Annotated in this window: 8 protein-coding genes (2 of these 8 only partly in view); 6 read left to right on the top strand and 2 right to left on the bottom strand. The window is 50.2% G+C overall.

The genetic code is table 11. From position 1 onward, the window contains the following. Both OL444_RS20380 and OL444_RS20375 read left to right on the top strand, forming a co-directional pair. Positions 1–29,029, top strand: partial view of a non-ribosomal peptide synthase/polyketide synthase gene (locus OL444_RS20380; RefSeq protein ID WP_264730154.1) — the 3' portion only. It extends 47,969 nt beyond the left edge of the window; 29,029 of the gene's 76,998 nt are visible here — the last part of the coding sequence; its start codon lies off the left edge, out of view; it ends in the stop codon at positions 29,027–29,029. A gap of 267 nt (positions 29,030–29,296) precedes the next feature. Further along, entirely contained in the window at positions 29,297–30,058 is a 762-nt protein-coding gene (locus tag OL444_RS20375) for a dienelactone hydrolase family protein (RefSeq protein WP_264730156.1), read from the top strand. A gap of 112 nt (positions 30,059–30,170) precedes the next feature. Here OL444_RS20375 and OL444_RS20370 read toward each other — a convergent pair whose 3' ends face one another. Next, entirely contained in the window at positions 30,171–30,677 is a 507-nt protein-coding gene (locus OL444_RS20370) for a VOC family protein (RefSeq protein ID WP_264730158.1), read from the bottom strand. A 145-nt stretch (positions 30,678–30,822) separates the two neighbouring features. Next, a complete protein-coding gene (locus OL444_RS20365) occupies positions 30,823–31,794 on the bottom strand; it encodes a polyprenyl synthetase family protein (RefSeq protein ID WP_264730160.1) in 972 nt (323 codons plus the stop codon). Positions 31,795–31,937: 143 nt separating this feature from the next. Between OL444_RS20365 and OL444_RS20360 the strand changes: the two genes are divergently transcribed. The 4 genes from OL444_RS20360 to OL444_RS20345 form a co-directional block, all read left to right on the top strand. Then, positions 31,938–32,624, top strand: a complete 687-nt coding sequence (locus tag OL444_RS20360; protein ID WP_264730163.1) for a VIT1/CCC1 transporter family protein — start codon at positions 31,938–31,940, stop codon at positions 32,622–32,624. A gap of 168 nt (positions 32,625–32,792) precedes the next feature. Continuing rightward, the gene (gene cfa, locus OL444_RS20355) at positions 32,793–33,917 is read left to right on the top strand and encodes a cyclopropane fatty acyl phospholipid synthase (RefSeq protein WP_264730165.1); all 1,125 of its coding nucleotides are present in this window, start codon (positions 32,793–32,795) and stop codon (positions 33,915–33,917) included. 111 nt (positions 33,918–34,028) lie between these two features. Continuing rightward, complete coding sequence (locus OL444_RS20350) at positions 34,029–34,430, top strand: nuclease A inhibitor family protein (RefSeq protein ID WP_264730167.1); 402 nt, start codon at positions 34,029–34,031, stop codon at positions 34,428–34,430. A gap of 1,038 nt (positions 34,431–35,468) precedes the next feature. Next, a protein-coding gene (locus OL444_RS20345) for a non-ribosomal peptide synthase/polyketide synthase (protein ID WP_264730169.1) crosses the window boundary here: on the top strand, positions 35,469–57,671 show its start. It continues 36,537 nt past the right edge of the window; 22,203 of the gene's 58,740 nt are visible here — the first part of the coding sequence; it begins with the start codon at positions 35,469–35,471; its stop codon lies off the right edge, out of view.

Below are 57,671 nucleotides of genomic sequence, written 5' to 3'. Positions count from 1 at the left end.
TGTAGCGCGTGGTTACCTGCATCAGGATACGCTCACGGCTACACGTTTTATAGATAACCCATTCCGGACATCGCCGGAAAAAGACCGGCTTTACAAAACCGGTGACCTGGTAAGGTATCTACCGGATGGTAGCCTGGAATTTATTGGTAGAAGTGATTTTCAGGTGAAGATTCGCGGCAACCGGGTAGAACCCGGAGAAATAGAAAACAGGCTCACGGCCTATCCGGAAATCCGCCAGGCTATTGTACTGGCGAAAGAACATGCCTCCCAGCAAGGAAAATTCCTGGTGGGCTACTATGTGGCAGATGAGCCGGTAGTCATATCAGATTTGCAGGCGTTCTTAAAGGCCGGATTACCGGAATACATGGTGCCGGGTATCCTGATACACCTGGATCACCTGCCCCTTACCGCCAGTGGTAAACCAGATATCCGCGCGCTAACTGATCCGCGTTTGACCGATACGCCTGTTTATCAGGCGCCGGTAACCGCAACAGAAGCTTTGCTGGTAGAAATTTACGCAGAGGTGCTGGGGCTGGATCCGGCCACCCTGAGTGTGGAAGATGATTTCTTCCGGATGGGAGGCGACAGTATTGTGAGTATCCGGTTGATCAGCCGCATCCGTCAGCGTTTAGGCTTCACAGTGAGTATAGATGATATTTTTACCTATACCACCATCACCACACTATATGCCAATATCCGTTCGCAGGAAGAGGCCGCCGGTACGGCCGCACAGGGTGAACAGGGACTCCTGGAAGGAGAAAGCACGTTGGCGCCGGTACAAACCTGGTTCTTCCGGCAGGTGGCAGCAGGTCTTTACAACGCTCCGGAGCAACAAACCTCCGCTATCATCATAGAAGTACCCGTACTGGATAAAACCATACTGGAACATAGTATCAACAAACTGGTCAGCTATCACGATGCATTGCGTTTCCGCTATGAAAAACAAGAAGATACCTGGCAACAGTATTATGAGGCGAAAGGAGATCCCATTACGGTATACTATCTCGATACCGACAGTCTGCCGGATAAAGCAGCATGGACAGGCATACTGGCCGGCTGGCAAAATAAACTGAGTCTGTCTGATGGCCGGTTGCTGACAGCGGCTTACCTCGAAAGTACCGTGTCTGATCGCGCCCGTGTCTGGCTGGCAGCTCATTACCTGGCCACAGATGCAGCCAGCTGGCGTATCCTGGCGGAAGACCTGCAGCAAATATATCAGTATCTGGCAGCCGGTATAGCCGATGGCAGTCTGGAAGAGACAGCGATCGCTGGTATCAATGCCAGCACCATATTAGGTGCTAAAGGCAGCAGCTACCGGCAATGGGTACACGCTACCACGGAAGTCTTCTCTGCAACAGACATCGCACCGGCGGAAAGTACTGCCGGTATACAAGAAACGAATAAACTATGGGAGAGCAGGCGTACAGATACGATCAACCGGACTACTTTCAGACTGGAGGAAAGTCTTACCCAAAAACTGACAGGAACCGCCAATGACATCTACCACACCCGTACACAGGATTTACTGCTGGCGGCATGGGGTGTTGCCTTACAGCAATTGACCGGTAGCCGGCAGCATCATCTGTTGCTGGAAGATAATGACCGTAATAATCCATTGGTAACGATCCCGGCTACACGTACAACAGGCCGTCTTGCCTCCTTATATCCCATATTGCTGCACACAGCCACACCGGCAGATACCGGGGCAACGATTGCAGCCACGAAAGAAATACTACGAAAGGTACAGCCGGATGGAGCAGCATATGGTATACAACAGGGTTACCACTTGCAGGCATTACCCCTGGTGAGCTTTAGCTACGCCGGTAGTTTTGATGCGCCAAACAAAGATTGGTTGATTACGGATGCCATCTTTAATCCGGTATCATCAGCGAATCCCGGCTATGGCGTACTGCAGCTGAACGCAGGCATATGGCAGCAACGCCTGCAGGTAGAACTGACCGGATATCTGCCGGAAGCCGTATTAGCCGCGTTATCAACTGCTTACCAACAAGCGTTGACGACACTCCTGCATGACCTGGATAACACAGCCCGCACTTTCCTGACAGGCAGTGATGTAGGATATATCGTGACAGATGAGCTGTTGCAGACCTTACAGGCCAGCCAGGAAATCACAGGTGTTTATCTGGCTACCGGCTTACAGGAAGGGTTTATTTACCATGCACTGAATCAGGGGGATGAAGATGATGCTTACCGTGTACAGGCAGTATGGGAGTACCACAATGAGATCGTAGCAGACAAACTATTGGCGGCGTGGCGCTATACCCAACAACGCTATAGCACCCTGAGATTGCGTTTCTCCTGGGAAGAAGCCCTCGTACAGGTGATCGATAAAACCGGCGAACCGGAATGGCATTACCAGGATCTGAGTCATTTACCGGCAGCAGAACAGGAAGTACAGATAAAAGCGCTCCTCCGGGCAGACCGGTTACGCTCCTATGATTTGTCGGTCGCGAAGTTATTCCGGCTGCAACTGATCAAAAGAGATACGGCGCATTACACCTTTGTATTCAGTAATCACCACGTGATCCTGGATGGATGGAGTACGCCATTGCTGCTGGGCTACCTGCACGAAACGTATCTGCAGCTAGTGAAAGGAGAGCCGGTGAACACCCTGCAGGAAGACAGCTATGAACAGGCCAGTCGTTATTTGCAGGAACATCGTGCCGCCAACCAGACCTACTGGCAAAACTATGTACAGAAAATAACACAGGCGGAAGAGCTGAGTGGTTTACTGAAAGAAGAAAAACGCCAGGTGGTGTTGTCGGATTACCGCCAGGTGGAAGAAACCGGTGTGCTGGAACTGACGTTCAGCCATGACCGTTATCAGGCCCTGAAAGTGTTCTGTGCAGCCCATGGTGTGACCATTAATGCGGTTATTCAATACATGTGGCATAAACAGCTCAGCGTGTATGGCAATACTGGTACCACGGTGGTGGGGATGACCTTATCCGGCCGTAACCTGCCTATCGCAGGTATCGAGCAATCGGTAGGATTGTACCTGAATACCCTGCCGATTATTCTGGAACATACCGACACGCAGGTGTTGGCAGCCATCCGGAATTTACAGGAACAGATTCAGGAAGCAAACAGCCGTAGTGAGGTGAGCCTGGCACGACTGCAGAAAGCCGGGGAACGGCTGTTTAACAGCTTGTTTGTATACGATAACTACCCGATCGCCGCCAATGGCTTTGCGGAAGGGGAATTAACTATATCACTGGGCGCAGCAGATGCCGTTGGTAAACTGGATTATCCACTGGGTGTAACGGTGGTGGATATGGGAGAAGCGATTCGCTTCATCCTGCAATATGCGGCCGAATTGTTTGATGCCGCTATGCTCCGGCAACTACTGGACGGCATCGGCAACCTGGTGGATCAGTTGTTATATGATCCGGCAGTGGAAACGAAGGGATTACGTTATCTCAGCGATACACAGTACCAGGAAGTGGTACACCAGTGGAATGCAACGGCATCGCCGTATCCTTCCGGTCAGACGCTCCAGGCATTGTTTGAAGCGCAGGTAGCCCTGACGCCGGATCATGCGGCGATTATCTGTGAAGACCGGCAGTTGACGTACCGCGAGCTGAATGAACAGGCAAATGTATGGGCAGCTTATCTGCGGGCTACTTATAATACCGGTGCGGATGATTTGATCGGCCTGTATATGGAACGTTCAGAACAGGTACTGGTGGCGATATTGGCCATCTTAAAAGCCGGTGCAGCCTATGTGCCTTTGGATACCAATTATCCGGCAGAAAGAATCGCTTATCTGTTGTCTGATACCGGTACCCGTGTAGTATTGACAGATGAAGCGCAGGCAACACAGCTGGAAACCTTCCGCCAACAATTGTCATTTGACATAGTAAATATGACGGCGCCGGTATTGGCCGCATCCGTAAAAAATACTTATCCTGCCACTAATCCGACGGTGATCAATACGGCCCGCGACCTGGCTTATGTGATGTATACCAGTGGCACTACCGGCCAGCCGAAAGGGGTGATGGTGGCGCATAATAATGCCGTGCGTCTGGTAAAAGACACCAATTACCTGGACATCAAAGCAACAGATGTATTCCTGGGGGTATCTACTTTTGTGTTTGATGCTTCCGTACTGGAGATATGGGGGCCACTGTTAAACGGTGGGCAACTGGTGCTGGTAAAAGATATACTGGCGCTCAGCGCCGATGTGGCAGCCTTTAAAGCGTTGCTGGAAACACACCAGGTAAGCATCCTGTCATTGACTAAAACATTATTCGATAGCTTATACCTGCTGGATAACAGTATCGCCAACCGGGTGAAATACCTGCTGGTAGGTGGCGAAGCCCTGGATAAAGTGTTGATGGATCGATTGGTGGCGCAACCGGAACGGCCTACGTATATTCTTAACTGTTATGGGCCTACAGAAGGTACTTTATTTACCACTACCTGGCTGTGTTTGCCGGATCAGTACAGCGCATTGGCTGGTTTGCCGATTGGTCGTCCGATTGCCAATACCACGGTGTATGTGCTGGACGGTAACGGATTACCGGTACCGCCGGGAGCTACCGGAGAATTATACATTGGTGGCGCCGGTGTGGCCCGTGGTTACCTGAACCAGCCGGCACTCACCGCCGCCGCCTTCATCGCTAATCCTTTCCAGACAGCCGCAGAGCGGGCTGCTGACTATAATGCCCGGCTTTACCGGACCGGCGATCAGGTACGTTATTTACCGGATGGTAACCTGGAATTTGCAGGCCGTACCGATTCCCAGGTGAAGATCCGTGGGCATCGCATTGAATTGGGAGAAATAGAAAACAGACTCACTACCTATCCCGGTATCCGCCAGGCCGTTGTGCTGGCGCGGGAACAGGCGGCTGGTGGTAAGTACCTCACCGGATACTATGTAGGGGACGATACATTGGATACCGCCATCCTGCAATCCTATCTGGGCGCCGCTTTACCGGAGTACATGGTGCCGCAGGTATTGCTGCACCTCGATCAGTTACCGCTGACGATAAACGGTAAACTGGATCGTGCCGCATTACCAGATCCGCAATACAAAGAAACGCATACTTATCAGGCGCCTGAAAACGAAACAGAAGCAACGCTGTGTGAAATCTATGCAGCGGTGCTGGGATTACCGGTTACAGGCCTCAGCATACATGATGATTTCTTCCATATGGGAGGAGACAGCATTGTGAGCATTCAATTGGTGAATCGTATTAAACAGCGTTTAGGGATCTCCGTAAGTATCAAGGATATCTTCCGCCACCGTACCGTGGCTACGTTGTATCAGCATGTGATTGCGCATGCTGCTGTTGCCGCCCGCATACAGTCGGAACAGGGCATCCTGACAGGCGAGAGCGCCTTGTTGCCGGTACAGGCCTGGTTCTTCCATGAAACAGACCAGGGTAGTTATGCTGCACCACATCACTTCAATCAGTCCTTTATCCTCAGCGTGCCGGCATTGGATACCGCCATACTGGAACAGAGCCTGGTGAAACTGATCAATTATCATGATGCCTTACGCTTCCGCTATGATAAACGGGACGAAGGTTATTACCAATATTATGATGAAGCCGTGACAGCGGTACCGGTACATTACCTGGATGTGAGCGGATTATCTGATAGGGAAGCATTACCCGCGATATTGACCGGCTGGCAGGAAGGATTTGACCTGTTGAACGGCCCGTTACTGGCTGCTGGTTACTTTACCGGCTATGAAGATGGCCGGGCAAGGTTATGGTTTGCCTTCCATCACCTGGTAATGGATACCGTCAGCTGGCGTACGTTCCAGGAAGATCTTAAAAAGATATATGACTACTTATGGGAGGCGGTACACGTCAAACAAACCGACCTCGCTGCATTGCCAGCTGTGACCGTTGACAAAATATTGGGTGACAAAGGCAGCAGCTACCGGCAATGGGTAAACGCTGTTGCTGCCTATCAGTATCAGGATGTAGACCAGGTAGTAGACGAAGCCGCTTACTGGACAGGCGTTACATCCGGGATACCGGAAAGTAATACCTGGCTGACATCCAGGGCGGTGCCGGCAACAAGCAGGGTACACCTGGAGCTGGATAAAAAACAGACTGCCTTCCTGTTGAGGGATAGTCATCAGGTATACCAGACCCGTATCAATGACCTGTTACTGACAGCATTGGGCCTGGCATTGTCTGAGCTGACCGGTAACGACCGGCATCATGTATTACTGGAAGGACATGGCCGGGAAGACCTGCAGACAGATATCGATATCACACATACCATAGGATGGTTTACCAGTCTTTATCCGGTAGAATTAATCACCACAGATAAAGCACATCCGGGTAACTTAATTATATCGGTGAAAGAATCGCTGAGAAAGATCCGGTATAACGGTGTCGGCTATGGGGCCTTATATGGTTATCATGCCAATACCTTACCCTTACTTAGTTTTAACTACCTGGGTCAGGTAGAAGGCGGACAGGGTAAGCCGGCGGCAACAGATTGGTTTGTGGCCGATGAAAGCACCGGTGTAGCCGTATCTGCGCGTAATAATGATCATAACATCCTGGCCGTAAATGGCATTGTGATAGACGGACAGCTACGCTTTATGTTATCCGGACAGTTGCCGGAAGCGTTGTTGTCGGCGCTGGCATCGGCTTATCAGCAGGCACTGGAAGCACTCGTACGTTACCTGGGATCAGCCGGCAGAAGTTATCTCACTGCCAGCGATATTGACTATGTCGTATCCGATGCGCATTTGCAGGAACTACAGGCAACACAGGAGATTGCAGGTATATACCTGGCGAACAGTTTACAGGAGGGATTGATTTATCACTCCTTGTTCCAGGGGGCCGATGATGAAGCATACCGGATTCAGATGAGCTGGGATTACCGCAATCAGCTGGATGTACCTAAACTGGAACAGGCGTGGCGATATGCCCAGCAGAAATTTGCTACCCTGCGTACACGGTTTGCCTGGGAAGAAACACTGGTACAGGTAATCGATAAAACCGGCGAACTGGATTGGCGGTTTATAGACCTGAGCCATTTGCCGGCAGCAGAACAGGAAGCCTATCTCAACCGGTTGTCTGATACAGACAGGTCTATACCATTTGATTTGTCGTCCAGAAAACTGTTCTGGGTATATCTGTTGAAACTGGGTGATACTGCCTATCGCTGTATCTTCTGTCATCACCACGTGATTATAGATGGCTGGAGTATGCCGCTGTTGCTGAATTATCTGCATAATACCTACCTGCAGCTGAAACATGGCCAGGCGGCAGATACAGAGCCGGATAGCAGTTATATCATTGCCCGGCAATATTTGCAGGCACATAGAGATGATAACCTGGCTTATTGGGAGTCCTATATCAATAAAATACAGACGAAGGAAGAGCTGAGCGGACTATTGAAACAGGATAAGCGACAGTTGGTACTGGGGGATTACCGGCATATCCGGGAAGTGAAGATTTTAAACCGTTCGATTACGGATACCCGTTATCATGCCCTGAAAGATTTTTGTGCGAAGAATGGGGTAACCCTCAATGCCGTGTTACAGTATCTGTGGCACAAACAACTGAGTATCTATAGCCAGAGCAGCACCACGGTGGTGGGTATGACGGTATCCGGGCGTCATCTGCCGATAGCTGGTATTGAGCAGTCCATCGGATTGTTTATTAATACGCTGCCGGTGATCCTGGAACATACGACTGGTTCTGCCGTTGCATTGATTCAGTCCTTGCAGGAACAGATACAGGAGATCAACACCCGGAGTGAAATGAGTCTGGCCCGCTTGCAGAAAGAAGGAGAGCGGCTGTTTAACAGCGTGTTTGTATACGAGAACTATCCGGCGATTATCAACAGCGCAGCAGACGGTGAGTTGTTGTTACACTTCCGGGAGTCCGTGGAAAAATCAGATTTGCCGCTGGAAGTAGCCGCCTTGGAACATGGCCAGCAACTGTCATTCCGGTTGAAGTATGCCGGCGAATTGTTTGAAACCGCCATGATGGAACAGGTACTGGATGGTATTGAAAGCCTCGTGGATCAGTTGGTGGCACAACCGGATATCACAACGGATGCCTTCCGCTACCTCGATGAAACGCGCTACCAGGAAATTGTATATAACTGGAATAATACCGTACAGGCGTATCCGTTTGACCAGACGACCCACTTCCAGTTTGAACAGCATGCGGCACAGACGCCGGATCAGATAGCTGTCATCTACGAAGACCGGTCGCTGACTTACCGGGAATTGAACGAACGGGCCAATGCCTGGGCTGCCTATCTGCGAACTACTTATAAAGCTGGTCCCGATAGCCTGATCGGACTCTTTATGGATCGCTCCGAACTAACGGTGGTGGCTATACTGGCCATCCTGAAAGCAGGAGCTGCCTATGTGCCTATTGATACTGCCTATCCGGGTGAAAGGGTGTCTTACATCTTATCGGACACCGCTACCCGCGTGATATTGACAGATGCCGCGCATGAAGAATGGCTCAATGAACTGACAGCTTATGATGACGTTGCCGTGGAAAATGTAAACAGCGCTTTCTTCCGCGATGCCGTATATAACAATTATCCCCGTACGAATCCGCTCACGCCGGTGGATGCGCACCACCTCGCGTATGTGATGTATACCAGTGGTACTACGGGTATCCCGAAAGGCGTAATGGTGGAGCACCAGATGATCAGCCGGTTGGTGAAAGGTGTAGACTATGTTGTTTTTGGAAAAGATGACCGCGTATTGAACCTGGCTAACTTCTCCTTTGACGGATCGGTGTTTGATATCTTTGGGGCGTTGCTGCATGGCGGTACGCTGATCATTGCCGCGAAATCCGTTTTCCTGGATTCCGCCAGCCTGGACAATTTCATCAATCATCATCATATTACCATTTCCTTTATCACTACTTCTTTGTTCCATACGCTGGTAGACGAACAACTGAGCGGGTTACAGAGTCTCCGGTATATTGTTGTGGGAGGTGAACAGATTTCCCTGAACCATGTGAAACGATTCTTTGAAAAGAACGAAGGCGTGAAACTGGTAAATGGGTATGGGCCTACAGAAAGTACCACCTTTGCGACTACCTGGCTATGTAATAACTACGACACGGTTTTATCGGGTGTTATCCCGATTGGCCGGCCGTTGGGTAATACAACTGCGTATGTTTTAAACAGCCAGCTGGTGCCTTTACCGGTAGGCGCGGTAGGAGAGCTGTACATCGGTGGGGCCGGCGTGTCCAGAGGATATCTGAACTTACCGGAACTAACCGCAGAACGTTTCATTCCTAATCCATTCCGCACAGCAGCAGAAGCGGCAGCAGACTATAATGGCCGGTTGTATAAAACCGGTGACCTGGTAAGATACTTACCGGACGGTAACCTGGAATATGTAGGTAGAAATGACTGGCAGGTGAAGATCCGTGGTTTCCGTATAGAGCTGAGTGAAATAGAAAACCGGTTGCTGGCCTACCCAGGTATCCGGCATGCCGTAGTGCTGGCACGGGAACAGGAATCCGGTAGCAGTAAATACCTCGCAGGCTATTATGTAGCCGACGAGGCATTGGATACGACTGTGCTGCTGGAATACTTAAATACACATCTGCCGGAATATATGGTGCCGGCTACCCTGATGTTCCTGACACAGCTGCCGCTGACGCCAAACGGCAAGCTGGATAAGCGCGCATTACCGGATCCGCTGTTTACCGACAGCACAACGTATGCATCTCCCAAAAATGCCACAGAAGAAATACTGTGTGAAATATATGCAGATGTACTGGGACTGCAGTCGGCAGGTATCGGGGTGCATGACGACTTTTTCCGGCTGGGAGGCGACAGTATTATCAGTATTCAGTTGGTGAGCCGCATCCGGCAACGTTTAGGCGTATCAGTTGGTATCGGTGATATCTTTAACTATCGCACGATTGCTACCTTGTATGAAAATGTATTGGTACATACTTTATCTGCTACCATCACCATACAATCAGAACAAGGCATCCTCACCGGGGAAAGTAATTTATTACCCATACAGGAATGGTTCTTCCAGCTGGCCGATAAAGGCAACTATGCGGCGGCTCATCATTGGAATCAGTCCTTTTTGATAGGGGTACCGGCGTTGGATAAAACTATCCTGGAAGAAAGTTTGCAGGTACTCTTCCGTTACCATGATGCCTTACGGTTCCGTTTTGAAAAACAGACATCTGGTTACCGTCAGCATTATGAAGAGGCTACGACTCGGGTCACGTTACATTATCTGGATGTCAGTAGTGTAGCAGGCCCGGATGCTTTACAGGAAGTACTCACTACCTGGCAGCATGGGTTTGAACTGCAACAGGCACCGCTTTGGGCGGCCGGCTATCTGGATGGTTATCCGGACGGACGGGCCAGAATCTGGCTTGCATTCCATCACCTGATCATGGATACTGTGAGCTGGCGTATTATCGCAGAAGACCTGAAAAAAATATACGAATACATACAAACAGCAAAACCAACTCCTGTGTCGTCACTGGAAGGCAGTACGGTGTTGGGTGCTAAAGGCAGCAGCTACCGGCAATGGATAAACGCTATTGCTGCCTATCAGGAAATAGAAACCGTCAACCCGGAAGAAGAAACCGCTTATTGGGCAGGTATCGCCGCCGGTGTACCGGATAGTAATAACAAATTAAGAACCCTGGAAACAGACCAGGTCGGACAGGCAGGATTTGAACTGGATACCGCATATACCAATTTGTTGCTGCGGGAATGTAACCAGGTGTATAATACCCGTATCAACGACTTGTTACTAGGTGCTTTGGGTGTAGCATTGGCAGGTGTTACCGGAGCCGATAAACACCATGTGTTGCTGGAAGGCCATGGCCGGGAAGATGTATCATCGGATATCGATATCACGCATACCGTTGGCTGGTTTACCTCGATGTATCCGGTAGAGCTGCCGGTGACAGCCAGCCGCAATGTCACCGCTGCTGTTGTTGCCGTGAAAGATGCCTTGCGGAAAATAAAACATAACGGTATCGGCTATGGGGCGTTGCTGGGATATGTGAAACAGGAACTGCCGCTGATCAGCTTTAACTATCTCGGACAATTTGATAACCAGGGTGGCACCAGTGCTGCAGACTGGTCTATTACCGGTGAAGCCAGCGGCTTCGCCGTATCGCCGGCCAACAAACCGGAAAGTATTTTGGTCATCAACGGATTGGTGATGGAAGGCCGCCTACGCTTTACGCTGGCAGGTCACTGGCCGGAAGCATTGCTGACAGCACTGGCTGCCGGATATCAGCAAACACTGGAGACGCTGATTGACCAACTGCATCAGGCAGGGCGTACATACCTCACCGGTAGCGATATCGGGTATGTGGTATCTGATGCACACCTGGATGTACTGCAGGCAGAACGGGAAATCAGCGGGGTATACCTGGCGAATGGCTTGCAGGAAGGACTGATTTATCATGCCCTGCATAAGGGTATGCTCACGGATGCCTACCGCGTGCAAATTGTATGGGACTACAACAGCCCGATGGATTTACAGTTGCTGGAACACTCCTGGCGTTATACCCAGCAAAAGTATAGTACGTTGCGCCTGCGCTTTGCCTGGGAAGAAGCATTGATACAAATCATTGACAAAACCGGAATACTCGACTGGCGGTTTATTGATAAGAGCGGTACAACGCCGGAAGACAGGGACGCAGCCTTGCTGGAAGTATTGGCGGATGACCGGAAAGAACCTTATGACCTGGGAACGGGTAAGATATTCCGCGTGATCCTGGTGAAATGGGATGAGCAGGCGTTTACCAGCATTTTCAGTCACCACCACATTACACTGGATGGCTGGAGCATGCCGGTATTGGTGGGATATATCCACGATACCTATCTGCAATTACTGCAGGGCGTGGCCGTACAGGTGGAAGAAGACAGCAGCTTCCGGCAGGCCCGGCAATACCTGCAGGAACACCGCCTGGACAATAAAACCTATTGGGCAGAACTGGTAGCGCCGTTACAGGAAACAGAAGACCTGAGCAGCCTGCTGAAACCGGAAAAGAGAAAGGTGGTATTGTCTGAATACGGGGTGATTGCAGAAAGTCTTACGAAAGAATTGTTATTCACGCAGGACCGCTACTATGGCCTGAAAAGATTAAGTGCTACCTACGGCGTTACCCTCAACGCCCTGTTACAATATCTGTGGCATAAGCAACTGAGTATCTATGGCGGCACAGATGTAACTGTGGTAGGGATGACGGTTTCCGGCCGCAACCTGCCGGTAACCGGTATTGAACATTCTGTAGGGTTATATATCAATACGGTACCGGTGGTACTGCAACATACCAATGAGCCGGTAGCCGCTGTGGTACAGGCTTTACAACGCCAGATACAGGAAGGTAACAGCCGGAGTGAAATGAGCCTGGCCCGCGTACAGCGCGAAGGAGAACGGTTGTTTAATACGCTGTTCGTGTATGAAAACTACCCGATGTCTGACGTCGCCAATAAAGAAGGCGTGTTATCCATTGCGTTCAGGGGTTCCCGTGAGAAACCGGATTATCCGCTGGAAGTATCGGCCTTTGAACTGCAGCAGCATGGACTGGTGTTCCGGCTCAACTATGCCGTGGAGTTGTTTGATGAAGCGGTCATTGAGCAGTTGCTGGCAGGCATCAATCATTTTACGGACCAGCTGATTGCAGATCCGGAACTGGAAACCCGGCAGTTGCGTTCATTGACAGATACGCAATACCAGCAGGTGATACAGCAATGGAATGCTACGGCCGCCACCTATCCGGCCGACCTGACTATTCAGGACCTGTTTGAACAACAGGTATTACAAACGCCGGATCAGACTGCCGTGGTATTCCGGGATCATACCCTGACTTATCGGGAATTGAATGAACGTGCCAATGTGCTGGCAGCCTATCTGCGGAGTACCTATAGTATCCGTCCGGACGACCTGATAGCCCTTTGCCTGGGCCGGTCGGAATATATGCTGGTAGCGATACTGGCCGTGTTGAAAGCCGGCGGTGCCTATGTACCGGTAGATCCGGATTATCCGGAAGAAAGAATCAACTTTATACTAACAGATACGGCTACACGGGTGGTGCTGACAGACAATGCGCATGAAACCCGTTTAACAGATATACTGGCTTATCATGCGGTAGCAGTAGAAAATATTGACCTCGAATTCTATCAGACAGCTGCCGCCATCTATCCGCATACCAACCCGGTAACGCTGGTACAACCGGACCACCTGGCCTATGTGATTTATACCAGTGGTACTACCGGTCAGCCTAAAGGCGTGATGGTAGAACATAGCGGCGTGGTAAACCTGGCACTGAAACAGGGGGCCGCATTCGGCCTGGCGGAAGAGCGTTACCAGCATTGCCTGTGGTATGCCAACTATGTATTTGATGCGCATGTAAGTGAGTTGTTCACCGCATTGCTCCATGGTCATCAGTTACACATCCTGGATGAAAGTACCAGAACTGACCTGGATTTGTTACAGGCTTATATCCGGACCAACGCGATCGATATAGCCACTATTCCGCCTGCCTTGCTGGATACGACGGTACTGTTGCCATTGAAAACACTGGTAGTGGCAGGTGATACCACCAGCGAGCAGCTGATGCAGCTGTATCATGCACAGGGTACACGGGTCATTAACGCCTACGGACCTACGGAGGTAACCGTTTGTGCGACCTTGCACCACTATACGCCAGCCAGCAGCCATCTGACGATTGGCCGTCCGCTGGCCAATACCACAGCATATGTACTGGATGAATACCTGTTGCCGGTACCGGTAGGCGCGGTAGGCGAACTGTGCATCGGTGGGGTGGGAGTAGCCCGTGGTTACCTGCATCAGGATACGTTAACGGCTGCACGTTTTATCGCTAATCCGTTCCATACAGCTGGAAATTACAATACCCGCCTTTACCGGACGGGCGACCTGGTACGTTACCTGCCGGATGGTAAACTGGAGTTTGCCGGCAGAAGCGACTTGCAGGTGAAAATCCGCGGCCATAGAATAGAGCCGGGAGAGATAGAAAGTTGTCTGGCCACCTGGCCGGATATCCGGCAGGCCGTTGTACTGGCGAAAGAACAGGCTGCCGGTACCGGTAAATACCTCATCGGATATTATGTAGCAGATGAACCGGTGGCAGAAGAAATATTGCTGGCACATCTGGCGGCACACCTGCCGGAATATATGGTGCCAGGTACCCTGGTATACCTGGAACAGCTGCCACTGACAGCCAGCGGAAAGGTAGACCGGCGCGCCCTCACTGATCCGCGGTTTACAGAAACCGTTGTTTACCAGCAACCGGAAAATGAAACGGAAGCTCTGTTGTGTGAGATTTATGCTGAAGTGCTTGGGCTGGCGCCTTCCGCTATCAGCGTACATGATGACTTCTTCCGCCTCGGTGGAGACAGTATCGTCAGTATCCGTCTGATCAGCCGCATCCGGCAGCGTTTAGGCTTCTCCGTTACCATAGATGATATCTTTACCCATACCACCATTGCGGGACTATATGCGTATATCCTGTCGCAGGCAGATGCCAACGCTGTCACCGTACAATCGGAACAGGGTGTCCTGAGCGGAGAAAGCGGATTGCTGCCTGTGCAGTCCTGGTTCTTTAATCATATAGACGAAGGCCTTTACCAGGCGCCGCATCATATGAACCAGGCCTTTATCATAGGGGTACCGGCGCTCGACAAAGCCCTCCTGGAACAAAGCGTGGCCAAACTAATCAGCTACCACGATGCCCTGCGTTTCCGCTATGAACAACAGGACCGTACCTACCGGCAGTATTATGGAGCAGAAAGCACGGTGCCTTTGCTGACGCTGGATGTAAGCACCTTATCCGCCGAAACCAGTGTACCGGAAATATTAACCGGCTGGCAAAGCAGTTTTGATCTCTTTAATGGACCATTGCTGGCAGTGGCCTACCTGCATGGTTATGCAGATGGCCGCGCCCGGATCTGGCTGGCCGCCCATCACCTGCTGATAGATGCCGTTAGCTGGCGTATTATTCAGGAAGACCTGCAGAAACTGTATGATCACCTGGCAACAGGGTTGAGTAATGGTACCCTGACCTGGACAGACATACCAGGTATCGCTGCAGATACCATACTGGGCGCCAAAGGCACCAGCTACCGGCAATGGGTAAACGCAGTCGCAGCTTATCAGACGACCGTGGATACCGCTACCTTAACAGCGGAAACCACTTACTGGTCGCAGGTAGTAGCCAATGTAACAGCCAGTAACGCTTTGCTGCAGGATAGGGTGACCACACAGATCAGCCATGCAGCGTTTGCACTGGATGAAAAACATACGACACAATTACTGCGGGAAGTCAACCCCGTATATCATACCCGTATCAACGACCTGCTGCTTAGTGCCCTGAGTATAGCGCTGACTGCCTTTACACAGCACAGCCGGCACTATGTATTGCTGGAAGGCCACGGCCGGGAACCATTGTCGGCAGAGGTGGATATTACCCATACGATCGGCTGGTTTACGTTGATGTACCCGGTAGAGCTGAGTACTTCGCCACAACATATCGGCGATACGATTATTGCCGTAAAAGAATCGTTGCGGAAGATCCCGCATAACGGTATTGGCTATGGCGCCCTGTATGGTTATGTGGAACCGGCATTGCCACAGATCAGTTTCAACTACCTGGGGCAGTTTGAAAAACAGGCGGGCAACGATGGCAGCGATTGGTCTATACTGGGAGAACATAGTGGCGTTGCGGTATCGGAGAAAAACGGAGACCACAATATCCTGAGCATAAATGGATTTGTGATGGAAGATCAGTTGCGGTTTAATGTAACAGGTCATTTAGCACCGGAAGCAGTAACTGCTTTTGCGGCTGCTTATCAGGAAGCGTTGGAAACATTGATTACTTATCTCAGTAATACCCATCGTACTTATCTCACAGGTAGTGATATTGAATATATTGTTTCAGATACCTGTCTGCAGGCATTACAGCAAGACCGTGAAGTTGCCGGTGTATATCTGGCCAACAGCTTGCAGGAAGGATTTATTTACCATGCGCTCAACCAGGGTGAAGTAGATGATGCCTACCGCGTACAGGCCATGTGGCATTATCATAATCCGCTGGACCTGGCGCTGCTGGAACAATCCTGGCGTTTGGTACAACAGAAATACAGTGTGCTGCGCCTGCGTTTTTCATGGGAAGAAGCACTGGTACAAATCATTGATAAAACAGGAACGCTGGAATGGCACTATGTAGATAACAGTGCGGTAACAGCGGAAGACAAAGAAGCGGCTACCATCGCACTAATGACCGCCGACCGGGATCTTCCCTACGACCTGGCGTCCGGAAAACTGTTCCGGGTATACCTGGTGAAATGGGCGGAAGATGCTTATAGCTGTTTGTTCAGCAATCATCACGCAATTTTGGATGGTTGGAGTTTCCCGATTCTGATGAGTGAAGTACATGCCATTTACCTGCAGCTGCGGCAAAACCTGCCGGTTACCGTAGAAGCGGAAAGTACCTATCTGCAGGCGCAGCAATATATACAGGATCACCGGTTGGATCACAAGGCATATTGGGAAACCAATGTAGCCCAGCTGACAACGGAAGAAGACCTGAGCGGGCTGCTGCTGCCGGAAAAACGGAACGTGGTTTTGTCTGACTACCAGCATGTGCAATTATCTGCCCTGCAAGAAAAAGTATTTGATGAAACCTTTACACAGACGCTGAATGATTTTTGTGCTGCCAACGGCGTGACCGTCAGTGCCGTGTTGCAATACCTGTGGCATAAGTTGTTAAGTGTGTATGGACATACCACTATTACGGCTGTGGGAATGACCTTGTCTGGCCGTAACCTGCCCGTAGCAGGCATCGAACATTCCGTAGGGTTATATATCAATACACTGCCCATCATACTGGAACACCAGCCGGGCACCGTACTGGCGGCCATACAGGCGCTGCAAACCCGCATCCAGGAAGCCAATAGCCGTAGTGAGGTGAGTTTGGGCTCCTTGCACCGGGGAGATGGAAAGCGGTTGTTTAACAACCTGTTTGCCTATGAAAACTTCCCGATATCCGCCTATGGAGATCATGATGGCAGCAACGGATCTGAATTGAAGATATCACTGGGTGCTGCCGTAGAGAAACTGGATTATCCTTTGGGAGTGGTATCCTTTACTGCGGGCAACAAGCTGATTTTCTGGTTGAAATATGCGGCGGAATTATTCGGCGAAGCCACCATCCGGCAATTGTTGCTGGATATGGAAAGCCTGGCCGGGCAGTTGTTTACTAATCCGGGCATAGCAGCTACCTCGTTCCGCTACCTGGAGGCTACACAGTATCAGGAGGTGGTGTATGACTGGAATGCGACGACGCAGGAGGCACCGGTTACGCAGACTTTGCATACCTTGTTTGAACAGCAGGTAGTCCGTACACCAGACCATGTTGCCGTGACGTACCAGGATCAGTCACTCACTTACCGGGAGCTGAATGAAAAGGCCAATCAGCTGGCAGCTTACCTGCAAAGTGAATATGCGGTTCAGCCGGATGAAGCCATCGTACTTTGTTTACAACGGTCGGAATATATGCTGATTGCTATACTGGCCGTATTGAAATCCGGCGCCGCCTATGTGCCGGTAGATCCGGACTATCCGGAACAAAGAATAAATTACATCTTATCAGATACCCGTGCTGCCGTGGTGCTCACGGATGAGACGACCAGCCTGCCGGAAACGGTTACTGTGCCCGTAGTACAGGTAGGGCATGCGTTCTATGAAACAACAGCTACCGTGTATGCCGCTACCAATCCGGTAAGCGCGGTACATCCGGAACACCTGGCCTATATTATCTACACCAGCGGTACCACCGGGCAGCCCAAAGGGGTGATGGTAGAACATCACAGCGTAGCTAACCTGGCCGTCGTACAGGGCGCTGCTTTTGGCCTCGCAACTGGTGTGCACCAGCAAAGCCTGTGGTATGCCAACTATGTATTTGATGCCCATGTGAGTGAGGTGTTTACCAGCCTGATTTACGGACATCAGTTACATATACTGGACGATGATACCCGCACAGATATTTATTTACTACAAGCATATATTACGACCCATACGATTGATATCGGTACCATTCCACCGGCGCTCCTGGATACGACTCATCTGCTGCCATTGAAAACATTGGTAGTGGCAGGGGATGTGACCAACGAACAGCTGATGCTGCAATACCATGCACAGGGAACACGGGTGATCAATGCCTATGGGCCTACGGAAGTAACCGTATGTGCTACCTTGTTTGAATATACCGCTACCGGCAGTAACCGTACCATTGGCCGGCCGCTGGCCAATACTACTGCCTATGTGCTGGATGATTATTTAGTACCGGTACCGGTAGGCGCTATTGGCGAACTGTATGTCGGTGGCGCAGGTGTCAGCCGCGGATACCTGAATCAGGTAACGTTAACGGCTGAACGGTTTGTGGAAAATCCTTTCCGCGAAAGTACCGCTATACCCGGTGTACAGCAGGACAGGCTTTACCGTACAGGTGACCTGGTACGTTACCTGCCGGATGGCAACCTAGAGTTCGTAGGACGTAACGATGCACAGATCAAAATACGCGGCCAACGTATAGAACCAGGTGAAATAGAAAGCAGGTTGCTGACCTTCACCGGCATTAATCAGGCAGTGGTAGTGGCGAAAGCATATGCTTCCGGTAAATACCTGGTGGCCTATTATACGGCTGTAGAACCACTGGAAGATACCTTGCTGATACAGCACCTGAGTCGTGAGCTGCCGGAACACATGGTGCCGGTAAATTATGTGCATCTCTCTAAATTACCATTAACTGCCAGCGGCAAACTGGATAAACAGGCGTTACCGGATCCGGAGCTGACAGACAGCCAGGATTACCAGGCGCCGGCCAATGAAACAGAAGCCGCGCTGTGCGATATCTATGCCAGTGTATTGGGGCTGGATGTCGCTACCGTGGGCACACAGGACGATTTCTTCCGCCTGGGGGGAGACAGTATCGCCAGCATCCGGGTAGTGAGTCTGATCCGGCAACGTTTAGGTATTACCGTGAGTGTGAAAGATATCTTCCGGTATAATACCATTTCCTTACTGTATCATCAGGTAGTGGCTGCCGCTGCCGATAAGGTAAACATACAAACAGAACAAGGCGTATTAATAGGAGAGAGCGGGCTGGCGCCGGTACAGGCCTGGTTCTTCGCCGCTGCGGCACAAGGCACTTACCCGGCCGCGCATCACCATAACGGGTCTTATCTCGTACGGGTACCGTTGCTGGATAGGGAAATACTGGCACTCAGCGTAACAAAACTGAGCCAGTACCATGATGCCCTGCGTTTCAGTTATGAGCGTAAAAACGGGGACTATGTACAATATTACCAGGAAACCGTAGCGGCAGATATCCGCTACCTGGATGTAAGCAGTGTAGCAGACGACGCTGCACTGGCGACGATCCTGACTGGCTGGCAAAATAATTTTGAACTGTCGGATGGCCGGTTGTGGCAGATCGGTTACCTGGAAGGGTACGCAGATGACACGGCCCGCCTGTATATGGCTTTCCATCAGCTGATACTGGATGTGAGCAGCCGGCAGATTATACTGGAAGACCTGCATAAGATTTATCATTACCTGTCTGATGCCATTGGCAGCGGCAGTATATCGTGGGCAACGGCAGCACGGATAGCGCCGCATGTGATCCTGCAACCGAAAGGTACCAGCTACCGGCAATGGGTAAACGCTATAGCAGGTTATCAAACAGTGGCGGCGGCTACGTTGCCGGCAGAAACGGCCTGGTGGGAACAACTCCAGGCAGATGTGCCGGCCAGCAACAGGCTGTTAAAAGCCCGGGCTACCGATAAGGTGCGGCATACCACTTTTGTATTGGATGCCGCAGCTACTGCGTTACTGCTGGGTAGCACGCATGAGATATACCATACCCGCGTCACCGACCTGCTGCTAAGTGCATTGGGTATCGCGATGTTCAGTCTTGCGGGAAATAGTGGACATTATGTATTGCTGGAAGCCGAAGACCGCAGCGCATGGAAAACGGATATAGATATCAGCCGTACGGCAGGCCGTTTCAGCCGGTACTATCCTGTGGTATTGCCTACGGCCGATCAGGCAGATATTGGAGCGGTCATTGTTGCCGTAAAAGAATCCCTGCGGAAAATCCCGTATAGTGGTATCGGTTATGGCGCCTTGTATGGTTACACAGCGCATGAGTTACCGCTGATACGGTTTAATTATGCCGGCGAACAGAAAACAACAGCCGGCGACGCCCCCAACACCTGGACAGTGACCCGTGAAAACAGCGGTCAGTCAATTGGTACAGGCAATCGCTCTGCCTTTGTACTGGACATTGAGGGATATGTAGTCAACGGGCAATTACAGGTGAACCTGACTGGTTATCTGCCGGCAGAAGTACTGGCCGACTTCAGCAGTGGTTACCAACATGCACTGGAAACCCTGGTGAATTACCTCGATAAAGCGGAACGTACTTACCTGACGGGCAGCGATATCGGACAGGTAGTATCGGATCAGCAGCTGCAGGTACTGCAGGGGGATCGGGAGGCCGCTGGTATTTACCTCGCCAATAACCTGCAGGAAGGCTTTATATACCACGCATTGTATCATGAAGGCGGAGATGAAGGGTATTGTGTACAACAGGTATGGCATTATCAGAATAGCCTGGATGTAGCAAAACTGGAACAGGCCTGGGGCTATGCCCAGCAGAAATACAGTGCGTTGCGGTTACGTTTTGCCTGGGAAGAAGCACTGGTACAGATTATCGATAAGTCAGCAAGACCAGACTGGCGCTATATCGACGTGAGTCAGCTGCCGGAAGAAGAACAGGAAGAACGGCTGCGTGGGTTAATGGCTGCTGATCGTGGCAGGCAGTACGACCTGGCTGCCGGCAATTTGTTCCGGTTATGCCTGATCAAACGCAACGAAACGAGCTACAACTGTATTTTCAGCTATCATCATATTATCCTGGATGGCTGGAGTGCACCGCTCCTGATGGGATATGTACACGAAGTATATCAGCAGCTCCTGGACAATACACCGGTATTGGTAGCTCCTGATTACGGTTATGTGCTGGCCCAGCAATATTTACAACAACACCGGGAAGATAACCAGGCTTACTGGGATCAGTATGTGGCGCAGGTAACGGAAACCGGCGACCTGAGTGGATTGCTGAAACCTGCCAAACGCTTTACTGACCTGGCTGGCTACCGGTACATACAATCGGTTCAGACAGCGCACCTGGTATATAGTGACCAGGAATATACGGCACTGAAAAATTTCTGCGCAACCAATGGTCTCACGGTAACGGCTGTATTACAATATCTCTGGCACAAACAACTGAGTGTGTATGGCAACACGAATATTACCGTAACAGGTATGACGGTATCCGGCCGTAACTTACCGGTACCAGGGGTAGAAGCCTCCGTGGGCTTATTTATCAATACCCTGCCGGTGGTAGTGATCCACACAGCCGGTTCCGTTGTCGCCGCTATGCAGGCGTTACAGGCCCAGATACAGGAAGCCAACAGCCGCAGTGAAGTAAGCTTGTCCCGGTTACAGAAAGATGGAAAACGCTTGTTCAATAACCTGTTTGCCTATACGAACAACCCGATACCAGCCTCCGGTTCCGGTGGCTCCGGGCTGGCATTCTCGCTGCGGGAATCTGCCGGAAAAACAGATTATCCGCTCTCCCTGGACATTTATGAAATAGGGGACAAGGTGATCTGTCAGCTGCACTATGCAGGAGAGTTGTTTGAAAAGAACCGGATCCGGGAATTACTGGATGGTATGGGATATTTATCCGCACAATTGCTGGCTAACCCGGCAATTACCACTACCGCCTGGCGTTTGCTGGATCAGGCACAATCGGAAGAAATCCTGCATAACAGGAACGCGACTACGAAAATCTATCCGGCGGGGCAAACCATTCAGGCGTTGTTTGAAGACCAGGCGGCACGTACCCCGGATCTGGCGGCTATTGCAGATGACGGCGTGGTACTGACCTACCGCGAAGTAAACGAAAAGGCCAACCAGCTGGCGGGATATCTGCAAAAAGCATATGCAGTGAAACCGGACGATCTGATCGGCATCAGTCTGGACAGATCCGCTGCCATGCTGATTACCGTACTGGGTGTACTGAAATCCGGTGCGGCCTATGTACCGATTGATCCTAACTATCCGGATAACCGTACAGCCTTCATCCTGGCAGATACACAAACCAAAGTAGTACTCACCCATGATAAATATACCTGGAAACTGGAAGGCCTGGCGGCAGATTTGCCAACAGCAGTAATGGCAATTGACAGTGCAGAATGGGAAATGCAGGCAGGCGCTTACCCGGTTAAAAACGTTACCAGTGCATGCCGTCCGGAACACCTGGCCTATGTGATCTATACGAGTGGCACTACAGGGCAGCCGAAAGGCGTCATGGTAGAACAGGCATCGGTACTGAACTATTTGTATAACCTGCAGGATACTTTGCCGGCTGATATACAACATGTCGATTTCTCCGGTAACCTGTCTTTCGACTTGTCGGTGACCACTACATTGTATCCGCTTTGCTTTGGTAAAACCATCTTTGTATTTGGCAAGGATATTACGGAAGTCATCGCCTATGAGCAACACCTGGAAGAGCATCGTATCGACCTGGTGAAATCTACCCCTGGGTTCCTGTCGTTGCTCACCGGAGATAGCGGCGCTGATATACGCGTGAAAGTGACGATTGTGGGAGGGGAGAAATTACTCGATAGTCATATTGCCGTGATCCTGCAGTTCTCTGAAAAAATTATTGATGAATATGGGCCAACAGAAACAACAGTAGGCGCTACTTATTTTGAAATAGATGAAGATGTTCGCGACTATTCCATCGGAAAGGCTTACCGGAACTACCGGTTATACATTCTCGATAACCAGTTGTTGCCGGTACCTGCCGGCGCCAGCGGGGAACTGTACATCGGCGGTGCCGGCGTATCCCGCGGTTACCTGAACCGGGCGGAACTAACAGCAGAACGTTTCATTGACAATCCTTTCCGGACAGCCGAAGAAGTACAGGCAGGCAGCCATGCCCGTTTGTATAAAACAGGCGATCTGGTGAGATACCTGCCGGATGGTAACCTGGAATATATTGGTCGTAACGACTTCCAGGTGAAAATCCGCGGCTATCGTATTGAACCGGGTGAAATAGAAAACCGCTTATCTGCCTATCCGGGTATCCGGCAGGCAGCGGTGCTGGCCAGAGACCAGGAAGCCGGCAACGGTAAGTACCTGGCAGGTTATTATGTGTCAGCCGAGCCGCTGGATACCGCGCTGATAGAAGAATACCTGGGTAGCCACCTGCCGGAATACATGGTGCCGGCAGTATGGGTACACCTGGATCAATTGCCGCTGACCGCCAACGGTAAGCTGGACAGGAAAGCGCTGCCGGATCCGTTGCTGACAACAGCTACCACCCATGCGTTGCCGCAAACAGCTACGGAAACTGCGCTGTGCGAGATCTATGCAGAAGTGCTGGGACTGGAAAGTACGGCCATCGGTATTCACGACGATTTCTTCCGCCTGGGCGGTGATAGTATTGTCAGCATTCAGCTGGTAAGCCGGATACGACAACGTTTATCCTTGCCCGTTGGTATAGACGATATCTTTACACACCGTACCATCGCGGCCCTGTATGAAAATGTATTATCGCAGGCAGCTACAGATACGGTACAGATCAAATCCGAACAAGGGATACTGAGTGGCGACAGCCAGCTGTTACCGGTACAGGAATGGTTCTTCGGTCTTGTAGACAAAGGATTGTACCGGTCTTACCATCACTGGAACCAGGCCTACATGATAGATGTACCGCTGCTGGACAAAGAAATTCTGCAGTATGGTGTAAACCTGTTGCTCGGTTACCATGATGCATTGCGCTTCCGGTACGAAAAACAGACAGATGGTTACCGCCAGTATTATCAGGAAAATATCAACGTGCCGCTCCGTTACCTGGATGTAAGTACCCTGGCTACGCCGGAAGAAATCCCGGTGGTATTAACGAAATGGCAGGAAAACTTCGATCTGTTTAACGGACCGTTGTTGTCTGTCGGCTACCTGGATGGCTACGGTGGTAATCGCGCACGGATCTGGCTGGCCGTACACCACCTGCTTATCGATACGGTAAGTATGCGTATTCTGCTGGACGACCTGCAGAAGATTTACCATCACCTGTCGGATATGGTGAACAGAGAACGGATGGAACGGGTAACGCTCACCGATATTGCCGGGAAAGGACTGCTGGGAACAAAAGGCAGCAGCTACCGGCAATGGGTACACGCCGTAAAGGAATATGCTACTACGATGGCAGCGAATGTAACGCTGGAAGCGCCTTACTGGGAGCGGATCATTGCCGGCGTACCTGCTGCCAATGCCACCTTGCGGGCACAGGCCGGAGAGCGGAACGGGCATGTATCGTTTGAACTGACCAAAGAAGATACGGCCTTGTTGCTGAGAAACAGCAATGAAGTATACAACACCCGTATCAACGACCTGTTGCTAAGTGCGCTGGGCATAGCCCTCGCCAACATCACGCAGCACGACCGGCACTATGTATTGCTGGAAGGACACGGCAGGGAAGGACTGTTTACAGATATTGACCTCACCCGTACTGTTGGATGGTTTTCGCTGATGTATCCGGTAGAACTGCATACCACAGATAAAACGGATATCGGCAATACCATCATCACGGTCAAGGAATCGTTGCGCAATATTCAGCATAACGGTATCGGCTATGGGGCATTGTATGGGTATGTACAACCGGAACTGCCGCTGATTAACTTTAACTACCTCGGACAATTTGATACCACCGGCAAAGCCAATACAGCAGACTGGTTTATCACCGGCGACAGTGCGGGCTATGCAACGGCGCCAGACAACCAGGACTATCCGGTCCTGAACATCAATGGGCTGGTGATGGATGGCCAGCTACGTTTCGGTATCATGGGACGGCTGACCAGTGAAGTGATGTCGGCCTTCGCTACGGCATACCGGGAGGCACTGGAATCCGTGATTCATTATCTGGGTGCACAGGCACGCACTTACCTTACGGGCAGCGATATTGCCGGCATCATTTCCGGTAGTCAGCTGCAGACCCTGCAAGCCACCCGCGAAATAGAAGGGATATACCTGGCCAACAGCTTACAGGAAGGATTTATTTACCATGCCCTGTATCAGGATCAGCAGGAAGATGCTTACTGCGTACAGCTCCTGTGGGATTATCAGAATGCCATAGATCCGGATAAACTGGAACAGGCATGGCGCTACACACAACAACGGTATGCCGTATTGCGCCTGCGTTTTTCATGGGAAGAGGCCCTGGTACAGGTGATAGATAAAGCAGGAGAACCAGACTGGCACTACATCGATATGAGTCATTTTGATACGGATACCCAGGAAGAACAACTGAAACGATTACAGGCAGCCGACCGTAAGATCCCTTATAATATGGCAGCAGGGCGGCTTTTCAGGATATACCTGGTGAAACGTGGAGAAACGCACTACAGTTGTATTTTCTGCAACCACCATGCTATCCTCGATGGCTGGAGCATGCCGATACTCCTCAACTACCTGCACGGTACCTACCAGCACCTGGTGAAAGGCCTGCCTGTGAAAACAGACAAGGAAACCAGCTATGCACAGGTACAGCAATACCTGCAGGAGCACCGGGCCGATAATCAGGCATACTGGGAAAACTATGTAGGAGGATTTGTGGCAGATGAAGACCTGAGCGGATTACTGAAACCGGAAAAAAGGCACGTGAAACTGGCTGACTACCGGAGTATCGAAGTATCTGCCGCGGCAGAACTGGTGTTGCCGGATGCACTGAGTCGGGAAGTACATGATTTCTGTGCTGCACAGGGTATCACCGTCAGTTCCTTGCTGCAATACCTGTGGCATAAGCAGCTGAGTGTATATGGGCATACCGCTACTACTGCCACCGGTATCACGGTTTCAGGTCGTAGCCTGCCGGTAACAGGCATCGAACAGGCCGTAGGATTATTCATCAATACGTTGCCGATTGTGCTGGAACATGTGTCTGGCCCGGCAGTAGCAGTGATCCGTACGTTACAGAGCCGGATACAGGAGGCCAACAGCCGTAGTGAAGTAAGTCTGGCAGGATTGCAGAAAGACGGCCGAAGATTGTTCAATACATTGTTTGTATATGAAAATTACCCGATTGCGGCAGGCGAACAAAGAGAGGGCGAAGTACAAAGAGAAGAAGGCGCGTTGCGGTTTGCTTTCAAAGGAGCCTCAGAAAGCCTGGACTACCCGCTGGCACTTGCTTCTGCGGTGATGGGCGGGAAGGTGTCCTTCCGGTTACGATATGCCGGGGAACTGTTTGCCAGCGAAACGGCGAAACAATTGCTGGATGGAATGGAAAGTCTGTTGACGCAACTGATCGCAGATCCGGAAATAGACGAATACGGCTTCCGTTATCTCACCGAAACACAATTCGAGGAGGTGGTACATAGCTGGAACGCCAATACGAAGGATTATGCGGCCAATCAGCGGATACACGGCTTGTTTGAGCAACAGGTCATGCGTACGCCGGATAAGGTAGCGGTGGTGTATGAAGAACAGGAACTTACCTACCGCGAATTAAACGAACGTGCAAATGTGCTGGCAGCTTACCTGAGAGCCGTGCATAAAATCAAACCGGATGACCTGGTAGCCGTTTGTCTGGATCGTTCGCAACACATACTGATAGCCCTGCTGGCGGTGTTAAAAGCCGGCGGTGCGTATGTGCCGATAGATCCGGGCTACCCGGCAGAACGAATCGGCTATATCCTGCAGGATACCCGTGCGAAAGCCGTGCTGACCAACAGCGTGTATGCTTCTCTGTTGGAATCATTTACCAATGGCCGGCCAAGAGCGGTGGTTGTCATCGATAATGAAGACCTGCAAAACAGCCTTACCCGGGCTTATTCCAAAAAGAACCCGGCGCCTGCCGCTTATCCGGGTAATCTCGCCTATGTGATTTATACAAGTGGCACCACCGGAGAACCCAAAGGGGTGATGGTGGAACATAGAAGTGTATGTAACCTGATCAGTAATTTTATTACTATTCGTCACCTCGATACCCATGAACGTATCGGCAGCTATTGTAACTATGTGTTCGATGGATTTGTGACGGAAGTATTCCCTGGATTGTGTAATGGTAATACGTTGTACCTGTACAGTAATGAACACAGAACGGCGCCGGATGAACTGAGTGCCTATATTAACCGGCATCAGATTGCGGTGACGAGCATTCCACCGGCATTGCTGCAGGACTTCCTGTTACATTATACCACCTCCTTACAGCTCATCTTCACAGGTGGCGAAGCCTTCCCGGATTTGTCGGCAGTGACGTTTGATGGTACCATTATTAACGAATACGGACCTACAGAAGGCACGGTTTGTACGACCCTGAGCTACTACGATAAAACAGCGGATTATACACCGATAGGCCGTCCGGTTCCGAATATAACGGTATATGTGCTGGATGCCTATGGGGCCGTTGTTCCGCCAGGAGCTGCCGGCGAACTATATATTGGTGGCGCCGGGGTGGCCCGCGGTTACCTGAATGATCCAACGTTAACGGCTGCACGGTTTATAGAGAATCCGTTCCGTACCGCAGCAGAGGAGGCTGCCAATATCAATGCCCGCCTGTATAAAACCGGTGATCTGGTCAGGTATACGCCGGATGGTAACCTGGAATACCTGGGCCGTAATGACTTCCAGGTGAAGATCCGCGGTTACCGGGTGGAACTGGGTGAAATTGAAAACAGGCTCACAGCCCATCCGGATATCCGGCAGGTAGTCGTGCTGGCGAAAGCGCATACTTCCGGCAGCGGTGATTATCTGGTGGCGTACTATGCTGCAGGTATTGCCCTGGAAACACAGGCGTTGCAGCAGTATCTGGCCGCACAGCTGCCGGATTACATGATCCCGGATGTATTTGTACATTTAACCCAATTGCCGCTGACGGTGAATGACAAGGTAGACCGTAAAGCACTGCCCGATCCGTTACTCACCGATAGTCAGACCTACCGGGCGCCGGAGAATGAAACACATGAAAAGATATGTGCTATTTATGGAGAGGTATTGGGGCTGGAAACCGGAAAAATAGGCATTGATGATGACTTCTTCCGCCTGGGAGGAAACAGTATACTGGTGATTAAGCTGATACGGCAGATCAATGAAACCTTGGAGGCCAACATTAAAATAGTAGATGCCTTCCTTGCGAAAACAGTACGGAACCTGGCACAAAGCATTGCGGATAGAAAAGAAAAGGACCGGTTGGTGATAAAATTGAACCAGACTACGGATAAGCCACAGCTGTATATGATACACCCTGGCTTTGCAGGATGCGAAGTATATACGCCGCTGGCAGCGCAGCTGGAAGGGAAATATACCTGCTACGGCGTAGATGCCTTTAACCTGTTGTATCCGGATAACAAGTTCAGCGATCTTACCAAATTGGCCGAACACTATCTGGCATGCATAGATGAAGCAAAAGGCACCACAGATCCGGGCAGCTACATTTTGTTCGGATGGTCGCTGGGAGGCCGTATTGCCATGCAGATAGCTGCACTGCTGGAAGCAAGAGGCGTGACGGATATTACCATCTATACACTGGATTCCGGTATTGCAGAAACAGACCCTGCGTTGCTGGCCATCAGGGCAGAAGCGATGGATGGCGTATTCCGCCAGGAAGAAATGAGAGGAAATATTTTCCTGCGGCAACAGTCTATGGATAATATGCATCTCGATGATCAGTTAATGCCGCGGGTGCTGGAGCATACGAAAATAGTCTTGTTTAAAGCGATGAAGACCGTAGAGCGGGAATGGCGCGAAGAAAAAGATGAATGGTATACCCAACACATGCTGGCGCTGCCTTACAATAATATCGACCGGGTATTGGCCGGTGCAGATCAGATCCGGGTGGTGCCACTGGAGCAGGAACATGGCAGGCTGCTGGAGGAAGCGAAAACAATCATAGAAAAAATGATGGAATAACAGCATCCGAAAGCAACCCTTATATTTGCGCATGAGGTGATAGCTTACAGCGAATCTTTTTCGCAGTAGCTGTTGCCTCATGCGCAGTTATTATAGGCATCTTTCCCAAAAAAGATCCGATGAAAGCAGCTGGCAGGCGGGCTGTATTTACTGCGTTTAGCCTTACAGGCGATTGTCGTAAATAGGTCCGTAATTGGAGATGACTGATTTTTGCCGTAAATTATCTGTCGTAATTGATGGATCTCTTCCTTATTAAACCCGACAAAAATGAAATACATATTTTTATTTATTTTGATGACAGCAACGATACATATGACGGCCCAATTGAAACCAGTTGTTTATGCAGATGGCAACCTGAAATTAACCGGCCAGGCGATAAAGCCGGCACATGGCCATAAACAGAAAGGAGGCATCCTGATTTTGCCTGCCTGGATGGGCATTGACGCACATGCTAAAAATACAGCCACCAGGCTGTCGGAATTAGGCTATTATGCTTTTATCGCAGACATCTACGGCGAGAACAACTATCCGCATAATACCCAGGAGGCCAGTCAGCTGGTAGGGTACTACAAAAAGAATTACCAGGTATATCAGACCCGTATTAAACTGGCGTTGGATGAGCTGATTAAATCAGGCGCCAATCCGGCAAAGATTGTGGTGATAGGCTATTGTTTCGGCGGTACCGGCGCGCTGGAAGCGGCGAGAGCGAATATGCCCGTGCAGGGAGTGGTTTCTTTTCATGGTGGATTGGGTAAGGATACTACCCGGCCTGCTGTAAAAATAAATGCGCATGTGCTGGCCTGTCACGGTGCAGATGATCCGTATGAACCAGTGGCCGGTGTGCTGGCATTTCAGCAGGAAATGAAAACAGCTGCGGCAGACTGGCAGTTTATTTCCTATGCCAATGCGGTACATTCCTTTACAGACCCGGCATCCGGTAACAATCCTGCTTCCGGTGCAGCCTACAACAAACTGGCGGCCAATCGTTCCTGGCAGCATATGTTGGATTTTCTGAAAGAAATACTGTAACGACCTGCTGTTTAATAACTGATATAACAGTATAGGCTATACGATTCAGATAAAGCAGGCATCTTTCGATAAGCTGCTTTATCTGAATCTTTAAATAACTCCTCCGCGCTGGTCATTGATGATAGGCTGCCTGCAAAGCGGCGATATCCAGCTTTTTCATCTTGTGGATGGCCTGCATCACCTTACCGGATTTCGTTTCATCCGGGTCCTGCAATAACTCCGGCAGGATGGTTGGTACAATCTGCCAGGATAAACCATATTTATCTTTCAGCCAGCCACACATCTGTGCTTTTTCATCTCCCCCCTGAATGAGGTGTTGCCAGTAATAATCTATTTCTTCCTGTGTATCACAATTCACTACCAAAGAAATGGCTGGTGTAAACTGGAAATGAGGCCCGCCATTCATGGCGAGGAAAGACTGGCCTTCGAGCGTAAATGCAATGGTCAGCTCCGTTCCTTCAGGCATGCCGTGGATGTCAATATCTTCTTTACCATAATAGGTCACGATACCTTTTTGGGCATCTTTAAAAATGCGGAGGTAATAATCCACCGCTTCGGCCGCCTGCGTGTCGAACCAAAGACAGGTAGTGATTTTTTGTTGGGAAATAAGCTTTTTCATGTGGAATGATTTAGGCTTGAATAAAGGAACCAGTGTATGACCGGCCATACAAAAGTACGGGCCTTTATACAGGGGAAGACGGTGTATTCCTGACTTTATGAAGGGGTGTTTGCGACAATCACATGGCAGCTCCCGATATACATGATTATTGTTTGCGTTCGAGCAGTTGGTTACTGAGTTCTGTTAATGCACTTTTCCGATGGGGTGGTACGCTAATCTGGTCGAGGTAATTGCGCGCAGCAGCAGTGTATTCGCCGATGGTCTGCATGGCCCATTTGTCTGCCCCGCAAGCTTTGTACAATTGTAGTACCGCCGCTATTTTTTCCGCACCGTCTTGTTGCATGGCGGCCCGTAAGTCTGCTTGCTGACTGGTATTGCTCAGTTCCATCGTTTTAATCAGCAAGGCGGTTTTTTTGTTTTCGAGGATGTCGCCACCTGGTTGTTTACCTGTTTGCGCAGGGTCGCCGAAAGCATCCAGGTAATCGTCCTGTATCTGAAAAGCAATGCCCAGGTTTTTGCCGAAGTCATAGCTGTCTGCCTGCTGTTGCGGTGTGGCGCCGCCGATGATCGCACCGATACGCACACTGGCAGCCAGTAATACAGCTGTTTTATAGGTAATCATCTGTAAGTAATCGGCATAACTGATGGCAGCAAGGTCTGTTGCTTCAAAATTGACATCCATTTGTTGTCCTTCACAGATTTGTTGTGCCGTGGTGGTAAATAAAGCTGCGATGGGTTGTTTGTATAGTTCACGCAGATGATTGATTTGCGTGAAGGCATGTATCAGCAATACATCGCCGGCAAGAATGGCCGTGGAGGTATTGTATTTTACATGCAGGGTAGGCCTGTTGCGCCGCAGGGGAGAGCTATCCATAATATCGTCATGCGTGAGGCTGTAGTTGTGGAATAACTCAATGGCATGACAGGCATGGAAAGCATCTTCATGAATCTCATTAAAAAGCTGATTTCCCAGCAAACATAATACCGGCCGGATTCTTTTCCCACCTCCGTTCAGGAAATATCGGATAGAATCATATAACAGCGGTGGTCCGGAGGGAAAAATGAGGTTGTTGAAATGCGTCTGATACAAAGCGGTAACTTCAGCGAGTGTATTCATATGATATGATTTGTTAAATAATAAACGCAGGGAGGTAATATAAGTTAAGCCGGAGCGATATTATTGCAGTGAAAAATAAGATAGTCAGGAGATCCATATTGGTGGTATAGCATTCCTGATGGGTAATTCGTAATTTCATTCCTATGGATCATAAAGAGTATCATTTAAAAAGCTCAGATTTTCTGAGGGATGTAGTTATCGGTATGAGTGATGGATTGACGGTGCCTTTTGCATTGGCAGCTGGATTGAGTGGAGCCGTGAGCAGCAATTCCATTGTGATTACAGCCGGTATTGCGGAGATTGTGGCAGGCAGTATTGCCATGGGGCTAGGAGGGTATCTGGCAGGTAAAACGGAGCAGGAACATTATCAGAGTGAGTTGCAGAAAGAATATCAGGAAGTAGCGGAAATACCGGAGAAAGAATTACAGGAAGTGAAAGATATTTTCGCAGATTATGGTATAGATGCCGCAGGGCAGGAGTTGATTGCCCGTGCATTGGCAAAGGATAAGGACCGGTGGGTGGACTTTATGATGAAGTTTGAACTGGGGCTCGAGAAGCCGGATATCAACAGGGCACGTAATGCCGCATTGACTATTGGCCTGGCTTACATTGTCGGTGGCTTGTTACCTTTGTCCTCTTATTTTGTTACCGATCACCCGCAGGAAGGGTTGATTTTATCGGTAGTGATTACGACCATTTGTCTGTTTGTATTTGGATTTTTTAAAAGCAGGATTACCGGCCAGCCGCCTTTGCAAGGTGCGCTGAAAGTAACGGCTATTGGGTTGATTGCGGCGGCTGCAGCTTTTGGCATCGCCAAAATGATAGGATAGTCAGGATGCGATGAACCGGGTAACCGAAACAGCGTATAGCCGTTACGTATAGTAAACGTGTTGACAGATTATATCGATATAGCCATTCCTTTTAATTTCCGGGCTGGAACCGGGTAAAAGTCGTATTTTTGTAGGGATACTTTTCCGTTTACTCCTTTTGGTACGATTATGAAAAAGGAAAGAGCAAAGAAGATTGTCACACGCCTCTTATCTGCCGCCGGGATCACTGTCAATGGCAACCAACCTGCAGATATACAAATTTATAATGATGATTTTTATCGCAAAGTACTGTTATCCGGTTCGATGGGACTGGGAGAGTCCTATATGGAGGCATGGTGGGACTGCCGGAAGCTGGATGAATTCTTTTGCCGGGTGTTGCGTGCCAGGCTGGAACATAATATCAGAAAAGATCTGACAATGCTGCTGGAAATTATACCGGCACGCCTGTTCAATCTGCAAAGTCCCGCCATGGCTTTTCGCAACGGCAGGAAACATTATGATATTGGGAACGACCTGTTCGAAAGTATGCTGGATAAGCGGATGACCTATACCTGCGGCTTCTGGGAACATGCACATTCTATTGATGAAGCCCAGGAACATAAACTGGATCTTACCTGTCGCAAACTGAAGCTGCAACCCGGGCAACAGGTATTGGACATTGGCTGTGGCTGGGGGAGCTTTGCAAAATTTGCCGCAGAAAGATATGGTGTCCGGGTGACAGGTATTACTATTTCGGAGGAACAGGCAGCATGGGCGTTGTCACGTTGCAAGGGGCTGCCGGTAGACATTAAAGTCATGGACTACCGGCAACTGACGGGTAAATTTGATGCCATTGCCTCACTGGGCATGTTTGAACATGTGGGTGCAGGCAATTACCAGACCTTTATGCGTGTCGCACACCAATGCCTGCACGAAAACGGCTTGCTGCTGTTGCATACGATCGGCGGCAACCGGCCTTCTCCTTTTACAGACAAATGGCTCAATAAGTATATCTTCCCGCATGCGGTGATACCCGCTATCAGCCAGATAGGCCGGGCCATAGAAGGATGGTTCGTCATGGAACACTGGCAGAACTTCAGTGTGGATTATGATAAAACCCTGCTGGCCTGGTATGAAAATGTCAACGCCCACTGGTCGCAGCTGTCTGCGAAATATGGCCAGCTCTTTTTCAGAATGTGGAAGTACTATCTGTTGTCCTGTGCCGGTTCTTTCCGGGCAAGAGACAGCCAGCTGTGGCAGATCGTGCTTTCTCCCCATGGCGTGCCGGGTGGATACCGGTTTAAAGGCGCCTGACGTCAACAGTAAGGCATCCTCTTCAATGTACTGCGGCTGTGCCGCTGCCAGAATTCATAAATCCTTAATTTCGTATATCACTTTCTGTGGAGGGATTAAATATCTTTGAGTATGGATATAAATACCTTTACGCAGGGAGTACTCCCGCTCATTGATGACTTGCTGTACATGAGCGAGTCTGAACGAAACTGGCAGCTACTGGATACTGCCGGTATACAGGATCAGGCCTCCCTGGATCAACAGCTGGCCGCTTTTCCTGGCGCTGATGCCGCCGATCTGCAGCGGTTTTCGTTGGATGAATTACAGGCACGTATACAAAGACAGGCTGATCCCGGAGAGGAATTCATGGTACAGTTGGCAAACCGTTACGATGTCCTGTTTGCTTTTCTGCGGGAGCATCTGACCGATATCGCCGTTATCCGTAGCGGATCTGTACAGGTGCAGGTGTTTGTGACAGGTTTTCTGGCAGATGGTACCGCAGTGGTATTACATACAGAAGCGATAGAAACCTGATCCTGGTTTTTTACCGCAGCCATATTAAAATAGGTAGTCATCCTTTCTGACTTTGTATATACCCTTTTGAAAACCCCTCCGGTAAAGCTTACTGTTACTACATTGCAGGATGATGTGAAGTAATCAGCAGGTAGTTGACCCACCGGATTGTTCATAACCCATGCTGATTTTTGCCGGCGACAGAGAAATTTTTTCATGCTGTTATTTTGCAGCGGTGCGCTGTAATGATGATGGTTACTGAGGAGCAGCAGCAGTAGATAGTAAAAGAACGTACCTGTTGTCCGGGTGTAGATTTTTAAATTCAGATATTTGTAGTATTTTCATGCCTTAAACCAGGATAACCTAATGAGCCATTCTATGTAAAAATTGACGGAGAGATAAGTTCTTTATAATTTATATGCTATGATGACAAGCTATTAACCCATGCTGTCCACCCCGATTCAGAATGCAGATTGATTGTAAATAAAAACGACTCTCTTATTTTATAACAGTATAAAATGTTCGCATTGTAGGTAATAGCAAATTTTTGTCCGGATGGAGTTACTTATGTTTCAACGCTGGTTGGAATACCAGGAAGATGACTATACTATATGAACTATGCTTCCTGAATTGAGTAGGCGCCATTTCGTTATTAATGATATTCATTTACCACCTCTTTTAGTCGGAGAGATGGTGATAGGTTATTTACCGGCATTTACTACCTCACCCCTGTGATAGTAATTTATTGTTGTTGAAAAACCGCTATTAGTTAAACCGTGTTGATTAAGTTAACTCAAAACCACTTTGAATTAAAGCAAAAATATCAGGAGATATTGTGCCTGCACAATATATGCATCCAGGTAATTGTAATGCTACTGCAGTAGTATTATAATCATCCGGGTATCTCTTGGTCCATAAGTCTATAGCTGCCTTGTGAAAAACATTTCTCTTCCGGCCAACATACGGGGGGAGCATCCCTGCTATTGCTTATTAGTACTGACTTTAAAGTGAATTTAATCCTTGTATAAACCGCAGTCCAAAGAAAAACTAGTCAATAATATGAATCTCGGAATCCACCCCTCTGAAGCTATTGCGCGCGTGTCACTGTTTAAAGTGCCGTTAACACCTTATCAGACTACCTTTTATCATGAATGGATGATCCAGCCGGAAAGAACAGACTATAACCTGATTGTGGATCAGTGTTTCACCGGTGAACTGGATATAGAAAGATTAAACAATGGCTTTATACGCTTTATAAACGAACATTTACTGATCAATAGTAATGTAGTAGATGAAGCTGGGGAAATATACTGGATTAGCCGGGCGCCTTTGCCGGATACAGCTGGAGTGGTGAAATATTATGATCATCCGTTACAGGAGGAAGATGTACTGGCATTGGCTTTACAGCCTTTCGACTTAACAGCAGATTTGCTCATCCGGGTACATGTGATCAAACTGGGTACACAACAACATCGCTTTATCCTGCAGTTCCCGCATATTATTGCAGACGGTACAAACGGAGGACTTTTCTTCCGGGAAATATGCACGTACTATAATGATAGCAATTATAAAGATGCCAACAGCCTGGAAGAACAATATAAAATATGCCGGCATATTGTAGCGGAAATGGAAGCGGTATTTGAAAAGGGACAGGCTGAGCGAATGAATGCATTCTGGCAGCAACAGCTACAGGGGGCGGAAGGGATTGATCTCCGTTTTCTGCAACATAACATCCCTGTTGTCAGTAATGAATTAACAAGCCATGTAAGCGAATACAGATTTGCATTTGAGCAGGATGAGGTACAAAAGGTACAACAATTGGCAGCTAAACACCGGCTGACAGCTTTCAGTTTCGGCCAACTGGTATATGCAGTTTTGTTACACAGGCTTACCGGACAGCAACAGGTAGGTGTTAGTTATCCTATTTCCATGCGGCAGGGAGAAGGTGCGGTATATGGTGTACACGTGAACTCACTCGTTCGGGTATACGCATTTACCGCTCACACTACATTGGCTGATCTTATACAGGATACCCTTGCCTACCAGCAGCAACTGAAAAAAGAGAAGGCGCGGTTTTTACCGGTTAATCAAATAATCAGCCATGCAGCAGATAAAAATATACTACAGCTGGTATTTGCACAAACGAATCTGAAAGACTGGGCATTTGAGCTGGAAGGTATTACAGCGGTGACAATTAATACTTCTCTGAACATTGACCTGGCAGGTACACTGTTGTTCGAGCAGGAAGGGAATAGCGGAGAACTCAATTTTCGGGTAAAATATAATAACCAGCTACTGGACAATTTACTGGTGGCTGATTTAATTGACCGCTTTCAACAACTATTCCGTGATATACTCAGAGATCTGCTGGCAGATAAAACAGACCAGGCAATAGCAGCATACGCATTGCTGGATGCGGCGCAGTTCCGGGACATCGTGTATGACCGGAATGCCACCGCCATACCATTTGCGACGGATCAAACCATTCAGGGGTTATTTGAAGCACAGGTAGCCCAAACACCGGAGCATACAGCCCTGGTGTTTGAAGATATACAGCTGACTTACCGGGAGCTGAACGAAAAAGCCAACCGGCTGGCCAACTGGTTGCAGGCAAATTACGCCGTACAACCGGATGACCTGATTGCCCTTTGCCTGGACCGTTCAGAACATTTACTCATCGCCATCCTGGGCGTACTGAAATCCGGTGCGGCTTATGTACCAATGGACCCCGGCTACCCGGAAGAGCGAAAAACCTATATGCTGGCCGATACGCAGGCCCGGGTACTGTTGACCAACAGCGTATACGCGGCCGTGTTATCCGTAACAGATACACCGGTGATCAGCCTCGATAGTCCAGATTTTCAGGCTACACTGGCCACTTATCCGGCTACGAACCCCGTTGCTACCAGTCAGGCTACCGACTTAGCCTATGTGATCTATACCAGTGGTACAACGGGGCAGCCTAAAGGGGTGATGGTGGAACACCGGGGTGTCATCAACCTGATCACGGCACTGATACCGGTGCACCAGCTGGATCGTCACAACCGGGTAGGATGTTTCTCCAACTATGTGTTCGATGCTTTTGTATATGAGGCATTTCCTGCCTTGTGCAACGGCAATAGCTTATACCTATACAGCAACCAGCTGCGTACTTCTCTGGATGACCTGACCGCCTATATCCGGCAACAACAGATAGCCGTGTCGTTTATTCCATCGGCATTGTTGCCAGCGTTGGTACAGCATGATACGACGTTACAGCTGGTGTTTACCGGTGGAGAAAAACTACCGGACCTGCGTCAGGCGGATTTTTCTTTTGAACTGATGAACGAGTACGGGCCTACGGAGATAACGGTGTGTGCAACGGGGCATCCTTACCGGGAGAGTGGCAACAGCAGTAATATCGGTCGTGCAGTGGCCAATACTACTTTATACGTACTGGATACCTATGGCCAGCCGGTACCGGTAGGCGTTACCGGCGAATTGTATATCGGCGGTGCGGGTGTGGCCCGTGGTTATCTGAACAATGCCACGTTAACGGGGGAACGTTTTATCACCAACCCTTTCCGTTCGGCAACAGATATTGCATCCGGTACCAACAGCCGTATATACAGAACCGGTGACCTGGTACGATACTTACCAGACGGCAACCTGGAATATGCAGGTCGTAATGATGCCCAGGTAAAGATCCGTGGGCATCGTATAGAGCTGGGCGAAATAGAAAACCGGTTGTCTGCCTGCGCGGGTATCCAACAGGCTGTGGTGCTGGTGAAAACACAACCCGTAACCGGCGTACCGTATCTGGCGGGTTACTATGTGGCGCCAGCCATCCTCGATGAAGCAGCTATCCTCGCCACATTAGGAGCATCCCTGCCGGAGTATATGGTGCCAACAGCGTTGGTACACCTGATGGCGTTGCCGTTGACGGTGAACGGAAAGCTGGACCGGCGGGCATTACCGGAACCGCATTTTAACACTACCACTACCTATCAGGCGCCGCAGAATGAAACAGAAGCGGTGTTGTGTGGTATCTACGCCGAAGTGTTAGGGCTTGCGGCGGGTACCGTAGGTGTACAGGATGATTTCTTCCGGTTGGGAGGCGATAGTATTGTGAGCATTCAGCTGGTGAGTCGTTTAAGACAACGAACCGGCATACAGGTGAGTGTAAAAGATATTTTCAAATACCGGACTATTGCGGCGCTGTATCAGCAGGTAATTGCAAAAACGACACAGGTCCGGGTACAGGTATCGTCAGAACAAGGATTGCTGGAAGGGGAGTTACCGCTATTGCCGATCCAGGAATGGTTCTTCCACCAAACGGAAACAGGCCAGTTCTCCGATTATCATCACTGGAATCAGTCTTTCCTGATCCGGGTACCGGCACTGGATACCGCTGTACTGACGCAAAGTATCGCGTTGTTGCTGCAACATCATGATGGCTTGCGGATAGGCTTCCAACGTACGGCCGAAGGAAACAGGCAATACTATCGGGATAGTGTGCCTCCGGTGACGCTGAACATAGCAGACACCCGGGTACATGCGGATGCCGGCGCACTGGATGCCTTGCTGACCAGCTGGCAGGCTGGTTTTGATATATGGGACGGTCAGCTGCTGCAGGTAGGTTACCTGTACGGTTATGCCGATGGCAGCGCGCGCATTTTCCTCGCTTTCCATCACCTGCTGATAGATACGGTCAGCTGGCGTATTATTACGGAAGACCTGCAACAGCTTTATCAGTATATCACAGAAAAAGGTACTGCCGCGGAAGTACACCGGATATTGGGTGACAAAGGCAGCAGCTACCGGCAATGGGTACACGTTGTTCAGGAGTATACAACAACCGCTGCTCCGGCAGAAAGCAATTACTGGTCGCAGGTAACGGCCGATATTCCTGCCGGCAATGCAGTGCTGGCAGCCCAGGCGGTTGCCGGCATCAGTGAAGTGGATTGTGAATTGGATCAGCGTACCACCGGCCAGCTGTTACGCGAAAGTAGCCAGGTATACCAGACGGAGATCAACGATTTATTATTAAGTGCGCTGGGGGTGGCCCTGACTACTGTCACCGGTCAGCAACAGCATCATATATTACTGGAAGGCCACGGCCGGGAAGCGTTGCGTGCCGACATCGATATTACCCGCACTACAGGTTGGTTTACCACCATGTATCCGATCGCGCTGGCGACTACCGCCGGAGATATGGGCGCCACCATCAAAGGCGTAAAGGAAATGCTGCGGCAGGTACCTGGTAAAGGTATCGGCTATGGCGCCATCAACGGATATATCCATACAGCACTGCCGCGGATCAGCTTTAACTACCTCGGACAATTTGACCAGCAGGAAGCTGCTACCGGCGTCAGCTGGCGTATCAGCAGTGAACGCAGCGGTGTATTTGTAGCACCAGGCAATCCGTCTCCGGCTATTATCAATATCAACGCCCTGGTGATCGACGGCCGGCTGAAATGCCATATCTCCGGTAATTTGCCCGCCACGGTATTAACGACTTTGGCTGCCCGCTATCAGGCGGTATTGGAGGAAATGGTGACTTACCTGGTGCAGACCGATCGTAGCTATTTAACTGTGAGTGATGTAGCCGGCATTGTATCGGCGCCTTACCTGGATCAGCTGCAGGCCGACCGGGAGATTACCGGTGTGTATCTGGCCAATAGCCTGCAGGAAGGCTTTATATACCATGCTTTAAGTCAGGGTACTGTGGATGATGCCTACCGGGTACAGATTTCGTGGGATTATAATCAGGCCGTAGAAGTATCATTGCTGCAACAGGCATGGAACTATGCACAGCAACGTTACCCTGCATTGCGGCAACGTTTTGGATGGAAAGAAGCGTTAATACAAATCATTGATAAGACAGGACATTTAGATTGGATATATACCGATCTGAGTGATTGTGATGAAGCAGCGCAGGAAGATTACCTGAAAAAACTGACTGCTGCTGACCGTGAAAAAGCCTTCGATCTGGCAGTAGGTAACCTGTTACGGTTATACGTTGTAAAACGTGGTACGGATAGTTATACCTGTATCTTCAGTAATCACCATGCTATTCTGGATGGCTGGAGTATGCCGCTGTTGCTGAATATGGTACATGCTGTTTATTTGCAACTGCAGAAAGGAGAACAGGTGACGATAGCAGAAGATGACAGTTATACACAGACACAGGCATACCTGCAATCGCACCGCGAGGATAATATAGCCTACTGGCAGTCGTATGTCGATCAGTTAACCGATCGGGAAGATCTAAGCAGTCTGCTGCGCCCGGATCAGCGTCATGTTAATTTATCGGATTACCGGCATATACTGCAAACAAGAGAACAATTTTTGAACATCAGTAAGGAGCAGTATACGGCATTGAAAACCTTATGTGCTACCCATGGGTTTACGTTGAATGCAGTATTGCAATACTGCTGGCATAAACAGCTGAGTCTTTATGGCAACAGTACTACAACAGTAGTAGGTATGACGGTATCCGGCCGTAATCTGCCGGTAGCTGATATTGAACAGTCTGTAGGTTTATACATCAATACGCTGCCGCTTATCCTGGAACATAAGGAGACGAGCCTGATACCAGCTATTAAAGCATTACAGGCGGATATTAATGAGGCAAATAGCCGGAGTGATGTTAGTCTTGGCCGATTACAAACAGGTGGTGAACGCCTGTTTAACAGCCTGTTTGTATTCGAAAACTATCCGGTTGCCACAGGTAGTGGAGATGGATTGTCAATTCAATTCCGCAGCAGTATAGAAAAACTGGACTATCCCCTGGGTGTTGTGGCGACAGAGCAGGGAGATCTGCTCCATATCGGATTAAAGTATGCCGCTGAATTGATCAGTGAAGATACCGCCACTCAGCTGTTATCCGGAATGGAGTTGATCATCTCGCAACTGATAACAAATGTAGCCATCACTACAGCTGCGCTCTCATATCTGCCCGCCGCGCAATACCAGGAAGTGGTGTATGACTGGAATGACCGGGAGGAAGTATATGTAATGCATAAGGCACTGCATCAGCTGTTTGAAGAACAGGTGGCGAAGACCCCGCATCATATAGCAGTCGTGCACGAAGAGCGGCAGTTGACTTATGGCGAACTGAATACCAAAGCGAATCAACTGGCAGCCTACCTGAAGGCTACCTATGATATGCAGCCAGATGAGCTGGTGGCGCTTTATCTGGATCGTTCTGCAGATATGCTGATCGCGATATTGGGTGTCCTAAAAGCTGGTGGCGCCTATGTACCGGTAGATACAACTTACCCGGCCGACCGTGTTAGTTATATATTATCAGATACGAATACGAGAGTAGTATTGACCGGCAGTAGACAGGTGGAGTGGCTGGCAGCTCTTACTGCGGGTACGTCGATAGCTACACTTTGTGTGGATAGTGATGCCTTTGCCGGTTATGCCGGATCCAACCTGGTATACAACGGCACCGCAGATAACCTGGCGTATGTTATTTATACCAGCGGTACTACAGGTACACCAAAAGGGGTAATGCTGGAGCATGGCAGCGTAATCAATACGTTGCAGGCTATCCGGCCTGCATACGGCAATAGTGAAAGTGCAAAAATCGCCGCTTATACTTCCTATGTATTCGATGTATCCGTTGCCGAAATATTCAGTGCATTGCTCTATGGTAATGAGTTGCATCTATTCAGTGAAGAGATCCGGCGGGATGCCGCTGCGATCAGTGAATACCTGTTGTCTAACGGGATTGCCTATGTGTACCTGCCACCAGTGATGCTGGCAGTACTGCCCCGGGTGGACTATCCGGCCCTGCAGGCAATTATCTATGCAGGTGAAGCCTGTGATCAGGAAACGGGTACGTATTGGTCATCTTACACGCGGTTGTACAACTACTACGGCCCAACGGAGACGAGCATTTATGCCACTGGCAAGCAGATTGAAAATGGGGATACACATCTGATTGGTCGTCCGATCACGAATACCACGGCGTATGTGCTGGATCATTATCTGCAACCTGTACCGGTAGGCGCAGCAGGAGAGCTGCACATCGGTGGTGCCGGTGTGGCCCGTGGTTACCTGCACCAGCCTGTGTTGACAGCTGAACGTTTTATTGCCAACCCTTTCCGGACGGCTGCGGAAAGACAAGATAACAGGAATGCCCGGTTATACAAAACAGGGGACCTGGTGCGTTACCAGCCGGATGGGAATATCGTATACCTGGGCCGTACTGACTTCCAGGTAAAAATCCGTGGCTACCGTATTGAACTGGGGGAAATAGAAAACCGGTTGTCTGCCTACCCGGGCGTACAACAGGCGGTGGTACTGGCGAAAGCACATCCTGCCGGTGGCAGCAATTACCTGGTGGCGTATTATGTGGCGTCAGCAGCACTGGAAGAAACACAGCTGCAGCATTACCTGGCGGCATCGCTGCCGGAATATATGTTGCCGGCAGTACTGATGCAACTGGATACCTTGCCGTTGACCATCAACGGTAAGCTGGACCGCCGCGCCTTACCGGATCCGCTGTTTACAGCTGCCACGCATTACCAGGCGCCGGAAAATGAAACAGAGCACAGGTTGTGCGGCATATACAGTGAGGTATTAGGGTTGGATGCTGCACAGATCGGGGTACAGGATGATTTCTTCCGGCTGGGCGGAAATAGTATTCTGGCCATCCGATTGGTGAGTAGTATCAATCGGGAGATGGAAAGTGCGCTGAATATCGCCGCGATCTTCCAGGGGCGTACCATCCGGAGATTGGCAGATCTGCTGGAAACCACGCCGGAAGAAGTACTGCAGATAACACCACAGCCTGTCAGCCATCCGGAAGCGCAACGGTTATCTTTTGCGCAGGAACGGTTATGGTTTATTGAGGCCTATGAAGGGGGCAGCCATGCCTATAATATGCCGATGGTATTCCGGTTACAGCCGGATACAGATACCGCCCGACTTTTACAGGCATTTCATCAGGTAGTATTGCGGCAGGAAGTATTCAGCAGCCTGATAAAAACAACGGAAGCGGGTACCGGTTATCAGCAGGTAGCAATCGATAGGACTACCTGGCTGGTGGATGACAGCGTAACCGTGTTTACACGTGAAGAACTGGATGCAGCCATTGCAGCGGAAATGCAGCATGTTTTCCGGCTGGCAGCGGAACTACCGGTAAGGGTTAAACGCTATATCCTCCAGGAAGCCGGAGCGGAGCCGGTGTGGTACCTGAGCATCGTGGTACACCACATTGCTTTCGACGGATGGTCTGCAGAAATCCTGTTACGCGAATTATATGATTATTATGAAACCGGTGCGGCGGAAGATACCTTACCTGCATTGCCGGTACAATATAAAGACTTTGCCATCTGGCAACGGCAGTACCTCACGGGAGCCGTTGCTACACAACAGTTGTCTTACTGGAAAGAAAAACTGGCCCGATATGAACCACTGAATTTACCAGTGGACAAAGAAAGACCTGTGCGCTTTGACTACGCCGGTGCAAATGCCACTTTTACGCTGGAGGAGGCGCTCAGTAATGATTTGCGTGCGGTAGCAAAAGAGCTGGAGGTAAGTATGTATAGCTTATTGCTCTCCGGTTATTACTTGTTATTACATGCCTGCAGCGATCAGACAGATATTGTGGTGGGCAGTCCGGTGGCTAACCGACATTATCCGGAAATCAGCGGACTGATTGGTTTCTTCGTAAATACGTTGGTGTTCCGCGAACAGATTGATCCGGATCAGGGCCTGGCTGATTTTATCAGACAGGTAGGCGCCGGCGTGATCGCCGCGCAACTGCACCAGGATTTACCTTTTGAAAAACTGGTGGATGAATTATCGATAACGCCCGATCCTTCAAGACATCCGGTGTTTCAGGTGATGTTTAGCGTACAGCATTTTGGTAACACGGCACAGGCCCGTTTCAACAGTTTGGCCGAGCCTTACAACCTGAAAGAAATATACAATACCGCCCGCTTTGATATCTCAGCGATGATGGACGACAGTGAGCCGGCTATCAGCGGATTGTTCAACTATGCCAGTAGTTTGTTTGAACCGGCAACGATAGATTCCTTTATCCAAACCTATCAGACGATCCTGCAGCAACTGGCCACGTTGAAAGGCCGTAGCCGGCAAGAGCAACAGGCGGTTAAGACATTACATTATCTGTCGCCGGAGGCATATAAACACCTGGTATATGAGCGTAATGCTACCGCAAAAAATTATCCGACCGGTGTTACTATTGACGGGTTATTTGAAGCGCAGGCACGTCAGCTGCCGGAGCAATTGGCAATAGTATGCGGAGAGCAAACCTTCACCTACGGGCAGTTGAATGAAGCAGCCAATCAGCTGGCAGACTTCCTGCGTCATACTTATCAGGTCGCACCGGGTAGCCTGGTCGGCATCAGTATGAACCGGTCTGCACAGATGCTGGTGAGTATACTGGGTATATTAAAAGCCGGTGGTGCCTATGTACCGGTAGATCCGGCTTATCCGGAAGACCGTATCAGCTATATTATAACGGATACACAAATGCCGGTCATACTAACGGATACGGCTAACGTAGTGAGGTTGCAGGAAATTACGGCTGCGTTGCCCGTGACAGTGGTGAATACCGATACGCAACAGGGGGGGGCAACAGCGGAAGCACCGGTGAGCTATGATCATAATCGCCTCGCTTATGTCATCTATACCAGTGGTACTACGGGTAAGCCCAAAGGGGTAATGATTCCGCATCAGGCAGTCATCAACTATCTGTATAACCTGCAGGATATGCTGCCGGCCACTATACAACGGGTGGATTTCTCCACGAACCTGTCTTTCGATTTGTCTGTAACCACTACTTTATATCCGGTATGTTTTGGGAAGACGATTTATGTGTTTGAGCAAGATATTACGGAGATACAGGCCTATGAAAAACATCTGCGGGATAACAGGATCGACCTGGTAAAATCTACCCCGGGTTATTTATCGCTCTTGCCTAATAACAGTACCGCTGGCGGAGAACCTATCCGCGTGCAGGTAACTATTGTTGGGGGAGAAAAATTATTGCAGCACCATATCGCCGGTATCCTGCAGTTTTCAGAAAAAATCATCGATGAATACGGGCCAACAGAAACAACCGTAGGCGCTACCTGGTTTGCGATAGACCGGCAGGTAATGCGTTATACCATCGGTAAGGCTTATCATAATTATCAACTTTATATATTAAACCGGCATGGGATGCCGTTGCCGGCAGGAGCTGCCGGTGAACTATATATCGGCGGTGCCGGCGTAGCAGCAGGCTACTGGCAACTGTCCGGATTAACGGCCGAACGATTCATTGCCAATCCTTTCCGCACGGCGGCAGAAAAAACGGCTGGTATTAACAGCCGGTTGTATAAAACAGGCGATCTGGTAAGATACCTGCCGGATGGCAATCTGGAATACCTGGGGCGTAATGACCTGCAGGTAAAGATCAGGGGCTACCGTATTGAGTTAGGGGAAATAGAAAACCGCTTATCCGCCTGTCCGGGTATCCGGCAGGGGGTAATACAGGTGAAAACACAACCCGCTACCGGTATGAAATACCTGGTGGGGTATTACACAGCCGAGGCACCTGTTCGGGAAAAGGCTATCATGGCTTACCTGCGCGAAACGTTACCGGAATATATGTTGCCGGCGGTACTGATGGCATTGCCGGTATTACCGTTAACCTCCAATGGTAAACTGGACCGCCGTGCCTTGCCCGATCCACAGCTGACGGCGGGCGATACTTACCAGGCGCCCCGGAATGAAACAGAAAAAAGACTGTGCGAAATCTATGCAGAAGTATTGGGTCTGCCGCTGACGGCCGTGGGAATAAAAGATGACTTCTTCCGCCTGGGTGGAGATAGTATTGTAAGTATACAGCTCGTGAGCCGGCTCAGACAACGTGCAGGCATTCACGTGAGTGTGAAGGATATATTTACCCACAGAACCATTGCAGCATTATATAGCCAGGTAATAGCAGTCGCCACAGAAGCAACCCCGCAAATAGCTACAGAACAGGGTTTACTGGCAGGCGATGTACCGTTGTTGCCGATTCAGGAATGGTTTTTCCATCAGGTAGATACCGGCATATGGCCGGCATTTCACCATTGGAATCAGGCTTTCCTCATCCGGGTGCCGGCGCTGGATAAAGCAGTGCTGGAACAAAGTGTATCGCTCCTGCTGGGATACCACGACGTATTGCGTATGGGCTTCCGTCGCCACGCCAACGGTTATACGCAGTACTACCGGGAAACCCTGCCACCGGTAATCCTTCATCAGGCCGACGTCAGTCACTATACTTCCCCGCATTCCCTGCAGGTGCTGTTAACCAGCTGGCAGGCCGATTTTGATATTTTCGGGGATAAGCTGCTGCAGATCGGCTACCTGGAAGGTTATGCAGATGGCAGCGCCCGGGTATACCTGGCCTTCCATCACCTGCTTACAGATACTGTGAGCTGGCGTATCCTGACGGAAGACCTGCAACAGATTTATCAATATATCACTACACAGGGTCTGGTGGCCGATGCGCAGGTGATTTTGGGAGAAAAAGGCAGCAGCTACCGGCAATGGGTAAACGTAATTAAAGCGTATGAGCAGACAACCACACCGGAAGAACGTAACTACTGGGCTGCAATAACTGCCGGCGTGCCGGCAGGCAATGCCGTGCTGGCAGCTATGGCCGGCAATGAAGTACATCATACGGATCTGGTACTCGATGCAGCTACCACCAGTTTATTATTGCGCGACAGCAGCGAAGTATACCAGACACAGATCAATGACCTGTTGCTGAGTGGCTTAAGTGAGGCGCTGACAGCCGTTACCGGCCAGCAACAACATCAGGTATTGCTGGAAGGGCACGGCCGGGAAGAGCTGAACCGCCATATAGATATTACCCGCACTGCGGGATGGTTCACAGCTATGTATCCGGTGGCACTCACCGGAGTGGCATGCAACTGGAAAGCCACCATCACAGGGGTGAAAGAAATGTTGCGACAAATACCTGGTAAAGGTATTGGCTATGGCGCACTGATGGGATATGTGCAGGCGCCATTGCCGGCTATCAGCTTCAACTACCTGGGACAATTCGATAATGGTGAGCAAGATAATACCAGCTGGTCTATCAGCAGCGATGTGGCCGGTGTAGCGATCTCCGGTGATAACCAGGATCCGTATATCATCAATATCAATGGCCTGGTGATCAATGGGCAACTGCATTTCAGGATAGCTGGCCGCTTGTCTGCTGATGTCTTAACAGTATTGGCTGACCGTTATAAAGCGGCGCTGGAAGACATGATTGCACACCTGGCAGAAGCGAAACGAAGTTATTTAACCAGCAGCGATGTAGCGCATATCGTAACACCTGCCTGCCTCGATGCGCTGCAGGCCAATCAGGAAATTACCGGGGTGTACCTGGCGAACAGCCTGCAGGAAGGATTTATTTATCATGCATTAAATCAGGGTACGACCGATGATGCCTACCGCGTGCAGCTGCAATGGGAATACCGTACGGCTTTGGATGTACCGCGGCTTTTACAGGCCTGGCAGCTGGCGCAGGAGAAGTTTCCTGTGTTACGCCTGCGTTTTGGATGGGAAGAGGCGCTGGTACAGATAGTAGATAAAAAGGGAAAATGTGATTTCCGTTCCGAAGACATCACTCATTTGTCGTTGACGGAACAGGAAGGATTTATACAGGCACTGTTGACGAATGACCGGGCCGACGTGTTTGATCTGGCAGCCGGTAGCTTATTCCGCATATACCTGGTGAAACAGGCGGCGGATGTCTACCAGTGTATCTTTAGTAATCACCATGCTATCCTCGATGGCTGGAGTATGCCTGTATTACTGGGCTATGTACATGATACCTATCTGCGGCTGGACAAAGGTCTGGCGGCAGATACCCAAACCGATAACAGTTATGTGGCCGCGCAGGCATATCTGCAAACACATAAGGGAGCACATACTGCCTACTGGACAGCAGAGGTGAGCAAGCAGACTTCCCGGGAAGACCTGAGTGGCTTATTAAAAACAACACAACGGCACGCGCTTTTAGCAGATTACCGGCACATCCTGCAGCCGGAAGAACAAGTGGCTACCATTACAGGTGAGCGGTATCAGCAGCTTAAAGCCTTGTGTGCAGAACAGGGCATTACCCTCAATGCCGTGCTGCAATATCTGTGGCACAAACAGCTGCAGGTATATGGTAACAGCGATACCACTACTGTAGGGATGACGGTGTCGGGTCGTAACCTGCCGGTGGATGATATTGAACAATCCGTTGGTTTGTTCATCAATACCTTACCGGTGATGACGACGCATACCAATGGCCCGGTGATAGCAGCCATACAGGCCTTGCAGGCGCAGATCAACGATATTAATATCCGCAGCAATACCAACTTATCGAAGTTGCAGCAGCAGGGCGAACGCCTGTTCGACAGCATCTTCGTATATGAAAACTATCCCGTGCCGGCAGAAAACAGCGAGTTACCCATACTGTTTAAAGCCGGAACGGAAAAGCTGGATTATCCTTTGGCGATGGTAGTATACGAGCAGGGGAGTACGATTACCTACCGGTTGAAATATGCGGGAGAATTATTCAGTGGAGAGGCCATTGCACAGATCTTAGCCGCGATGACGACCTTGTTGGATCAACTGTTGCATCATCCGTTGATGGATGCCGGTCAGCTGACACACCTGTCCTCACAACAGTATCAGCAGATAGTCTACGACTGGAATACCACGGCTGCCACCTTTGCGAGGGATCAAACCATTCACAGCCTGTTTGAAGCGCAGGTAGCCCAAACACCGGCTCATATAGCGCTGGTGTTTGAAGATATACAACTGACTTACAGTGAACTGAACGAAAAAGCCAACCGGCTGGCCAACTGGTTGCAGGCAAATTATGCCGTGCAACCAGATGACCTGATTGCCCTTTGTCTGGACCGTTCCGAACATGTACTCATCGCGATCCTGGGCGTACTGAAATCCGGTGCGGCCTATGTACCGATGGACCCAGGTTATCCGGAAGAGCGCAAGGCATACATGCTGGCCGATACGCAGGCACGGGTGGTGCTGACCAACAGCGTATACGCGACCGCGTTATCCGTATTGGATACACCCGTGATCAGCCTCGATAGCCTTGATTTCCGGGCTACGCTGGCCACTTATCCGGCTACGAATCCGGTGCATACCAGTCAGGCTACCGACCTGGCCTATGTGATCTATACCAGTGGTACGACCGGGCAACCCAAAGGTGTGATGGTCGCACACCAGGGTGTCATTAACCTGATCACGGCATTGATACCGGTGCACCGGTTGGATCGTCACAACCGGGTGGGATGTTTTTCCAACTACGTGTTCGACGCTTTTGTATATGAGGTATTCCCGGCCTTGTGCAACGGCAATAGCTTATACCTGTACAGCAACCAGCTGCGTACTTCTTTGGATGATCTGATCGCGTATATCCGGCAACAACAGATCGCCGTATCGTTTATCCCGTCGGCATTATTACCGGCGCTGGTACAACACGACACGACCTTACAGCTGGTGTTTACCGGTGGCGAAAAACTACCGGACCTGCGTCAGGCAGCTTTCTCTTTTGAACTGATAAACGAATACGGACCAACGGAGATAACAGTGTGCGCTACGGGGCACCCTTACCGGGAGAGCGGCAACAGCAGTAATATCGGTCGTCCTTTGGCGAATACTACTTTATATGTACTGGATACCCATGGGCAGCCGGTACCGGTAGGCGCTACCGGCGAATTGTATATCGGCGGTGCGGGGGTAGCCCGGGGTTATCTGAACAATACTACGTTAACGGGGGAGCGTTTTATCATCAATCCTTTCCGTTCGGAAACAGATATCGCAGCTGGTACCAACAGCCGTATATATAGAACCGGTGACCTGGTGCGATATTTACCAGACGGCAACCTGGAATATGTAGGCCGTAATGATGCCCAGGTAAAGATCCGGGGGCATCGTATAGAGCTGGGTGAAATAGAAAACCGGTTGTCTGCCTGCGTGGGTATCCAACAGGCCGTGGTGCTGGTGAAAACACAGCCCATAACCGGAGTACCGTATCTGGCGGGTTACTATGTGGCGCCAGCCGCCCTCGACGAAACGATTATCCTGACCACCTTACGAGATTCCCTGCCGGAGTACATGGTGCCCACAGCACTGGTACACCTGCAGGCGTTACCATTGACCGTGAACGGAAAGCTGGACCGGCGGGCATTGCCGGAGCCGCACTTCACTGCTGCGGATACCTATCAGGCGCCGCAGAATGAAACAGAGGCCGTATTGTGTGGTATCTATGCGGAAGTGTTAGGGCTTGCAGCGGGTACAGTTGGCGTGCAGGATGATTTCTTCCGGTTAGGGGGCGATAGTATTGTGAGCATTCAGTTGGTGAGTCGTATCAGACAGCGTACCGGCATGCAGGTGAGTGTCAAGGATATTTTCAAATACAGGACTATTGCGGAGCTGTATCAGCAGGTCATTGCAAAAGCAACATTGGCCACGGTACAGGTGTTGTCAGAACAAGGCTTGCTGCAGGGAGAGGTACCACTGTTACCCATCCAGGAATGGTTCTTCCACCAAACGGAAACAGGTTTATTCCCGGATTACCACCATTGGAATCAGTCTTTCCTGATCCGGGTACCGGCCCTGGATACAGCGGTGCTGACGCAAAGTATCGCGTTGTTGCTGCAACACCACGATACTTTGCGGATAGGTTTCCAACACACCGATACTGGATATACCCAAACCTATCGCAACACGTTGCCTGCTATGAAGGTACCTGTAGCGGATGTGCGTGATTACACAGCAGCCGGCGCACTGGATACCTTGCTGACCAGCTGGCAATCCGGTTTTAATATATGGGGCGATCAGCTGTTACAGGTAGGGTATCTGCACGGTTATGCCGATGGCAGTGCGCGCATCTTCCTGGCGTTCCATCACCTGTTGATCGACACGGTGAGCTGGCGCATTATTACAGAAGACCTGCAACAGATTTATCAATATATGATAGAGAAAGGCACAGTAGCAGCCGTACACCAGATATTGGGTGAGAAAGGCAGCAGCTACCGGCAATGGGTACACGTTATTCAGGATTATAAAATAACCGCTGCTCCGGCAGAAAATAGTTACTGGTCGCAGGTAACAGCCGATATCCCTGCCGGCAATGCGGTGCTGGCAGCACAGGCTGTTGCCGGCATCAGTGAAGCGGGTTGTGAGTTGGATCAGCGTATTACCGATCAGTTGTTACGCGAAAGTGGCCGGGTATACCAGACGGAGATCAATGACTTGTTATTGAGTGCGCTGGGCATAGCCTTGTCTGCAGTAACCGGACAACCGCAACATCATATATTATTGGAAGGCCATGGTCGGGAAGAATTACGTGCCGACATCGATATTACCCGTACTATTGGTTGGTTCACCACCATGTATCCGATAACGCTGGCGGCTACCGCCGGAGATCTGGGCGCCACTATCACAGCCGTAAAAGAAATGCTGCGGCAGGTGCCGGGTAAAGGTATCGGTTATGGCGCTATTAACGGTTATATCAATACGGAGTTGCCGCGGATCAGTTTTAACTATCTCGGGCAGTTCGATAAACGGGAAGAGGCCACACAGGCCGACTGGGCTATCTCCGGCGAATATAGCGGCGCGGCAGTGTCTTCCGCAAATCAGGGGCCGCATATTATCAATATCAATGGTATGGTCATCAACGGGCAGCTGCGTTTCACGCTGGCTGGCCGGTTACCTGCTGCGGTATTAACAGCGCTGGCCACCCGTTATCAGGCCGCGTTGGAAGAGATGGTGGCATCCCTGGTACAGGCAGATCGCAGCTATTTAACGGTGAGTGATGTAGCCGGAATCGTATCCGCGCCTTACCTGACCCGGCTGCAGGCCGATCGGGAGATCACTGGTGTTTATCTGGCCAACAGTCTGCAGGAAGGTTTTATTTATCATGCTTTAAATCAGGGCAACGTAGATGATGCCTATCGCGTGCAACTGCAATGGGAGTACCAGGTACCGCTGGAAGTACCCCGGTTGTTACAGGCGTGGCAACTGGTACAGGAACAATATCCTGTGCTGCGGCTGCGCTTTACATGGGAGGAAGAGCTGGTGCAGGTGGTAGATAAAACAGGCAGCATCGACTGGCACTACCAGGATATCACAGATTTATCTGCGGCAGACCAGGACAACTTTATACAGGACTTACTGGCTACCGATCGCGCTGCAGCCTTTAACCTGGCGGCAGGTAACCTGTTCCGGGTGTATCTGGTAAAACAAGGGCCGGCTACTTATCAGTGTGTGTTTAGTAATCACCATGCTATTCTCGATGGGTGGAGTATGCCCATATTATTGGGTGCGGTACATACGGCTTATTTACAGTTATGTAAAGGCCAGCCGTTGACCGGCCGGCCGGATACCAGCTATACGGCGGCACAGCAATACCTGCAAACACATCGGAATGCACATCTGGCGTATTGGAAAACGGTAATAGACCGGCATACTTCCCGGGAGGACCTGAGTGGCTTACTGAAAGCGGAACAACGACATACCGTATTATCCGACTATCGGCATATCCTGCAACCGGCGGAGTTGTCGTGGCTGATTGAAGGCGCCACTTACCGGCAGCTCAAAGCCTTATGTGCGGCACAGGGGGTTACGTTGAATGCGGTGTTGCAGTATCTGTGGCACCGGCAGCTCAGTGTGTATGGCAACAGTGATACCACCGCGGTAGGGATGACCGTGTCCGGCCGTAACCTGCCAGTGGACGATATCGAGCAATCCGCAGGGTTGTATATCAACACCCTGCCGGTAATAGCCGTACATACCCAGGGCCCGGTAATACAAGCCATTCAGGCGTTACAGGCACATATCAACGACATCAACGTACGCAGTGACGTGTCTTTGTCTGCGTTGCAATCGCAGGGCGAAAGATTGTTCAACAGCTTATTTGTATTCGAAAACTATCCGGCGCCCAAAGATGCCGGTGAACTGACCATCGTATTTAAAACGGCTGTAGAGAAACTGGATTATCCGCTGGCTATAGTAGCGCATGAAAAGGGCGAGACGATTACGTACGAGTTAAAATATGCGGCAGAATTGTTCCACCGCGAACAAATGCAGGCCATGCTGGAGGGCATGCAAGCCATGCTGGAACAGCTGTTACAGCAACCCGAACGGGATGCTGCGCACCTGCAATACCTGCCTGCAAGGCGTTATCAGCAGGTCGTTCACGATTGGAATGCTACAGCCAAACCATACGCTGCCGCCCAAACCATTCACCGGCTGTTTGAAGCACAGGTGAATCAGACACCGGATCAGACAGCGCTGGTATATGAAGCAACGCAACTGACGTACCACGAACTGAACGAACGGGCCAACCGCCTGGCGGCATGGCTGCAGGCTACTTATAACATCCGCCCCGATGACCGGGTGGTGTTATGCCTGGATCGTTCCGAACAACTGCTCATCACCATCCTGGCCGTGCTGAAATCCGGCGGCGCCTATGTGCCTATGGACCCGGACTATCCGGAGGAACGTAAAGCTTACATCCTGGCAGATACACAGGCAAGGGTGGTATTAACCAACGACGTATATGCTGCTACGTTAGCTACCTGGACAAACGAAGTAGTCAGCATAGATACACCTGCTTTTGAAGCTATACTGGCGGCTTATTCGGCTGAAAATCCGGTGGCAACCAGCCGCTCTACGGACCTGGCTTATGTGATCTATACCAGTGGTACTACCGGGCAGCCCAAAGGGGTGATGATCGAACACCGCGGTGTCATCAACCTGATCTCAGAACTGATTCCGGTGCATCAGCTGGATCAGCATACCGAGGTAGGTTGTTACTCCAATTATGTGTTTGATGCCTTTGTATATGAAGTATTCCCGGCACTGTGCAATGGTAACTGCCTATATCTGTACAGCAATCAGCTGCGTACGGCTCCCGAAGCTTTAACGGCTTATATCGCCGCGCACCGGATTGCCGTATCATTTATTCCATCGGCGTTATTACCGGCATTGCTGCCTTATAAACCAGCCCTGGAAGTGATCTTTACCGGGGGCGAAAAATTACCCGATCTCCGCATATCATCGCTCTATGGTGCATTAATGAACGAGTACGGACCTACGGAGATCACCGTGTGTGCTACCCTGCATGCTTACCGGGATAGTGGCAACAGCAGCATCATAGGCCGTCCTGTTGCGAATACCACGTTGTATGTGCTGGATGCGCAGGGGATACCGGTACCGGTAGGCGCCATCGGGGAGCTGTATATTGGCGGCGCCGGTGTGGCAAGGGGATACCTGAACAATCCTACGCTCACGGGGGAACGTTTTATAGCGAACCCGTTCCGCAGCGCTGCGGAAAAAATGGTCAACAGCAACAGCCGTTTATATAAAACAGGAGATCTGGTGAGATATTTACCGGATGGTAACCTGGAATATGTAGGCCGTAACGACTTCCAGGTGAAGATCCGCGGTCATCGCATAGAGCTGGGAGAAATAGAAAACCGGCTGACGGCGCATCCCGGTATTCAACAGGCCGTGGTGATGGCCAGAGAGCAGGCTGCCAGCGGTAAATACCTGGCCGGTTACTACGTAGCTGCCACACCGTTAGACCGCGCAACACTGGTAGCTTATCTGGAAGAATATTTACCGGACTATATGATACCATCGGTGTTGATACACCTGGAAGCGTTGCCGTTCACGGTCAATGGTAAGGTAGATCGCCAGGCTTTGCCAGACCCGCTTTTCACAGGTACAGCCCATTATGTGGCGCCGGCTACCGATACGGAAAGCCGCCTGTGTGCCATCTATGCCGATATCCTGCAACTGCCATTAACTCAGATAGGGGTGGAAGATGATTTCTTCCGGCTGGGAGGTAACAGTATTCTGGCGATCCGGCTGGTGAGCCGTATCAACCAGGAACTGGGCAGTGCACTTCAGATCAGCGCAGTTTTCATCGCCCGTACCATCCGCCGGTTGGCGGCCGCATTGCCGGAAACGGCAACAGCCGCGACTATCAGTGCCACAGTTGTGGCGCATCCGGAGGAACAGCTGTTATCCTTTGCGCAGGAACGGTTATGGTTTATCGAAGCTTTTGAAGGTGGAGGTGATGCCTATAATATTCCTGTGATATTACAATTATCACCCGCTACCAATATCGGTTATCTGGAACAGGCCTTGCGTGCTGTGGTACACAGGCATGAAGTATTGCGCAGCCTCATTAAAACAACGGCAACAGGTACCGGTTATCAGCAGGTGGTAGATGATACCCTCGAACCTTTGCAGATAGCCATGCTGGAAGTGACAACGCAGGAAGAGCTGGAAGCAGCTATGCTGGCAGCAGTACAGCATGTATTCCACTTGTCGGCAGCGATTCCGGTACAGATAAAAATGTACACCCTGCATTCATCCACGGATACGCCTACATGCTACCTGAGTATAGTACTGCATCATATTGTGTTCGATGGCTGGTCAACCGATATCCTGTTACAGGAAATCGGTCACTACTATCATTATTATGCCACCGGTGCAACAGCCGCCACGTTACCGGCATTGTCCATACAGTATAAGGATTTTGCGCTTTGGCAACGGCATTACCTGACGGGGGAAGTGCTGGCAAAACAAGTGACTTACTGGACAGAAAAACTGTCGGACTATGCACCACTGAACCTGCCAACAGACCGGGAAAGACCTGCCCGCATCAGTTATGCCGGAGCTAACCGCATGTTTACCCTGGATCAGGTGCTGAGTGACGATTTACGTACGGTTGCCAGAGAACTGGAGGTGAGTATGTATAGTTTGTTGCTGAGTGGTTATTACCTGTTGTTACATAGTTACAGCAATCAGTCAGATATTATCATAGGTAGTCCGGTGGCCAACCGGCACCATCCGGAGATTGCCGGTTTAATCGGTTTCTTCGTAAATACCCTGGTATTACGGGAACAAATTGTACCTGAACAACAGCTGACGGACTTCATTCAACAGGTAGGAGCAGCAGTGGTTACGGCGCAATTACACCAGGATCTGCCATTTGAAAAACTGGTAGATGAACTAAACCTGACACCGGATCCTTCACGGCATCCGCTCTTCCAGGTGATGTTTAGTGTACAGCACTTTGGCAAGGAGCAGGCAGCCGCCGTAGATCAGTTGTTTGTACCCTATCCGTTGCAAGGTGATTACCAGACTGCCAGGTTTGATATGACCACCATGATGGACGACAGTGAAGCGGCCATCAAAGGTTTGGTGAACTATGCAACGGCTTTATTTGATGCAGCTACCATTACCGCCTATATAGATACCTACCGGGTTATCCTGCAACAGCTGGCAGCTATCGGAAAATCGCACAAGCGTGCGCTGAAAGTCAGCGATATCAATTATCTCAATCCGGCACATTACACAGATATTATCTACGAGCGCAACGCAACATCGGCGTTTTATCCGGCAACCACCACATTCCGCCAACTGTTTGAAGCACAGGTGGCACGTACACCGGATAATATAGCCGTCATCAGCGGAATGGAACAGCTGACCTATTGGGAACTGAATGAACGCAGTAACCGCCTGGCTGCTTACCTCTGCGCCAATTGGGATATCCGGCCGGATGATCTCATCGCCATCTATACAGACCGCTCTGCGTATATGCTGATCGCTGTGATGGCGATATTGAAAACAGGTGGCGCCTATGTACCGGTAGATCCGGCATTCCCGGCAGACCGGGTACAGTATATCCTAACAGATACGGATACACGTATTGTGCTGACCCGTGAAAAATATGCAGATACGCTGGCCACATGCATGGCAGGGTCAACGGCTACGCCGGTGTATATGGACAATATATCCCTGCAGGAAAAACTGGTGGCAGACTATCATAATATGAACCCGGTTCACACAGCGGCACCGGATCACCTCAATTATGTCATCTATACCAGTGGCACTACCGGTAATCCCAAAGGGGTGATGATTGCCCATCATTCTTTTGTAAACCTGCTGCATTATTACCGGCATACCTATTTCGGTGCGGAAGAAGCCATCCATACTTTATCCGTCACCAGTTATGTATTTGATATCTGGGGCCTGGAATATGGCTTACCCCTGATCAGCGGCGGGTTTATTGAATTGTCGGATAATAAATGGCTGGATATCGATACCCGTAAATATACCTTCATTCAGTTAACACCAGGACTGTTATCAGCCGGTTTGGATCAGATCCGGTTCAATAATCCAGCACTGAAACTGTTTGTAGGAGGAGAAGCCATTACCCGCGAG

The organism is Chitinophaga nivalis (assembly GCF_025989125.1).
In the GTDB taxonomy this organism is placed as follows: domain Bacteria; phylum Bacteroidota; class Bacteroidia; order Chitinophagales; family Chitinophagaceae; genus Chitinophaga; species Chitinophaga nivalis.
The sequence above is the reverse complement of the archived record's forward strand: the minus strand, read 5'-3'. Positions and strand labels throughout refer to the sequence as shown.

Coding starts and splice junctions, on each gene's coding strand:
- OL444_RS20350 (WP_264730167.1), top strand. CDS start 34,029: ATGGATATAAATACCTTTACGCAGGGAGTACTCCCGCTCATTGATGAC.
- OL444_RS20370 (WP_264730158.1), bottom strand. CDS start 30,677: ATGAAAAAGCTTATTTCCCAACAAAAAATCACTACCTGTCTTTGGTTC.
- OL444_RS20375 (WP_264730156.1), top strand. CDS start 29,297: ATGAAATACATATTTTTATTTATTTTGATGACAGCAACGATACATATG.
- cfa (WP_264730165.1), top strand. CDS start 32,793: ATGAAAAAGGAAAGAGCAAAGAAGATTGTCACACGCCTCTTATCTGCC.
- OL444_RS20365 (WP_264730160.1), bottom strand. CDS start 31,794: ATGAATACACTCGCTGAAGTTACCGCTTTGTATCAGACGCATTTCAAC.
- OL444_RS20360 (WP_264730163.1), top strand. CDS start 31,938: ATGGATCATAAAGAGTATCATTTAAAAAGCTCAGATTTTCTGAGGGAT.